General features: G+C 62.4%; 56 protein-coding genes and 1 tRNA gene (1 of these 57 cut by a window edge). 30 read left to right on the top strand and 27 right to left on the bottom strand.

Features of this window, described 5'->3' with window-relative positions; translation table 11 throughout:
- On the bottom strand, nt 1-51 hold the start of the coding sequence (locus tag NKI25_RS29535; RefSeq protein WP_352591998.1) for a porin. Its footprint begins 1146 nt before the window's first position; the window shows 51 of its 1197 coding nt (coding positions 1-51); the start codon lies at nt 49-51; its stop codon lies beyond the left edge, outside the window.
- 449 nt (nt 52-500) lie between these two features.
- Here NKI25_RS29535 and NKI25_RS29530 point away from each other — a divergent pair.
- From NKI25_RS29530 to NKI25_RS29520, 3 genes are all read left to right on the top strand, one after another.
- A tRNA-Ser gene (locus NKI25_RS29530) sits at nt 501-591 on the top strand.
- Nucleotides 592-685: 94 nt separating this feature from the next.
- Nucleotides 686-937, top strand: coding sequence for a GIY-YIG nuclease family protein (locus tag NKI25_RS29525; RefSeq protein ID WP_352591996.1), 252 nt, complete (start codon nt 686-688; stop codon nt 935-937).
- 97 nt (nt 938-1034) lie between these two features.
- On the top strand, nt 1035-2186 hold the full coding sequence (locus NKI25_RS29520) for a porin (protein ID WP_352591993.1): 1152 nt from the start codon (nt 1035-1037) through the stop codon (nt 2184-2186).
- A gap of 262 nt (nt 2187-2448) precedes the next feature.
- Here NKI25_RS29520 and NKI25_RS29515 read toward each other — a convergent pair whose 3' ends face one another.
- Nucleotides 2449-4101, bottom strand: coding sequence for a tetratricopeptide repeat-containing sulfotransferase family protein (locus NKI25_RS29515; RefSeq protein ID WP_352591990.1), 1653 nt, complete (start codon nt 4099-4101; stop codon nt 2449-2451).
- 79 nt (nt 4102-4180) lie between these two features.
- On the bottom strand, nt 4181-5833 hold the full coding sequence (locus NKI25_RS29510) for a tetratricopeptide repeat-containing sulfotransferase family protein (RefSeq protein WP_353000146.1): 1653 nt from the start codon (nt 5831-5833) through the stop codon (nt 4181-4183).
- Nucleotides 5834-5953: 120 nt separating this feature from the next.
- On the opposite strand from NKI25_RS29510, the gene NKI25_RS29505 reads away from it, so the two are divergent.
- On the top strand, nt 5954-7060 hold the full coding sequence (locus tag NKI25_RS29505; RefSeq protein WP_352591984.1) for a pyridoxal phosphate-dependent aminotransferase: 1107 nt from the start codon (nt 5954-5956) through the stop codon (nt 7058-7060).
- A 32-nt stretch (nt 7061-7092) separates the two neighbouring features.
- Here the strand turns inward: NKI25_RS29505 and NKI25_RS29500 are convergent, their stop codons facing one another.
- Nucleotides 7093-7593: a MarR family winged helix-turn-helix transcriptional regulator gene (locus NKI25_RS29500; protein ID WP_353000143.1), complete on the bottom strand. Its 501-nt coding sequence runs from the start codon at nt 7591-7593 to the stop codon at nt 7093-7095.
- A gap of 197 nt (nt 7594-7790) precedes the next feature.
- On the opposite strand from NKI25_RS29500, the gene NKI25_RS29495 reads away from it, so the two are divergent.
- The 10 genes from NKI25_RS29495 (at nt 7791) to NKI25_RS29450 (ending at nt 16508) form a co-directional block, all read left to right on the top strand.
- Nucleotides 7791-8069 (top strand): acylphosphatase, encoded by a 279-nt coding sequence (locus NKI25_RS29495; protein WP_353000141.1) that lies wholly within the window; start codon nt 7791-7793, stop codon nt 8067-8069.
- A 148-nt stretch (nt 8070-8217) separates the two neighbouring features.
- On the top strand, nt 8218-8862 hold the full coding sequence (locus NKI25_RS29490) for a TetR/AcrR family transcriptional regulator (protein WP_353000140.1): 645 nt from the start codon (nt 8218-8220) through the stop codon (nt 8860-8862).
- A gap of 65 nt (nt 8863-8927) precedes the next feature.
- Nucleotides 8928-10091, top strand: a complete 1164-nt coding sequence (locus NKI25_RS29485) for an isovaleryl-CoA dehydrogenase (RefSeq protein WP_353000139.1) — start codon at nt 8928-8930, stop codon at nt 10089-10091.
- A gap of 82 nt (nt 10092-10173) precedes the next feature.
- Nucleotides 10174-10566 (top strand): AbrB/MazE/SpoVT family DNA-binding domain-containing protein, encoded by a 393-nt coding sequence (locus NKI25_RS29480; protein ID WP_352706615.1) that lies wholly within the window; start codon nt 10174-10176, stop codon nt 10564-10566.
- On the top strand, nt 10563-10946 hold the full coding sequence (locus NKI25_RS29475) for a type II toxin-antitoxin system VapC family toxin (protein ID WP_023677795.1): 384 nt from the start codon (nt 10563-10565) through the stop codon (nt 10944-10946). Before NKI25_RS29480 ends, NKI25_RS29475 begins: the two co-directional genes overlap by 4 nt.
- A 4-nt stretch (nt 10947-10950) precedes the next feature.
- Entirely contained in the window at nt 10951-12558 is a 1608-nt protein-coding gene (locus NKI25_RS29470; RefSeq protein WP_353000136.1) for a carboxyl transferase domain-containing protein, read from the top strand.
- A 1-nt stretch (nt 12559) separates the two neighbouring features.
- The gene (locus NKI25_RS29465; RefSeq protein WP_352540759.1) at nt 12560-13090 is read left to right on the top strand and encodes an O-acetyl-ADP-ribose deacetylase; all 531 of its coding nucleotides are present in this window, start codon (nt 12560-12562) and stop codon (nt 13088-13090) included.
- Nucleotides 13091-13205: 115 nt separating this feature from the next.
- Nucleotides 13206-13580 (top strand): hypothetical protein, encoded by a 375-nt coding sequence (locus NKI25_RS29460; RefSeq protein WP_352569999.1) that lies wholly within the window; start codon nt 13206-13208, stop codon nt 13578-13580.
- A gap of 29 nt (nt 13581-13609) precedes the next feature.
- On the top strand, nt 13610-13990 hold the full coding sequence (locus tag NKI25_RS29455) for a hypothetical protein (RefSeq protein ID WP_245274740.1): 381 nt from the start codon (nt 13610-13612) through the stop codon (nt 13988-13990).
- A 529-nt stretch (nt 13991-14519) separates the two neighbouring features.
- On the top strand, nt 14520-16508 hold the full coding sequence (locus NKI25_RS29450) for an acetyl/propionyl/methylcrotonyl-CoA carboxylase subunit alpha (RefSeq protein ID WP_352569847.1): 1989 nt from the start codon (nt 14520-14522) through the stop codon (nt 16506-16508).
- 98 nt (nt 16509-16606) lie between these two features.
- Here NKI25_RS29450 and NKI25_RS29445 read toward each other — a convergent pair whose 3' ends face one another.
- Both NKI25_RS29445 and NKI25_RS29440 read right to left on the bottom strand, forming a co-directional pair.
- Nucleotides 16607-17728 carry a branched-chain amino acid ABC transporter substrate-binding protein gene (locus NKI25_RS29445; RefSeq protein ID WP_352706608.1) on the bottom strand — a complete coding sequence of 374 codons (1122 nt, stop codon included), beginning with the start codon at nt 17726-17728 and terminating at the stop codon, nt 16607-16609.
- 379 nt (nt 17729-18107) lie between these two features.
- Complete coding sequence (locus tag NKI25_RS29440) at nt 18108-18374, bottom strand: SEL1-like repeat protein (protein WP_010915070.1); 267 nt, start codon at nt 18372-18374, stop codon at nt 18108-18110.
- A 458-nt stretch (nt 18375-18832) separates the two neighbouring features.
- Here NKI25_RS29440 and NKI25_RS29435 point away from each other — a divergent pair, with 458 nt between their 5' ends.
- From NKI25_RS29435 to NKI25_RS29415, 5 genes are all read left to right on the top strand, one after another.
- Nucleotides 18833-19177 (top strand): DUF2147 domain-containing protein, encoded by a 345-nt coding sequence (locus NKI25_RS29435; protein ID WP_023677801.1) that lies wholly within the window; start codon nt 18833-18835, stop codon nt 19175-19177.
- A gap of 210 nt (nt 19178-19387) precedes the next feature.
- The gene (locus NKI25_RS29430) at nt 19388-19540 is read left to right on the top strand and encodes a hypothetical protein (RefSeq protein ID WP_023677802.1); all 153 of its coding nucleotides are present in this window, start codon (nt 19388-19390) and stop codon (nt 19538-19540) included.
- A 41-nt stretch (nt 19541-19581) separates the two neighbouring features.
- Complete coding sequence (locus tag NKI25_RS29425; RefSeq protein WP_352454349.1) at nt 19582-19776, top strand: hypothetical protein; 195 nt, start codon at nt 19582-19584, stop codon at nt 19774-19776.
- A gap of 80 nt (nt 19777-19856) precedes the next feature.
- Entirely contained in the window at nt 19857-21359 is a 1503-nt protein-coding gene (locus NKI25_RS29420; RefSeq protein WP_352706606.1) for an AMP nucleosidase, read from the top strand.
- 80 nt (nt 21360-21439) lie between these two features.
- The gene (locus NKI25_RS29415) at nt 21440-22477 is read left to right on the top strand and encodes an endonuclease/exonuclease/phosphatase family protein (protein ID WP_353000133.1); all 1038 of its coding nucleotides are present in this window, start codon (nt 21440-21442) and stop codon (nt 22475-22477) included.
- Between the two features lie 30 nt (nt 22478-22507).
- Here NKI25_RS29415 and NKI25_RS29410 read toward each other — a convergent pair whose 3' ends face one another.
- Together NKI25_RS29410 and NKI25_RS29405 are read right to left on the bottom strand one after the other, a co-directional pair.
- Entirely contained in the window at nt 22508-23104 is a 597-nt protein-coding gene (locus NKI25_RS29410) for a DUF922 domain-containing protein (protein ID WP_352706599.1), read from the bottom strand.
- A gap of 111 nt (nt 23105-23215) precedes the next feature.
- Nucleotides 23216-24895 (bottom strand): electron transfer flavoprotein-ubiquinone oxidoreductase, encoded by a 1680-nt coding sequence (locus tag NKI25_RS29405; protein ID WP_353000131.1) that lies wholly within the window; start codon nt 24893-24895, stop codon nt 23216-23218.
- A 239-nt stretch (nt 24896-25134) separates the two neighbouring features.
- Here NKI25_RS29405 and NKI25_RS29400 point away from each other — a divergent pair, with 239 nt between their 5' ends.
- The 3 genes from NKI25_RS29400 to NKI25_RS29390 all read left to right on the top strand — a co-directional run bounded on the left by NKI25_RS29400 (nt 25135) and on the right by NKI25_RS29390 (nt 27618).
- Nucleotides 25135-25779, top strand: a complete 645-nt coding sequence (locus NKI25_RS29400) for a hypothetical protein (protein WP_023677808.1) — start codon at nt 25135-25137, stop codon at nt 25777-25779.
- A gap of 37 nt (nt 25780-25816) precedes the next feature.
- The gene (locus tag NKI25_RS29395) at nt 25817-26698 is read left to right on the top strand and encodes a uracil-DNA glycosylase (RefSeq protein ID WP_353000129.1); all 882 of its coding nucleotides are present in this window, start codon (nt 25817-25819) and stop codon (nt 26696-26698) included.
- Between the two features lie 104 nt (nt 26699-26802).
- Complete coding sequence (locus tag NKI25_RS29390) at nt 26803-27618, top strand: helix-turn-helix domain-containing protein (RefSeq protein WP_352706590.1); 816 nt, start codon at nt 26803-26805, stop codon at nt 27616-27618.
- Here NKI25_RS29390 and NKI25_RS29385 read toward each other — a convergent pair whose 3' ends face one another.
- Complete coding sequence (locus NKI25_RS29385; protein WP_502897459.1) at nt 27619-28596, bottom strand: DMT family transporter; 978 nt, start codon at nt 28594-28596, stop codon at nt 27619-27621. It abuts the gene before it with no gap.
- A complete protein-coding gene (locus NKI25_RS29380; protein WP_353000151.1) occupies nt 28593-28817 on the bottom strand; it encodes a hypothetical protein in 225 nt (74 codons plus the stop codon). Before NKI25_RS29380 ends, NKI25_RS29385 begins: the two co-directional genes overlap by 4 nt.
- Nucleotides 28818-28971: 154 nt before the next feature.
- On the opposite strand from NKI25_RS29380, the gene pepN reads away from it, so the two are divergent.
- From pepN to NKI25_RS29360, 4 genes are all read left to right on the top strand, one after another.
- Entirely contained in the window at nt 28972-31617 is a 2646-nt protein-coding gene (pepN, locus tag NKI25_RS29375) for an aminopeptidase N (RefSeq protein ID WP_353000127.1), read from the top strand.
- Between the two features lie 191 nt (nt 31618-31808).
- Entirely contained in the window at nt 31809-34133 is a 2325-nt protein-coding gene (locus NKI25_RS29370; RefSeq protein ID WP_352785768.1) for a PAS domain-containing sensor histidine kinase, read from the top strand.
- 129 nt (nt 34134-34262) lie between these two features.
- Nucleotides 34263-34523 carry a type II toxin-antitoxin system prevent-host-death family antitoxin gene (locus tag NKI25_RS29365; protein ID WP_352454340.1) on the top strand — a complete coding sequence of 87 codons (261 nt, stop codon included), beginning with the start codon at nt 34263-34265 and terminating at the stop codon, nt 34521-34523.
- Nucleotides 34520-34957 (top strand): type II toxin-antitoxin system PemK/MazF family toxin, encoded by a 438-nt coding sequence (locus tag NKI25_RS29360; RefSeq protein WP_352785765.1) that lies wholly within the window; start codon nt 34520-34522, stop codon nt 34955-34957. The genes NKI25_RS29365 and NKI25_RS29360 overlap by 4 nt, the downstream gene beginning before the upstream one ends.
- Before the next feature lie 110 nt (nt 34958-35067).
- Here the strand turns inward: NKI25_RS29360 and NKI25_RS29355 are convergent, their stop codons facing one another.
- From NKI25_RS29355 to NKI25_RS29290, 14 genes are all read right to left on the bottom strand, one after another.
- Nucleotides 35068-35547: an EF-hand domain-containing protein gene (locus NKI25_RS29355; RefSeq protein WP_352785762.1), complete on the bottom strand. Its 480-nt coding sequence runs from the start codon at nt 35545-35547 to the stop codon at nt 35068-35070.
- 47 nt (nt 35548-35594) lie between these two features.
- Nucleotides 35595-38576: a bifunctional [glutamine synthetase] adenylyltransferase/[glutamine synthetase]-adenylyl-L-tyrosine phosphorylase gene (locus NKI25_RS29350; RefSeq protein ID WP_353000124.1), complete on the bottom strand. Its 2982-nt coding sequence runs from the start codon at nt 38574-38576 to the stop codon at nt 35595-35597.
- Nucleotides 38576-40045, bottom strand: a complete 1470-nt coding sequence (locus NKI25_RS29345; RefSeq protein ID WP_353000122.1) for a sensor histidine kinase — start codon at nt 40043-40045, stop codon at nt 38576-38578. Before NKI25_RS29345 ends, NKI25_RS29350 begins: the two co-directional genes overlap by 1 nt.
- Before the next feature lie 6 nt (nt 40046-40051).
- The gene (locus tag NKI25_RS29340; RefSeq protein ID WP_254819962.1) at nt 40052-40726 is read right to left on the bottom strand and encodes a response regulator transcription factor; all 675 of its coding nucleotides are present in this window, start codon (nt 40724-40726) and stop codon (nt 40052-40054) included.
- A gap of 399 nt (nt 40727-41125) precedes the next feature.
- Nucleotides 41126-42682, bottom strand: coding sequence for a Do family serine endopeptidase (locus NKI25_RS29335; protein ID WP_352591933.1), 1557 nt, complete (start codon nt 42680-42682; stop codon nt 41126-41128).
- A gap of 116 nt (nt 42683-42798) precedes the next feature.
- Nucleotides 42799-43266: a cytochrome c-type biogenesis protein gene (locus tag NKI25_RS29330; RefSeq protein ID WP_352591930.1), complete on the bottom strand. Its 468-nt coding sequence runs from the start codon at nt 43264-43266 to the stop codon at nt 42799-42801.
- Nucleotides 43263-45251: a heme lyase CcmF/NrfE family subunit gene (locus tag NKI25_RS29325; protein WP_353000120.1), complete on the bottom strand. Its 1989-nt coding sequence runs from the start codon at nt 45249-45251 to the stop codon at nt 43263-43265. The genes NKI25_RS29330 and NKI25_RS29325 overlap by 4 nt, the downstream gene beginning before the upstream one ends.
- 14 nt (nt 45252-45265) lie before the next feature.
- Nucleotides 45266-45709: a cytochrome c maturation protein CcmE gene (ccmE, locus tag NKI25_RS29320; RefSeq protein WP_023677821.1), complete on the bottom strand. Its 444-nt coding sequence runs from the start codon at nt 45707-45709 to the stop codon at nt 45266-45268.
- A gap of 3 nt (nt 45710-45712) precedes the next feature.
- Nucleotides 45713-46849, bottom strand: a complete 1137-nt coding sequence (ccmI, locus tag NKI25_RS29315) for a c-type cytochrome biogenesis protein CcmI (protein WP_352591924.1) — start codon at nt 46847-46849, stop codon at nt 45713-45715.
- A gap of 222 nt (nt 46850-47071) precedes the next feature.
- Nucleotides 47072-47506 carry an RT0821/Lpp0805 family surface protein gene (locus tag NKI25_RS29310; protein ID WP_352591921.1) on the bottom strand — a complete coding sequence of 145 codons (435 nt, stop codon included), beginning with the start codon at nt 47504-47506 and terminating at the stop codon, nt 47072-47074.
- Between the two features lie 121 nt (nt 47507-47627).
- Nucleotides 47628-49055, bottom strand: coding sequence for an ATP-binding protein (locus tag NKI25_RS29305; protein WP_352454424.1), 1428 nt, complete (start codon nt 49053-49055; stop codon nt 47628-47630).
- Between the two features lie 10 nt (nt 49056-49065).
- Nucleotides 49066-49731 (bottom strand): response regulator transcription factor, encoded by a 666-nt coding sequence (locus tag NKI25_RS29300; protein WP_023718390.1) that lies wholly within the window; start codon nt 49729-49731, stop codon nt 49066-49068.
- A gap of 64 nt (nt 49732-49795) precedes the next feature.
- Nucleotides 49796-50095, bottom strand: coding sequence for a hypothetical protein (locus NKI25_RS29295; protein ID WP_352785749.1), 300 nt, complete (start codon nt 50093-50095; stop codon nt 49796-49798).
- A 373-nt stretch (nt 50096-50468) separates the two neighbouring features.
- Complete coding sequence (locus tag NKI25_RS29290; RefSeq protein ID WP_352785743.1) at nt 50469-50879, bottom strand: DUF3168 domain-containing protein; 411 nt, start codon at nt 50877-50879, stop codon at nt 50469-50471.
- A 538-nt stretch (nt 50880-51417) separates the two neighbouring features.
- Between NKI25_RS29290 and NKI25_RS29285 the strand changes: the two genes are divergently transcribed.
- A complete protein-coding gene (locus NKI25_RS29285) occupies nt 51418-51609 on the top strand; it encodes a hypothetical protein (RefSeq protein ID WP_352530525.1) in 192 nt (63 codons plus the stop codon).
- Nucleotides 51610-51639: 30 nt separating this feature from the next.
- Here NKI25_RS29285 and NKI25_RS29280 read toward each other — a convergent pair whose 3' ends face one another.
- Entirely contained in the window at nt 51640-51906 is a 267-nt protein-coding gene (locus NKI25_RS29280) for a DUF1488 family protein (protein WP_352591915.1), read from the bottom strand.
- Complete coding sequence (locus tag NKI25_RS29275) at nt 51903-52175, bottom strand: hypothetical protein (RefSeq protein WP_352454325.1); 273 nt, start codon at nt 52173-52175, stop codon at nt 51903-51905. Before NKI25_RS29275 ends, NKI25_RS29280 begins: the two co-directional genes overlap by 4 nt.
- A 244-nt stretch (nt 52176-52419) precedes the next feature.
- Between NKI25_RS29275 and NKI25_RS29270 the strand changes: the two genes are divergently transcribed.
- From NKI25_RS29270 to NKI25_RS29260, 3 genes are all read left to right on the top strand, one after another.
- The gene (locus NKI25_RS29270; RefSeq protein WP_352591912.1) at nt 52420-52758 is read left to right on the top strand and encodes a co-chaperone GroES; all 339 of its coding nucleotides are present in this window, start codon (nt 52420-52422) and stop codon (nt 52756-52758) included.
- A gap of 99 nt (nt 52759-52857) precedes the next feature.
- Nucleotides 52858-54477 carry a chaperonin GroEL gene (groL, locus tag NKI25_RS29265; protein WP_353000118.1) on the top strand — a complete coding sequence of 540 codons (1620 nt, stop codon included), beginning with the start codon at nt 52858-52860 and terminating at the stop codon, nt 54475-54477.
- Between the two features lie 81 nt (nt 54478-54558).
- On the top strand, nt 54559-54720 hold the full coding sequence (locus NKI25_RS29260; protein ID WP_352454322.1) for a hypothetical protein: 162 nt from the start codon (nt 54559-54561) through the stop codon (nt 54718-54720).
- Nucleotides 54721-54764: 44 nt separating this feature from the next.
- Here NKI25_RS29260 and NKI25_RS29255 read toward each other — a convergent pair whose 3' ends face one another.
- Nucleotides 54765-55661, bottom strand: coding sequence for a LysR family transcriptional regulator (locus NKI25_RS29255; RefSeq protein WP_352596311.1), 897 nt, complete (start codon nt 55659-55661; stop codon nt 54765-54767).
- Nucleotides 55662-55768: the final 107 nt, after the last annotated feature.

Genomic DNA, 55768 nt, shown 5'->3' with positions numbered 1-55768 from the left:
AACTGCGATCAGTGCCGCAGCGGAGCCGAGAAGAAGGCTCTTGATGTTCATTTTCTGACCTCCAGTCAAAAGTTAAAAAACGGGTCTGGGTATTCTTTGCTGAAGGACAGCGTTCCCTGCCCCATCCCCACTACCGAAAAAGATGCGCACCGCGCCGCTCCTTCAAACCCGACATTACCCATGAGACGGCGGCGTTCAACCACGATCGTACCGGCAAAAGGTTTGTGTTGGCGCTATACCCCGGCGTTGTTGCACAAATGACACGATTTGGCCTCACTCCGAAAGCTCCCGTTAACCAACAGCCCTTCGCAAGCCGTTGCAAACCGCGGATTCCGGCGATGGTCGGCCCGAAATGTGACCGTGGCCCGAGTCGCGAACCAGGGAATTGCCGTAGAATCGCCACATCGCCGCGCGGCGCTTTGGCGAAGGGTCGATTTTTCAAGGATAATAGCGTCAGCTTGTTGATTGTGCCGGCGCTTTTCTTTATCCACCGGCGCAACGGAGAGGTGGCCGAGTGGTCGAAGGCGCTCCCCTGCTAAGGGAGTAGAGGTCAAAAGCTTCTCGTGGGTTCGAATCCCATCCTCTCCGCCACCCTACGCCCTGCGGGCTTCGGGTGGCAGGCCACCCGAAACCGCATTTTGGGCGTAGGGTGTCGCCCGAAGCTACGAAGTAGCGTAGGGGGACCATGTGGTACGTCTATTTCCTGCAACTTCGTAACGGCGATGTCTACGTCGGGTCGACCAACGACCTTCGGCGCCGTTTCGAATCGCATCGATCAGGCTATGTGACTTCGACTAAGGCCTATCTGCCTGTAGCTTTGAAGTCCTACATCGGGGTTGAAACCGAGGCCAACGCACGGCAACTCGAGCGATATTTCAAGACCGGTTCGGGCAAGACCTTTGCGAGTAAACGTTTTTGGCCGACACGGCCTCACTGACGGCCTTAGGACCTATCTATTTGAAATATAAATAAAAACAAACCCAACGAGCTGCTTTTCGCCGACCTCCGTCCCGATTCTGACTGGAGGTCAGAAAATGAATATCAAGAGCCTTCTTCTCGGCTCAGCCGCGGCATTCGTCGCGGTCTCCGGTGCGCGCGCCGCCGACGCTGTTGTGGTCGCCGAGCCGGAACCCGCCGAATACGTCAAGATTTGCGACGTCTACGGCGCCGGCTACTTCTACATCCCCGGCACCGAGACCTGCCTGCGCATCGGCGGCTACGTCCGCTATGACATCGGCATCGGTGACGTCGGCTCATTTGACGGTGCAAAGACTACCGATCAGCAGGACGGCGACTCGCAGGATACCTACTACAAGCACGCCCGCTTCACGCTCAAGACCTGGACCGGCCAGGAAACCGAGCTCGGCACCTTGAAGACCTACACCGAGACGCGCTTCAACTGGGGTAACCACAACGATTACCTTGATGACAACTTCAATGGCGGTACGAGCGTTTCGCTGAACTTTGCCTGGGTCCAGCTCGGTGGTCTGCGCGTTGGCAAGGACGAATCGGCCTTCGATACCTTCATCGGCTACGCCGGCAACGTCATCCAGGATACGCTGGTCCCCTACGGCGGCTTCGACACCAATGTCGTCCAGTATTACTTCGATGCCGGAAACGGCTTCTCGGCCGTGGCTTCGTTGGAAACCGGTTCGGGCAGTGCCGCCGCGGATCCTGGCATTTTCCAAGACAGCAACAGCGGCAATGATTCCATCGACAGCTATGTCCCGTATGTCGTCGGCGGTATCAAATACACGCAGGGCTGGGGCTCGATCACCGGTGTCGCCGCCTACGACAGCACCTGGGAAGAGTGGGCCGGCAAGGTTCGCGTCGACGTTACGCCGATACAGAACCTGACACTGTTCCTCATGGCCGGTTACGGCTCTGACGACAACATCGACCGCAACTTCTACAAGCAATGGGGCGGCAACTGGGCAGTCTGGGGTGGTGGCACTTACACCATAAACGAGAAGACCTCGTTCAACCTCCAGGCGTCGGCTGACGATGACAAAAACTACGGCGTCGCCGCGAACATTGCCTACGATATCGTTCCCGGTCTCACGATCACTGCCGAAGTCGATTGGGCCCGCGACGGTCAGTTTGACAAAGCCTACGATCGCAACTGGACCAATGCCGACGACAAGGACAGCGTCGGCGGCATGCTCCGCTTCCAGCGCTCATTCTAACAGTCCGAGCTAGATTGAGATTGAACCCGGCGGGCAACCGCCGGGTTTTTCGTATCGGCGCGACGCAGCTGTCAACTCTCGATGCATAATGCAGGCTGCTGCTGAGCAGCCGATCGCAGGGCTGGTCGAATGCAATGCTCGCTCCGCACGCTTGTTCGTGCAAAAGAAAACTTGGGCCGATCTGAAGAGCTGGCCTACCGGATCAATGTATCTCGACAGCAAGTCACGATCGACCTCGGCCGATCGGGCGCATCCTACTTGTTCAAATTTCAGCCAGATCGCCCAAGGCGTCAATCAGCGGCTGAATTGCGCTCTCATACTTTTTCCAGCGTTTGACGGATGAACTATAGATCGGCTGCCGGACCTGCCAGCGGCTGGGGGTATTGACCGATCCGCTCCTCTCGAAAAAGCGCAGGCAGGAATCGTCCCAAGGCAAGCCGAGATGATCGATGAGACGGCGCGATTGCGTCTCCTGATCCGCAACCAGCGTCTCATAGCGGCTTTCGAAAATACGTCCGGGAAAGACCTTGTCCCAGTGCCGCATCAAGCGATCATATTCGCGGTAGTACAACCCGAGTGTCTCAAGGTCGGCGTTGTAGCCGTGGTCCTTGGTGAAATGCAAGACGAAGCAGGAGACGCAATTGTCGATGGCATCGCGCCGGCAATGAATGATGCGTGCGTTGGGAAAGAGAATTCCAATCACGCCGATAAACTCGAAGTTGTGCGGCATCTTGTCGACGATGCGGGGCGCGGCAGGCGCGTGCTGGCGCAGATAAGACAGGTATTCTTCGGCCAGCGCCCTCGACTGATCCCTCGTCATCGACATAATCGAACTGCGCAGGTCCTCATCCGACAGTATTCTAAAGCCCATCGAGTTCGCGATTCGCCGCAGCTTCGTAAGCTCCCCGGCGCCATGGACATCCGGATGGCTCGCGCAGATCTGCTCGGTCAGCGTCGTCCCCGACCGGGGCATGCCCAGCACAAACACAGGCACTTCAGACGGACTGCCGTGGCCAGCCTTGGCTTCCAATAGTGATGGGCTGAATATCTCGATCATGGAATCGACGCTTCGGCGGTAGTACTCCAGGTCGAAATCGTGACCAGCGGCCTTTTTCGCCCTCTTGAAGTGATCTATCGCCTCTTCATAGCGCTGAAGATCGTTCAGCACTTTGCCTGCCGCGTGGTGGAGCTGCGATGCAGCAACGGGTTCGAGCCTGGGATTGGAGAGTTCGCGCAGGATAGAGTCGAGCTCGGCAGGTTTTTCGGTGAACTTTTGCGTGTCGACCAGGTAATTGTAGGCTGCCCCAACATCGACGCGACGTTCTATTGCCTGATCGAGATAGGCTCTGGCTTCGTCCATGCGGCCGAGGCTGGTGAGCGCACCAGCCAGACCAATCCGGACCATGGGATGGTCGCCGTTGATCTTTAGCGCCTTCCAGTAAAGGGGCAAAGCCATCTCGGCCTTGTCGAAGTTGACGTAGGCACGCGCCAGTCCGCAAAGCGCTTCCACCAGATCGGGTTTCAATTCGCAGGCGCGCTGCAGGTGCCTGATCGCAAGCAAGCTGTCGCCAAGCTTCAGACCGGCTTCTCCCAGGCTAAGGTGGAAATATGGATTCTGAGGCGTCTGGCTTACTGCCCGCGCAAAATATTTGAGAGCCAACTCGTCGTCGATACCGAGCCCCAACGTGCCGAGGACGTAGAGCGAAAGCGGGTGGTTGGGCGTGCGGGCGAGAACGCGATGGCATAATTCCTCCGCCTCCGGGAGCCGCTTGGCTTGCTGAAGTTCGAGCGCCTGTCGCAGCAGCATGTCGTCAGCTTGCGCGCGCGAGGGCGATTTCACTTTCGACGGCTGCAGTTTCGGCGCCGAACGGGACTTTATGTGTTTGGACCAAGCGGGCGGCAGTCGGTTGCTCATCATGTCTCGCTAGCAAAATGGTCCGGGAGAATCCAGCCTGGCCTGAAGGCTGGCCTATCCTGTCGGGCGCCCTCCTTGTTCAAAATTCGGCTAGGTCGCCCAAGGCGTCGATCAGCGGCTGGATCTTGCCCTCATAATTTTTCCAGTGCTTGATGGACGAGTTGTAGATCGGCTGCCGGACTTGCCAGCGACTGGCCGTGTTGACCGATCCGCCCTTCTCGAAGAAGCGCAGGCAGGCATCGTCCCAGGGCAATCCAAGATAATCGATCAGACGGCGCGATTGTGCCTCCTGATCCGCAACCAGCGTCTCGTAGCGACTTTCGAGGATGCGTCCCGGAAAAACCTTGTCCCAATGTCGCATCAGGCGATCGTATTCACGGTAGTACAGCCCGAGCGTCTGCAGGTCGGCGATGTAGCTGTGTCCCTTGGAGAAATTCTGGAAAAAACACGAGAGGCAATTGTCGATGGCGTCGCGGCGACAGTGAATAATCCGCGCGTTGGGAAAGAGGAGGCCTATGAGGCCTATCAATTCGAAATTCCGGGGCATCTTGTCGACTATGCGACGTGCGGTCGGCGCACGCTCACGAAGGTAGGACAGGTGCTCCTCGGCCAGGATTTTGGACAGGTCAGGGGTGATCGGCACTATCGATTGGCCCAAAGCCCGTGCCGAAAGCCTGGTGAGGCCGGTAGCATTTGCGGCTCGCCTTAGCTTTTTAAGTTCTCCTGCGCCGTGAACATCCGGGTGGCTCGCGCAAATCTGCTCGGTCAGGGTGGTCCCCGACCGGGGCATTCCCAATACAAACACGGGCACTTCCGATGGGCTTCCATGACCCGCCTTGGTAGCCACCATGTCCGGGTTGAAGAGCTCGATCGTAGAGTCGACCCAGCGGCGATAGGCTTCCAGATCAAACTTATAGCCTGCGGCCTGCTTGCCTTTCTTGAAATGATCTATCGCGTCTTCGTAGCGCCCAAGGTCGTTCAGCACCTTGCCGGCTGCGTGATGAAGTCTCATCGCACTTTCGGGGTCAAGCTTTGGGTAGCCCAGTTCGCGCAGGATGGACTTAAGTTCGGCCGGCTCTTCGGTGAATTTGCGCGTATGCACAAGCTCGTTATAGGCAGCGGGCATCGCGATGCGACGTTCGATCGCTTCTTTCAGATAGACTTCGGCTTCGTCCACGCGACCGAGACCGGTGAGTGCGCTGACCAGTCCTGTCCGAACGCGAGGATGATCGCGGTTGATCTTGAGCGCTTTCTCGTAAACCGGGACAGCCATGTCAGCCTTGTCGAATTCGACGTAAGCGCGTCCCAACGCGCAAAGCGCTTCCAGCAAATCGGGCTTCAACTTCAATGCTTGCTGAATATGCCTGATTGCGGGCGAATATTCGCTGACTTTTAGATAAACTTCACCCAGACTAAGGTGATAAAAGGGGTTTTGAGGCTCCTCGCCGACGGCTCGGGCCAAATATCGCAGCGCCGTTTCATCGTCGAGCCCGATGAACAGCGTGCCCATGATATACAAAGCCAGGGGATGGTTGGGCGTGCGCTCCAGCACGCGGCGGCACAGTTCCTCAGCCTCGGCCAACCGCTTGGCCTGCTGCAAGCCATACGCCTGTTTCAGCAGTGCATCGTCAGCTTGCGCGCGCGACGGCGGTTTCGCTTTCGGCGGCTGCACTTTCGGCGCCGGGCGGGACTTTATGTGTTTGGACCAAGCGGGCGGCAGTCGGTTGCTCATCATGTCTCGCTAGCAAAATGATCCGGGAGAATCCAGCCTGACGTGCCCGCCTGCCGCGGAACTTGCGCAGGCCAAGCCAGCAGGCTAGCAAGAAGGCCCCTTTTCGAACGAGCCTTTGCCATGCGCCCTCCCCTTACGCCGCTCATCGACGCGCTTCCCTCCACGGTACCGTTTGTCGGCCCGGAGGCGCAGGAGCGTGATCGCGGTCGCGCCTTTCGCGCCCGCATCGGCGCCAATGAGAGCAGCTTTGGCCCTTCCCCACGCGTCATTGCCCGTATGGCCGAGATTGCCGGCGACATGTGGATGTACTGCGACCCTGACAATCACGATTTGAAGGTAGCCGTGGCCCGGCATCTCGGTGTCGGCGCCGAAAACGTCGTCGTCGGCGAAGGCATAGACGGGCTGCTCAGCCTGGTTGCGCGCATGTATGTGGCGCCGGGCGATGCGGTGGTGACCTCGCTCGGCGCCTATCCGACCTTCAACTTTCATGTTGCCGGCGTCGGCGGCCGGCTGGTCGCAGTGCCCTACGAGAACGATCGGGAAAACCTCGACGGCCTGCTGGCGGCAGTGGCCAGGGAAAAGGCGCCACTGGTCTACCTGTCCAATCCGGACAATCCGATGGGCAGCTGGTGGGAAGCCGCCGAGCTCAGCCGCTTCATCGAAGCCTTGCCGGAGACCACAATGCTGGTGCTCGACGAAGCCTATGGCGAATTAGGGCCAGCCTCAGCGCTGCCGCCGATCGATGTGGCGCGGCCGAACGTCATCCGCGTGCGCACCTTTTCCAAGGCCTATGGGCTGGCCGGCATACGCTGCGGCTATGCGGTGGCCGAGGCCCAAGTGATTCGGGACTTCGAGAAGATCCGCAACCACTATGGCGTCAGCCGCATGGCGCAGATCGCCGGTGTCGAGGCGCTTGCCGATCAGGCCTGGCTGGATAGCGTGGTGGCGCGGGTCGCCGCCGGCCGCCGGCGTACCGCCGCAATAGCCGAAGCGAACGGGCTGAAGCCGCTGGCTTCGGCGACCAATTTCGTCACCATCGACTGCGGCCGCGACGGCGCTTTCGCACTAAAAGTGCTGCAGGCGCTGTTGTCACGCGACGTCTTCATCCGCAAGCCGATGGTGCCGGTTCTCGACCGCTGCATCCGGGTCAGTGTCGGCCTCGACCACGAGCTCGACATCTTTGCCGAGGAACTGCCTGGCGCACTGGCGGCAGCGCGGGGGAACTGAAGAGCGCAACGCCGGGATTCCAGTGCTGCCCGCTATTTCTCTCCGAGCACGCGCATGACGCGCTTCAAGGCGTCCGATAATTCGGCAGCCGCGTCATCGGCGAGGCCGGCCGTCAGCCGGGCGAGGTCGCGATCCGCCGCAGCCTGAAGCCAGGCGAGCTCAGCACTTCCGCGAGCGGTCAGCGACAGGATACGTCTGCGCTGATCGGCTGGGTCAGAGCGTGTCTCGGTCAGGCCAGCGGCGGCGAACCTCCTCAGGACGCGTGAGACATAGGCCGGATCGAGCCGGAGTTCGGCAGCGATTTCGGAGGCCGCCGGCCGGAGATCGAGGTGGAACGCCCGTGCAAGAAACCCTGCCTCACCGCCGCTATTGGCGACAGCGCGGGATCGGCCGCCCAATTCGAACAGCAGCCGCGCCTCGCCCAGCGTATAGGCGCTGTGCGTCAAGGTCAGGTCGAGCAGCCCGATCAGGCGCGTGTAGAAGCGATTGAAGCCACGTATCTCTGCGACAAGGGCATTCCGATCGGCCGGCATGTCGACCTCCTTCGGACGGACCGCTCCGTCAGGGCCATGATCACCTATTATTTGACTTAGTCAATCATTAATGGAGACGCCGCCTATCTCGCACGTGAAGCTGGCGGATAGCGACCGGAGAGAGACCTTCGATGCACGTTGCGCGGTTGAATTTGCACGGCGATGCGCCAGACTCGACTTAAAGGATGGAGAGCGCGATGACCGATCGTACGGTGCAGGTATGCATATACGGCAAGGTGCAAGGCGTCAGCTACCGGGTCTGGGCGCGGCGCGAGGCGTCGGCGCTTGGCCTTGCCGGGTGGGTGCGCAACGAAGTTGACGGCTCGGTGACAGCCTTGATCGCAGGGACCGGTGCGGCGGTCTCGACAATGATCGAACGGCTTTGGCAAGGACCGCCAGGGGCAGCAGTTTCGAAGGTCGATGTCGAGGAGATCGAGTCACGCAACATGTCCGCGGGTTTCAGGATTGTTGCCTAGCAAGGCATGATCCTGCTCATTCGCTTCCATCGCACAAATCTCCAGGGTGCAGATAGAGAAAACCTGAAACCATTGCCCTGCCCGGACATGCCTCGGTCCTTGAATTAATTGAACGTTTGTTTTATTGTCCGCGAAAAGGCGGCTTGTCATGGCGCGTACGACCGGTTCCGACGGAGAGAAGACCGAAGCTGCGGTCCGCGAGGCGGCGGTCAGCCTGATTGCGCGTCTCGGCTACGAGGCGATGTCGATGCGCCAGCTGGCGGCCGAGGTCGGCGTGCAGGCAGCGGCGCTGTACCGCTACTTCCCGACCAAGCAGGACCTTCTGTTCATGCTGATGAATGAGCATATGGAAGGCTTGATCGAGGCGTGGCGCGCAACACGCCCGGTCGGCGCCGATCCGGCAACGCGGCTTGCCGCTTATGTCGAAAACCACATCGCTTTCCATATCGAACGCCGCCACTCCACCCATGTCTCGAACATGGAGCTGCGCAGCCTGTCGCATGAAAAACTCACGCAGATCCTGCGCATGCGCACGGCCTACGAGAAGGAGCTGCGCGCCATCCTGCGCGACGGCGTCGAAGCGGGGTTATTCAGCATCGAAGACACCGGGCTCACCGCCATGGCGCTGATCCAGATGATGACCGGCGTCATCGTCTGGTTCCGGCCGGGCGAACGGCTGTCGATCGCCGAAGTCACCGCTACATATCTAGCAATGACAATGCGCCTTGTTGGAGCAAAGAGCGATGGCGCGTCAACGAGCTACGACGCCGCGCCTCTATTCGGGCGCGCATAGGACGCTCTAGCAACTTGATTTCGCGCATGATCCCGATTTCGGGATCGTGCGCCGGGAGGAACGGCATGTACACGCATACGCTCAACTTCGGGCTTGACGAAGACATCGAGGCGCTGCGCGACCTGGTGCGGCGCTTCGCCCAGGAAAAGATCGCACCGATCGCCGCCGAGATCGACCGCTCGAACGAATTCCCGGCACATCTGTGGGCGGAGCTCGGCGGGCTCGGCCTGCTCGGCATCACCGCCGATCCCGATTTCGGCGGCAGCGGCATGGGCTACCTCGCCCATGTCGTGGCGATGGAGGAGATTTCGCGCGCCTCGGCCTCGGTCGGCCTCTCCTACGGCGCCCATTCCAACCTCTGCGTCAACCAGATCAACCGCTGGGCGACGCAGGCGCAGAAGGAAAAATATCTGCCTTCGCTCTGCAGCGGCGAAAAGGTCGGCGCACTGGCGATGTCGGAATCGGGTGCCGGCTCCGATGTGGTGTCGCTCCGCCTGCGCGCCGAAAAGCGCAACGACCGCTATGTGCTCAACGGCACCAAAATGTGGATCACCAACGGGCCGGATGCCGAGACGCTGGTCGTCTACGCCAAGACCGATCCGGAACTCAATTCGCGCGGCATCACCGCTTTTATCGTCGAAAAGGCTTTTGCCGGTTTTTCCGTGGCCCAAAAGCTCGACAAGCTTGGCATGCGCGGCTCGAACACCGGCGAGCTGGTGTTCGAGGATGTCGAAGTGCCGTTCGACAATGTGCTGCACGAGGAAGGGCGCGGCGTCGAGGTGCTGATGTCGGGCCTCGACTACGAACGCGCCGTACTGGCCGGCGGCCCGATCGGGCTGATGGCTGCGTGCCTCGACGTGGCGATCCCTTACGTGCACGAACGCAGGCAGTTCGGCCAGCCGATCGGCGAGTTCCAGCTGGTGCAAGGCAAGCTAGCCGACATGTATGCGACGATGAGCGCGGCGCGCGCCTACGTCTATGCCGTGGCCGCCGCTTGCGATCGCGGTGAGACGGCCCGCAAGGATGCTGCCGGCTGTATTCTCTTCGCCGCCGAAAAGGCAACGCTGATGGCGCTCGACGCCATCCAGCTTTTGGGCGGCAACGGCTACATCAACGACTACCCGACCGGCCGGCTTTTGCGCGACGCCAAGCTCTACGAGATCGGCGCCGGCACCAGCGAAATCCGTCGCTGGCTGATCGGGCGGGAAATCATGGTGGAGGGCGCCTGATGGCGTCTTTTTGAGATTTTGCCAGAAGCCGCACGATGTGGCACACTTCGGAATATGTGCCACAACACAGGCGAGACGGACCATGGCTGGCAAAACGGGAAAGTCCGGATTTGACGAAGATCCGCAGGCACGGTTCGATGTCGGCGCTCGCCAACCACAGCTTCGTGCTCCGGCGAAACGCGAGCGTGTCAAGCTTGGCGAGGGCGGGCGCTTCGTCATTCCTGCCGCGATGCGCGAGGAGATGGGCGTGAAGCCTGGCGAGGACATGATCCTGCATGTCGAAAACGGCGAGCTGCGGGTAAGATCGTGGCTGCAGAATCTGCGACGCGTCCAGGCCGAATTGTCAGCGTTGAAACAGCCCGGTGAAAGCGTCGTCGACGAATTTCTGAAAGAGCGACGGGAAGAGCAGCGTCGAAGTGACAAGCGTCTCGACCGGCTTCACGCCGAAGGGACAACGGGAAAGCGGACGAAATGAAGCCCTACGTCATGGACAGTTCGGCGGCGCTCGCAATCCTGCTCAACGAGCAAGGCACCGACAATGCTTTGGGGTTCGCGCCGGACGCACAATGCAGTTCAGTCAATGCGGCCGAAATCATCGCCAAGCTGATCGACAAGGGACGCAGCATGGAACAGGCCGCGGACGACCTCGCCAGTCTCGGCATGCCGATCGCCGTTTTCGACGACGCGATGGGCATCGCCGCTGGGCAGCTTCGCCAATTGACGCGGCATCGCGGCTTGTCGCTGGGCGATCGGGCTTGCCTGGCGCTGGCAATTCGCGAGAATGCCATTGCCGTCACCGCTGATCGCGATTGGGGCGACCTCGATGTCGGCTGCAAGATCGAGCTGATCCGGTAGCGCCATGGCCGCCCTCACCTCTCAGATGTCGTCCGCCTCCGATGCCTTCCGCGCCAATGCCGAGCGCATGCGGGCGCTGGTCGCCGATATTGCTGAAAAAGCCGCCGCCATCGAGCGCGGTGGCTCGGAAGAGGCGCGTGAGCGGCACGTCTCCCGCGGCAAGCTCCTGCCGCGGCAACGCCTAGCCCAATTGCTCGATACAGGCTCGCCCTTCCTCGAAATCGGCCAGTTCGCGGCATGGTCGATGTATGGCGAGGACATCCCTTCGGCCGGCCTCATCGCCGGCATCGGCCGCGTCGAAGGCACCGAAGTGATGGTCGTCGTCAATGACGCCACGGTGAAGGGCGGCACCTATTATCCACTGACGGTGAAGAAGCATCTGCGTGCACAGGAGATCGCATTGCAGAACAATCTGCCTTGCGTCTATCTGGTCGACAGCGGCGGCGCCAATCTGCCCAACCAGGACGAGGTGTTTCCCGACCGCGATCATTTCGGCCGCATCTTCTACAACCAGGCCAACATGTCGGCCGCCGGCATTCCGCAGATCGCCTGCGTCATGGGTTCGTGCACGGCCGGCGGCGCCTATGTGCCTGCGATGTCGGACGAGACAATCATGGTGCGCAACCAGGCGACCATCTTTCTCGGCGGGCCGCCGCTGGTGAAGGCGGCCACCGGCGAGGACGTCACCGCCGAGGACCTCGGTGGCGCCGACGTGCACACAAGGCTTTCCGGCGTTGCCGACCACTATGCGCTCGACGACGAGCATGCGCTGGCCATATGCCGGCGTATCGTCAAAAACCTGAATCGGAACAAGACTGTAAGCCTTGCCTTACAGAAATCGATTCCGCCGCTTCACGATCCACATGAACTCTACGGCATCGTGCCGACGGATCTGCGCCAGCCCTACGACGTGCGCGAGGTAATCGCCCGCACCGTCGACGGTTCCGAGTTCGATGAGTTCAAGCAGAATTATGGCACCACGCTGGTCACCGGTTTCGCCCATCTCAGCGGCATGCCGGTCGGCATCGTCGCCAACAATGGCGTGCTGTTTTCGGAAAGCGCGCTGAAGGGCGCGCACTTCATAGAGCTGTGCTGCCAGCGCAAGATCCCGCTGATTTTCCTGCAGAACATCACCGGCTTCATGGTCGGGCGAAAATACGAGGCCGGCGGCATCGCCAGGGACGGCGCCAAGCTGGTCATGGCGGTCGCAACGGCCAAGGTGCCGAAGGTGACCGTGATCATCGGCGGCTCGTTCGGTGCCGGCAATTACGGCATGTGCGGACGCGCCTATTCGCCACGCTTCCTGTGGATGTGGCCGAATGCCCGCATTTCGGTGATGGGCGGCGAGCAGGCGGCAACGGTGCTGGCCGTGGTCAAGCGCGAAGGCATCGAGCGCAAGGGCGGGGAATGGAGCGCTGAGGAGGAAGCGAAATTCAAGAAGCCGATCCTGATGAAGTACGAGCACGAGGGACACCCGCTCTATTCGTCGGCAAGGCTCTGGGACGACGGCATCATCGACCCGGCCAAGACCCGCGAGGTGCTGGCGCTCAGCCTTTCGGCCGCGCTCAACGCCGAGATCGAGGAGACAAAATTCGGCGTGTTCAGGATGTGAGATGAGCGAAATCGGCCAGAGGATTCGCATTCAAACCGGCGACATCACGAAGCTGGCGGTCGATGCCATCGTCAACGCCGCCAATACCTCTCTTCTCGGAGGCGGCGGCGTCGACGGCGCTATCCACCGCGCGGCCGGCCCCGAGCTTGTGGCAGAATGCCGGACCTTGCATGGCTGCAAGGTCGGAGACGCAAAAATCACCAAGGGCTACAGGTTGCCCGCGCGCTACGTCATACATACGGTCGGGCCGGTCTGGCAAGGTGGCAGCAAAGGAGAAGCCGAACTGCTCGCCTCCTGCTATCGCCGGTCGCTCGAAATCGCCGCCGCAAAGGACTGCCGGACGGTGGCGTTTCCTGCGATCTCGACCGGGGCCTACCGCTATCCGAAAGATCAGGCGACGCAAATTGCTGTCGGGACCGTGAGCGCCTTCATCGGCCAGAACATCGTTCCGGAAACCGTCATTTTCTGCTGCTTCGACGAGCCGACGGCCGAATTGTATCAGCGGGTCGTCGCTGCACTCGGCAGGGTGTGACCCTGCGCGGGAGACAACCCACCACATCTCCAGACTATTTTTTGCTTCTCGATCTGGCCAGACGAAAGAATCACGGCTATTGATCATCGCAAATACCAATGGGGATTGGGCGAAGATGAGGCGGCGGGTTTTTCAGAGAACAACTGTGCATATACTTGCGGGATTGCTTATATTAGCAATGCCTGGCATCTGTGCAGCGGAGTCGCTGGCGGGAAGCAAGGGCGAGACCCGTTTCTATCCCTATTTGCCGCAGAGCCCGAAGGATCCGTGTACCAGGGCCTACAAGGCCTATGTAGCGGCCGGCGGCCATTCAGCCTATGCAACCACTCCGTATTCCCGGGTGCGTTTTCTGTACATCATCTGCGGCTCGCGCTTGAATGCACCGTCACAGCAAGCTGCCGAAGAATTGGCGTTGAAATCCTGTCAGGCCGCCCGCAACAGTTACAGAGTTACAACAGGCGGCGGCTGCGAAATCGCTGCCTCCAAGTAGGCGAATATATTTCAGTGTTTGGGGTTCAAATGGGTTTGGCAATGAAATCTTTATCAATCAAGCGAGCAACCATGTCGGTACTTGCACTGCTTGTGGCCTCTGCACCGAATGTCGGCGCCGCCGAATCGCTGGCGGGAAGCAAGGGCGACAGCCGCTTTCCGGTCTATTTTGCACCGGGTACAATCGGAGGCTGCGGCAAGAATTACAAGGACTATGTGGCGGCTGGCGGTCACTCGGCCTATGCGATGACGCCATTCAACTGGGCAACCGAATTCACTATTTGCGGTGCTTATCTGAATGCAACATCCCAGAAGGCTGCGGAGGCGCTGGCGTTGAAATCCTGCCAGTCCGCGCGCAGCAAGTACAAGGTCACGACTGCAGGGGCCTGCGCCATAGCTGCCTCCAAATAGACCGACACTCGTCGGCCTTCGACGTATTCAATGGGTGGAAAAATGAAATCTATAAGCGTCAAAACAAGCAGTCTTCTCGCTGATAACCGGGTTGCTTCTAATCTCGAGCCCCAATGTCGGCGCGGCGGAATCGCTGGCTGGAAGCAAGGGCGACGTCCGCTTCTACCCGTATTTTCCGGCGACCGCGGATCGGCCATGCACCAAGGCATATAAGGCCTATGTGGCGGCCAGCGGCCATTCAGCTTATGCGACCACTCCGTATTCCCGGGTGCGTTCGTTGTACATCCTGTGCGGCTCGCGCTTGAATGCGCCCTCGCAAAAGGCTGCCGAGGATATGGCGATGAAATCCTGCCAGGTCACCCGCGACCGTTACAGGGTCACGACCGGGGGAGCTTGCGAAATGGCGGCCTCAAAGTAGGCAGGCCTCGCTTGCCTACCCTTTGACCGCCAGACTACAAAGCAGGGCATTGCCGCAGTTCGCGTGACGAGAATTCGCGCCGTTGGCGGCAGCTCTGCCTGTGGAGGCCCGATGTTCGCCAAGATCCTGATCGCCAACCGTGGCGAGATCGCCTGCCGGGTGATCCGCACGGCACGCAGGATGGGTGTGCGCAGCGTCGCCGTCTATTCCGACGCCGACGATCGCGCCTTGCATGTCGAAATGGCCGACGAAGCGGTGCATATCGGCGCCTCTCCCGCCAACGAAAGCTATCTGCGCGGCGACAAGATCATTGCGGCGGCCTTGGCCAAAGGTGCCGAGGCCATCCATCCGGGCTACGGCTTTCTTTCGGAAAACCCTGATTTCGTCGACCAGGTGGTCGCGGCGGGGCTGATCTTCATTGGCCCGTCGGCGGCCTCGATCCGCGCCATGGGACTGAAGGACGCGGCCAAGCGGCTGATGGAAAAGGCCGGCGTGCCTGTCGTTCCGGGCTACCATGGCGAAGCGCAGGAGATCGTGTTGCTCGCCTCCAAGGCGCGCGAGATAGGCTACCCCGTACTGATCAAGGCGCGCGCCGGCGGCGGCGGCAAAGGCATGCGGCGCGTCGAGCATCCCGATGATTTTTCGGAAGCACTGTCGGGCGCGCGGCGCGAGGCGAAAGCCGCGTTCGGTGACGACCGCGTCTTGGTGGAAAAATATGTCGACAAGCCTCGCCACATCGAAGTGCAGGTGTTTGGTGACAATTTCGGCAACGCCGTGCATCTTCACGAACGTGACTGCTCGGCACAGCGCCGCCACCAGAAGGTGATCGAGGAGGCGCCTGCCCCGGGCATGACGCCGGCACTGCGCAAGGCGATGACCGAGGCGGCGGTGAAAGCCGCCAAGGCAATCCACTATTCCGGCGCCGGTACCATCGAGTTCATCGTCGATGCCTCGCAAGGTCTGAAGGCCGACCGTTTCTGGTTCATGGAAATGAACACCCGCCTGCAGGTCGAGCACCCCGTCACCGAAATGGTCACCGGCATCGACCTGGTCGAGTGGCAGTTGCGGGTAGCCTCCGGCGAAAAACTGCCGAAGACGCAGAGCGAGATCGCGCTCTCCGGCCACGCCTTCGAGGCGCGTATCTATGCCGAGGACGCGGCAAGAGGGTTTTTGCCGGCGACCGGCACCTTGCACCATTTGAAATTTCCGCAGCCGGCACCGGAGGGTGCGACCATGCGCATCGAAACCGGTGTGCGCGCCGGCGATGCGATTTCGCCGTTTTACGACCCGATGATCGCCAAGCTGATCATCCACGGCAAGGACAGACGGGCAGCGCTCACAGCGCTTGGCGCAGCGCTGTCGCAGACCGAAATCGCCGGCTCAACGGTCAACACTGGCTTTCTTGCCGCGCTGGTCGCTGATGCGGATTTTGCGGCGGGCGATGTCGATACCGGCCTGATCGCTAGGCATCAGCAGGCGTTGACGGCGGTTCCGCCGCCGGGCGGTGAGACGATTGCCGCCGCGGCACTTGCCGCGTCCGGTGCGCGCGACTTGCCGTCCTCGGACGATCCCTGGTTGTCGCTGGCCGGCTATGCGCATTTCCACGCTGTAGTGCGGCGCATGCTGCTGAAGTTTGGCGAGCAGGAGATCGGCGCGCGCGTGTCGGTGCGGCCGGACGGGCGGTTCGAGGTGGCGCTGGATGCGCCCTATGACAGCGCCAATTCGCGTGATCTCCGCGCGGCGCCTCGCCTCGCCCGCTGGCCGGGCCACGTCACGGTCTTCGATGGTGCAATCGGCTACGGTTTTGCTGTGCCGGATCCGCTGGCCCGAGCCGACGAAGCCGCCGCCGCTTCCGGCAGCCTGCGCGCGCCAATGCCCGGCCTGGTCAAATTGGTGCGTGCAGCCAGAGGCGAGTCCGTGATCAAGGGCCAGCCGCTGCTGATCCTGGAGGCGATGAAGATGGAGCACACCATTGCCGCGCCCCATGACGGGGTTATCGCCGAGATTGCTGCCGAAGGCGCGCAGGTAACCGACGGCACCGTGCTGGTTCGCTTTGCCGAGGAACCTCAGTTGACTGCTGTTTCCCTATCCACGAAGTGATCTCGAACGCGGCACAAAGGCGTCGCCAAAAACAACATGGCCGGGTTTGACCCCGGCCATGTTCAATTACAGCAGCGCGTCTTGCGGCGCCGCGGCCATCACGGCTGGATCGGCGCGTATTTGCCGTCGTGCCACTGGTTGATGTCGTAGCTGGCGTTTTTGAGGTCGCCCTTCTCGTCGAAGGTGACTGACCCGACAACCGTGCTGATCGGCTGGCCGTTCTTCAACGCTTCGGCGACTTTTGCCGGATCGTCGCTGCTGGCGCGTTTGATGCCTTCGGCGAAGGCCTGGATCACCGCATAGGAAAACAGCGTGAAGCCCTCCGGCACGAAGCCGCCGGCCTTGATCTTGGCGATGGCTTCCTTGGCTTCGGGCTTCGCCTGCGGATCCGACGGGAAGACGAACATGGTGCCTTCGCCGGCCGGACCGGCAACCTGCCAGAATTCCGGCGAAGCGATCGAGTCCGGCATGATCAACTGGAACTTGAGGTTCTGCTCCGCCGACTGGCGCAGGATCAGGCCGGCTTCGGGGTGATAGCCGCCGAAATAGACGACGTCGGCTTTCAGCTCCTTGAGCTTGGTAACAAGAGCGGAATAGTCCTTCTCGCCGGCGTTGATGCCCTCGTAGAGGATCTCTTTGAGACCGTTCTGGTTCATCGTTGCCTTGACGGCATCGGCCACGCCCTGCCCATAGGCGCTCTTGTCGTGCATGATGACGACGTTCTTGCCGGCATATTTCTTGGCGATCCAGGGACCGATGAAAGCGCCCTGCGCATCGTCGCGCGTATAGAGGCGCATGATCGTCGGCCAGCCGGCTTTCGCCGCTGCGTCGGTCAACACCGGGTTCGAGGAAGCCGGACTCATCATCAGCGCACCGGCTTCGGCGTAGACAGCGGAGGCCGGGATGCTGGAGCCCGAGCAGGCGTGGCCATCGATGAACTTGACACCGTTGGCGATGATGCGGTTGGCGACCGAAACCGCCTGCTTCGGATCGCACTGGTCATCCTCGACGTCGAGCTTGATCTGGCGGCCGTCGACGCCGCCCGCCGCGTTGATCGCGTCGGCGGCGGCTTGCGCGCCTTGCTTAAACTGATCGCCGATGGTGGCAAGCTGACCGGTCATCGGTCCGACCACCGAAAAGGTGATGTCGTCGGCGAAGGCGACCGGCGCGGTCATCATCAGGCCAAATATGGCGGCGCTCAAAATACTGAATTTCTTCATGGTGACACAACTCCTCCATTCTCGCGCGACCATCCCGGCCGCGCCTCTTCCAGAGTGGCGGGAGAATTTCATCCTTCACCGGGGCTGTCTAGACGCATCGTCGGCACTCGATTGGGCCTGCAACACGCAGTCCCAAAGACAAAGCCGCGCCAGCCTTGTTCCGGCCGGTCGCGGCTTTTGCCATGAGCTTCCCAACGCATCGGCGCCAGGACCCGCTCGCCTTCCCTGCCTATTGCACAGCTTGCCGCCGTGTTCTTGATCTTGTTGGCTCAGCCGTCTTGCGCGGCCTCGATTTTTCGAGCCCGGCCCTCTGCGCGGCCTTGACCCGAAGCGTCCCTGTTGTGAGGTCAGTACCCTTGTGAAGTCGATGCCGGCGAATTCAGTGCATCGTCATCCATTCGCGAGCTTCGCGCAGCGCCTTGGCGATCTCGACCTTCGACATGGCGGCAGACAATTCGGAGCGCAGTTCCGCGGCGCGGGCCGAACCCTTGATCGCGGCGATGTTGAACCATTTGTGGGCGGCGACGACATCGGTCTCGCAATCGCGGCCAGTCGCATACATCATGCCCAACTCGAAAAGAATATCGGCCTGGGCAGTTGCCCCCATGGCGCCGAAGCCGGCTTCAAGCATTTCAAAACGTGCCATTTCAAATCCCCTGTTCTGGCTCCCGAGAGCTGTCTCCGTCTGTCCCTCGGTGTCCTTGATTACCGTCGGGGGCGGCCGCTCTTTCGATGCTTTCGAGAATGCCCCGGAGGCTTGAATCCGTCGTTAAATGGCGTGCTTAATTTGAGGAAAACAAAGCTAAAACAAGAGGTAAACGCGAAAATTCGTTAAGGATACAAAGCCAGCAATCGCGCCGGTTTGCACAAGATTTGAAGAAAACTTGCGAGGCGCGGATCAAGACTCCGCTAACCACAGAAGACAAAGACGTGTGCGGCCCGTTTCATTTTTCGCCGGCGCGGCCGTTCGGGAGCGGGCAAAAACCCGCACCCTTCCGTCGCGGCACCGCTTTTGTTTTTCCGGGAGCTGGACTAGCTTACGTTTGCGTAAGGGGCAGACACCCGGGACGGAGCCCGATTGGACTTACCTGAGGGAGGAAAGACATGTTTCGGCAAGTGAGCCTGGCCCTCGCGGCCGCAATAATGATGACCGGCGCGGCGTGGGCCGATCCGATCGAAGGCAATTGGAAAACGCAAGCCGGATCGACTGCCGCCATTTCGGGTGGCGGCGGGGCATTTTCGATTACGCTCAAATCCGGCAAATTTGCCGGCAAGAACATCGGTTCACTGAAGGTTGCCGGCGACAACAAATATGCCGGCACCATAACCGACCCGGAAACCGACAAGACCTATTCGGGCAAGGCTTCGCTTTCCGGCAGTTCGCTCAAGATGAGCGGCTGCGTGCTCGGCGGGCTGATCTGCAAGAGCCAGACCTGGCACAAGCTCTGATCGTGCCCTTCCTGCCGGGGTGAGCGGGGCCAATCGGCCCCGTTTTCATGTTATCGGTCTCGCAGCCATGGCGTCGCCATGGGTCGCTGCACTCAAAGCGGACCCTGTCAGAGATCATCAACCATTTTTGAACCGCAGATGAACGCCGGGATCAGAGCCGGTTCAGCCGGGGCAAGGCATTGTCATGCGTGTTGAAGGAGACACCGCGCAATGCTTGCCCGCCGCTTCACCATCGTCTGCCTGCTGATGAGCCTGTTCGGCATGTTGTTCGCCGTCCTTGTCGCCGAAGCCGGCCGGCCGTCCCGCTCCTGGGACGTCGCCAGTTCCTGCCGACTCGGTTGCTTGAACCATCTTCACCACTGAAACGACAAAGAGCTGAACCTTTAGAGAAAAGCAAAACGCCAATGAACCGCCTCGCCGCCAACACCCTCAAGACGCTTCGGCTGCTGCCGCGCGCGGCGCTCATCCTGACTGTTCTTTCGGTACCGGTACTGGCCGTGCCGACAATGCGCACCAATGCCGGCTCGACGATCGAGGCGCCTGCGTTGAGGAAGTCAGGCCTCGGCTTTGTGCTGCTGGTTAGCCTGCAGCGCGGTTAGCAGACCGAAAAACGCCGCCAGCGCGTATTGAGGCCGCCTTACCCCCTCCCAACCGCGCGTCCAACTCTCTATATTGGGTCATGGAAAAGCGAATCTATCCCCAAGCCATTGAATCGGTGGTCACGCCGGAGCCGTTTGGCCGGCAGAGCTTCAACGACGCCAAGAAGGCCGTCGCGGCCCTACAGGTGCTTTACGACCGCAACACCAAGTTCCTGCGCGATTCATTTGCCGCGCTCGCCGCGGGCGGCGACAACAACAAACGCTACCGGGCTTTCTATCCGGAGATCGGCGTCACCACGAGTTCCTTCACGCAAATCGACTCGCGGCAGGCCTATGGCCACATGCCGACGCCGGGGCATTTCTCAACCACCGTCACCCAGCCTGCTCTTTTCGAAAGCTACCTCACCGAACAGCTTCGGCTGATCATGCGCAACCACGGCGTTCCCGTCACGGTTTCGGAATCGACCACTCCCATCCCGCTGCATTTCGCCTTCCTCGAAGGCACGCATGTCGACGGCACTGCTGCCGAGCGCATCAAACGGCCGATCCGTGACCTGTTCGACGTGCCGGATCTCGACGGCACCGACGACCAGATCGCCAACGGCACGTTCGAAGTGGCATTGGGCGAGGCACGGCCGCTGGCGCCGTTCACCGCGCAACGGATCGACTATTCGCTGCACCGGATGTCGCATTATACGGCGACCAGTCCCCAGCATTTCCAGAACTTCGTGCTGTTCACCAACTACCAGTTCTACATCGACGAATTCGTCGCCCGTGCACGCGAATTGATGGCCAATGGCGGTGGCGGATATGTCGAGTTCGTCGAGCCGGGCAACATCGTGACCAAAGCAGGGGACGGTGCGCCCGGTGAGGGTGCTGCGCCCCCTCGCCTGCCGCAGATGCCGGCCTATCATCTGAAGAAGCCGAATCATGGTGGCATCACCATGGTCAATATCGGCGTTGGGCCTTCCAACGCCAAGACGATCACTGACCATATTGCGGTGCTCCGGCCGCATGCCTGGGTGATGCTCGGCCATTGCGCCGGCCTGCGCAACACGCAGGCGCTCGGGGATTATGTGCTGGCCCATGCCTATGTACGAGAAGACCATGTCCTCGACGACGATCTTCCGGTCTGGGTGCCGATCCCGCCGCTAGCCGAAATCCAGGTGGCTCTGCAGGAAGCGGTCGCCGAGATCACCGGGCTTTCCGGATATGATCTCAAGCGCATCATGCGCACTGGCACCGTCGCCACTATCGACAACCGCAATTGGGAGCTGCGCGACCAGCGCGGGCCGGTCCAGCGGCTGTCGCAGTCACGGGCGATCGCGCTCGACATGGAATCGGCGACGATCGCCGCCAACGGCTTCCGCTTCCGGGTGCCCTATGGCACGCTGCTTTGCGTATCCGACAAGCCGCTGCATGGCGAATTAAAGTTGCCGGGCATGGCGACCGAGTTCTACAAGCGGCAAGTAGCGCAGCACCTGACCATCGGCATCAGGGCGATGGAGAAGCTGGCTGAAATGCCGATGGACCGACTGCATTCGCGCAAACTCAGGAGCTTTTCGGAAACTGCCTTCCAGTAAATGCCGAATCGCATGTGTCTGTCCAGGTCAGGACATTTCGTCATCTTGATTGAGCCGCACTTCTGCCGATAGACAAGGCGATGGCACGTGTTCGGGACATGACGGTTGCGCCGGCATTCGTCGCAATGCTTGCACTCTCGGCCGCGCTGGTGGCCGGGTTCTTCGGATCGCTGCATCCGGCCCTCGATTCCTTTGCTCATTTCCGCGTCCATTTTTCGGTGCTGATGGCGCTTTGCGCGCTGCCGCTGCTCGCCACCTCGTTTCGCCTGCAGGCCGCGGCCGCATTGCTGTTTGCGATAGCCTCCTTTGTCACCACGTCGAATGCCTTGCCGCTTTCGCGGCTATGGCAGGTGCAGGCCGCCTACGAAGCCAAACCCGGTGACGAGCCAGTCTACCGCCTGCTGCAGATGAACCTCAGGTTCAACAATCCAACGCCTGAGCAGGTGCTGTCGCTGATCGGCCGGACCCAGCCTGATGTGATCACCCTCGACGAGGTGTCCGAGATGTGGAAGGCAAAGCTTGGGCTGCTATCCGGCGCCTATCCCCACCGGATCCTCTGCCCATATCCCAATGGCGTGTTCGGCGTTGCGCTGCTGTCCAGACGACCGTTTGCCATAGGCACGGAGCCGCACTGCGACAGCCGCGGCGCGATGGCGATCGCCACGGTCGATTTCGGCGGAACCGACGTCGATGTCGCCGCCATCCACCTCACCTGGCCATGGCCGCACAACCAATCACGGCAGATTGGAGGGTTGTCTGGCGAAATCGCCTCGCTTGGCGAGACGTCAATCCTGGCAGGCGACTGCAACGCAGCGCCATGGAGCGCCGCCGTCCGGCGCGTCGCATCGCTTGGCAAGCTGACTGTAATGCCGTCGGTCGGGCCGACCTGGCTCTACAGAAGGCTGCCGGATTTCCTGCGCTTCGCCGGACTGCCGATCGACCAGGTTTTCAGCAAGGGCGCCATCGTTATCCGTTCGGCGTCGACCCTTGAGGACACCGGCTCAGACCATCTGCCGATGCTGGTGGAGTTTTCGCTACGGTCGGATGAACAAAAGCCGCTCGACGAGCACCAGACGGCGACCGCGCTTGCGGCGCTGCCTGGCGGGACGCGAAGCTGAAAATCCGCAGTCCAATCTCGACCTGGCTTATTACTGGCCCACAAAAGCGCGGATGAGGTGCTCGACAGGGCCGCCGTCGCGATGCTCGTGCGCATCGAAGGCGATCTGCTTTGCCTCGTATTCGGCATAGATGGCATTGATCCGGCGCTTTGCCTCGCGACGTGCATCGAAACAGTGCGGGTCATCACCGACTGTCAGCCCTCGAAGCGACTTTTCGGTGGCCCGCATCATCTGTCTGGCGATGCGGCCATGGGTCTCTTCATGGGCGCGGACGCCAGCGAAGAACCGCTTCCAGCGCTTCTGCAGCGCAGGCGACGTGGCTGAGACTAGTTTGGGATAGGTATAGAAGAGATTGAGCGTCCCGTTGGCCTGGCGCAGGCGGCAGACGCCGTTTTCCCGATGGGCGTCGAAGGTCCAATCATCGACGCTGTAGCCGGTCTGCGCGATGGCGTGGGTCATGAAGCCGTGCTTCGGCCCACTGCGATCCATGGCCTCGATCAGGGCCGCGCCGGTGGTTCCGGCAATGCTGTAAGTTCGTGTCTTGACCAGCACCTTAGTGCCGGCCAAGGCTGCAGGGGCGCACAATGCCCCGATCGCCACAACGCTCGTCAGAACTGCCAGGCGCATTTTTCCTTCCTCCCTGTCGCCGCAGAAAGGAAACACAGGCAGGCGGTTTATTCAACAATCCTACGGTTGCGCTGCTCCTCATCTTGTTTAGTCCGGAGCAAACCTTGTGACTTACATGTTCTGGTAGACCGGGCCCTCGCCGCCCTGTGGCGGCACCCAATTTATGTTCTGGTTCGGGTCCTTGATATCGCAAGTCTTGCAGTGCACGCAGTTCTGCGCGTTGATGACGAAGCGCACATCCTTGGCCGCAGGATCGGCGGCGGCATTGCCATCCTTGTCGACCCATTCGTAGACGCTGGCCGGGCAGTAACGCGTCGAGGGTCCCGCATAGACGTCATGCTCAGAGCGCTTCTGCAGGTCCATGTCGGCGACGAGCAGATGCACCGGCTCGTTCTCCTCGTGGTTGGTGTTGGACAGGAACACCGACGACAGCCGGTCGAAGGTCAGCACCCCGTCCGGCTTCGGGTAGGCGATCTTCTGGTGCGCGGCGGCCGGTTCCAGCGTGGCATAGTCGGCCCTGCCGTGCTTCATCGTGCCGAAGGGCGAGAAGCCGAACAGCGTGTTCAGCCACATGTCGAGGCCGCCAAGGCCGACGCCGACAATGGTGCCGAAGCGCGACCATAGCGGCTTGACGTTGCGCACTTTCTTCAGGTCCTTGCCGATATCGGTGGCGCGCCAGGTGGCCTCGTAGGAGGCCAGCTCGTCATTGGTGCGGCCGGCGGCTATCGCATCACAGACATGCTCGGCCGCCAGCATTCCGGAGAGCACGGCATTGTGCGAGCCCTTGATGCGCGGCACGTTGACGAAGCCGGCCGCGCAGCCGATCAGCGCACCGCCGGGGAAGGACAGTTTCGGCACCGACTGCCAGCCGCCTTCGGTGATGGCGCGGGCACCATAGCCCAGCCGCTTGGCACCCTCGAAGGTGCCGCGGATCGCCGGATGGGTCTTGAAGCGCTGGAACTCGTCAAAGGGCGACAGATAGGGGTTCTTGTAGTTCAGGTGAACGACGAAGCCGACTGCCACCTGGTTGTCCTCGAGATGGTAGAGGAAGGAGCCGCCGCCGGTCTTCAAATCGAGCGGCCAGCCGAAGGAATGCTGGACAAGGCCCGGCCGGTGGTTTTCCGGTTTGATCTGCCAGAGTTCCTTGAGGCCGATGCCGTATTTTCCAGGCTCACGACCGTCGGAAAGGTGGTGTTTGGCGATCAGTTGCTTGGCCAGCGAGCCGCGCGCGCCCTCGCCGATCAAGACATATTTGCCCATCAGCGCCATGCCCGGCGCAAAGCCCGGACCGTGCGTGCCGTCCTTCTCGACCCCCATGTCGCCGGTGACGACGCCGGTGACCGCACCGCCCCCGTTGTAGAGCAGGCCGACCGCAGCAAAGCCCGGATAGATCTCGACGCCCAGCGCCTCGGCCTTGGTCGCCAGCCAGCGGCAGACATTGCCGAGCGAGACGATGTAGTTGCCGTGATTGTTCATCAGCGGCGGCATCAGGATATTGGGCAGACGGAACGAACCGGCGGGGCCGAGAACCAGGAAATGGTCGTCGGTGACCGGTGTCCTGAAGGGATGACCCTCCTCTTCGCGCCAGCCGGGCAGCAGCCGGTCGATGCCGATCGGATCGACGACGGCGCCGGACAGGATGTGCGCGCCGACTTCGCCGCCCTTTTCCAGCACGACGACGGAAAGCTCGGGATTGACCTGCTTGAGACGGATCGCGGCGGCGAGGCCGGCCGGGCCGGCGCCGACGATGACCACGTCGAATTCCATGCTTTCGCGTTCGATATCGCTCATCGATCCCTCACTGGCTCGCTATTCCCGGCATCTTGCTGGCTCACGCGCTGCATAGCGCATCAAATAGCGACGGGAAACCGGCGCGGACGTGACAATACCGATTTCGTCAAAAAGTCGCGTCCTGCCGCACAGATTCGCGGTGACGAGCATCAATCTTCAATCCTATTCGGTTTGCACAGATATGTCGCACTGATGTTTTTAATTGTTCGACGGCTTGCTTATCGGCCATACTTCCCGCCATGCGCATATTCGGGCCGGCTGGCTTTTCATCGACGCGCTTTTTTTTCACGCCCGGCCGGTTTTGCCGTGCGGCGCTCTTGGCGCTTCTGCCACTGACGGCCCTCGATGCCCGTGCCGAGCAGCAACTGGTCTGGGCGACCGGCGCCTATTCCTTTTCCGACGAGCGCGGCGGTTTCCGCATCACCGGGGCTTCCGGCATCGGCACGAAGGAGGATCCGCTGGTCATCACCGAAGAGCTGAATTCAGCGACGCCGGTAACGCTGGCTATTCGCACGACAAGGCCGATCCAGCCGTTCGGCAAGGCGGGAGACTTCGCCAATGGTCTGATGTATATGCGCATCGACGTGCTCAACAATAGCGGCCAAGCCTGGGTCGAGTTCCAGTTCGAACTCCAGGAGATCCTCGACCAGCCGAGCGTGTTCGGCGACGGCCTGTCGTTCGACCAGCGCAACAAAACGCCCGAAAATATCTGGTCGAGCAGCTACGCCGATTTCGACCGCAATTTCGAACCGTATGACCGCCTGCTGTTCAAGAACGGCAAGATCGACCCGCTGAAGACCGCCAGCTTCTATTTCCTGATCACCGACTACACGCCGCGCTGGACGTTCTATCTTGTGCAGGATCCGCGCATACCGTCGAGCTGAACTTGCAAATTCAAGCTCCGCGGCCGAATGTGAAACCATGACTGCCGCCCCCCACACTAGCCGAGCCGATCTCGCCGAGCTGCTGGCCTTCTACGCCAGCGCCGGCGTCGACGAGGCACTTGAAGAACAGCCGGTAAACAGGTTTGCAGAAGCCAGGCCGCCCGAGCGGGTGCCTGCGGCGGCCGCTCTGCCGGCCGGTGAAAATGCATCGCCTCATCGCTCGACGAGCGTGTCGCGCGCCGAAATGGGCGAGAGACCGAATACGGCACCGGCAGTGCGAACGTCCGCGGCCATGTCAACGGTGCCCGACGAGGCGCAGGCGGCATTGGCGCGGCAACTGGCGAGATCGGCGGCAAGCCTCGACGAGCTTCGCCAGCACATGGCGGCATTCAACGGCTGCAATCTTAAATTCACCGCCAAGAACCTGGTGTTCGCCGACGGCAATCCGACTGCCGCGGTGATGCTGGTCGGCGAAGCACCGGGCCGCGACGAGGACATAGAGGGCTTGCCGTTCGTCGGCCGCTCGGGCCGGCTGCTCGACCGCATGCTGGCCGCGATCGGTCTTGACCGGACATCTGCCTACATCGCCAACGTGATTCCCTGGCGGCCGCCGGGCAACCGCACGCCGACGCCGCACGAGACCGAGATCTGCCGGCCGTTCATCGAGCGGCAGATCGAACTGGTCAATCCGAAGGTGCTGGTCAATCTCGGCGGCCCGTCGGCAAAGACCCTGCTCAACACCTCCGAAGGCATATTGCGGCTGCGCGGCAACTGGCGCGTCCACATGACCCCGTCTGGCGTCGCCATTCCCGCCATGCCGACCCTGCATCCGGCCTATTTGTTGAGAACGCCGGCGCACAAGAAGCTGGCGTGGCGGGATTTCCTCGAAGTGAAGGCGAAGTTGCGGGCACTTGGGTAACGGTGCAGAACGCGTCTTCCGTCCTCCCCTTGCGAGGAAGGAAGGCGGCATCATGACCTAGCAGGTAATTGAAATGCCCCCACTTCCGGCCTAGTCATCTCGTGATGACAGCAGCCCAGATTTCCGCCGGCAGTCTCATTCGCGAATGGCGTACACGCCGGCGCATGAGCCAGCTCGACCTTGCTATGGAGGCCGAGATCTCGCAGCGGCATCTGAGTTTCGTGGAAAGCGGCCGCGCCGCACCCTCGCGTGATATGGTGTTGCATCTGGCAGAGCAGCTCTCGATCCCGCTCAGGCAGCGCAACCAGCTGCTGCTGGCCGCCGGCTTTGCCCCGAGCTTCAGCGAACGACCACTTGACGATGCCTCGATGGCACCGGCGATGGCGGCGGTCGAGACCGTGCTCAAGGCGCACGAGCCGTTCCCGGCGCTTGCCGTGGACCGGCATTGGAACCTGGTGTCGGCGAACGTCGCCATCGGCCCGTTCCTCGCCAATGTCGCCGACGCCTCCCTGCTGAAGCCGCCGGTCAACGTGTTGCGCCTCAGCCTGCATCCCGGCGGCATCGCGCCGCGCATCGTCAACCTTGCGGAATGGCGGACGCATCTTCTGGAGCGGCTGAAGCGGCAGAACGACGCTGCCGCCGATCCGGTTCTGGTCGAGCTCGAGCGCGAGCTTCGGGCCTATCCGTCCGGCCTTAGAAGCAGCCGGCCGGCGCCGGTCGAACCGAACGCGATTGTCCATCCGCTCAAGCTTGCCCATGGCGACGCGGTGCTGTCGTTCATCAGCACCATCACCGTGTTCGGCACGCCGCTCGACGTGACGCTGTCGGAGCTGGCGATCGAATCTTTTTTCCCCGCCGACGAGCAGACGCGGGCGGTGCTGATGTGGCTGGCGAAAGAGCGGACCGATGCAGCGGGCTGATCACCCTTCCGGCGCGACGGCCTTGCGGGTGCGGGTGCGTTCGAGACCCAGCTGGCGCTCGCGCCAGATGATGAAAATCCCCGCCGCAACCACGATCATGCCGCCGACCAGCATGTTGATCGTGGCGACGTCGCCAAAGACCAGATAGCCGACGACGACGCCGAGGATCATCGAAGTGTATTCGAAAGGTGCTACGACGGAAGCCTCGGCATGGCGATAGGCCGAGGTCATCAGGATCTGGCCAAGCCCGCCGCAAAAACCCGCGGCAATCAGAAGCACCGCCTGTGCTGGCGTCAGCGCCTGCCAGCCGAATGGCAACGAAAGCAGCGCCATGACGCTCGCGGTTACCGAAAACCACAGCACGATGGTCGCCGTCCGCTCGCTCTGGACGAGGTTGCGAACCAGGAGCATGGCGATGGCCGAGATCGCCGCGGCTATGAGGGCGGCGATGACGCCAAGCACCTCCTGATCGCCAAGGGCAGCGCCCGAACTGAGCAGCGTCAGTTCCGGCCACGAGATGATCAGCACCCCGACCAGGCCGACGGCAACCGCACTCCAGCGATAGATGCGGATGGCTTCGCCGAGGAAGATCGAACTGAACACCACGACCAGCAGCGGCTGCGCGTAGTTCAGTGTGATCGCCTCCGGCAGCGGCAGCCGCGTCAGCGCGAAGAAGCCGAGCCCCATGGCACAGACACCGACGACGCCGCGCGCAATGTGGTTGAGCGGGCGCTTTGTCGAAAAGGCGGTTCCGAGTTTTCCCTGGAAGGCGAGGAAGGCGATGATCGGAAAAATGGCAAAGAAGGAGCGGAAGAAGACGATCTGGCCCGCCGGCACGGTGCCTGCCGCCTTGATGCAGGACGACATGCCGACGAAGACCGCCACCGATACGATCTTGAGCAAGATCCCGGTCAGCGTGCTGTGCTCGCCTGCAAGGTCGCCGGCTGCAAGCACTGGCAAATCCGGTCTGGCTGTCACGCCCCTTTTGCTTCCTCGATCGCCGCCCAGATGCACGCCGGCGTTGGCGGCATGTCGATATGCCTGATGCCGTAGGTGCGGTAGAGCGCGTCGGTCACCGCATTGAGCGCGGCAGGCGTCGACCCGATCGTACCCGCCTCCCGCGCGCCCTTGATGAAGGCCATATCCTCACGACGCAACACAGAGGCGCCCGTTCCGAATTTCGGCGTGACGACGGTCATGGAAGCCTCGCGATGATGCTTGGGAAATGATCGCGTGAAATAGACGTCGCTGCAGTTTTGTCGAGGGAACGTTTCGTGTAAAGAGCGCAGACTTCAAATTATTTGGACCAGCGGACCCGCCCGCCGCTCCCGGATCGACAGGAAAAATCAAGGAATGCGCACAGATACCGGCCAGGTCTTCAAGCTCGAAGACTATCGCCCCAGTGATTATCTCATTCCGGAAACCAGCCTGACTTTCCGCCTTTCGCCTGAAGCAACGCATGTGACCGCCGTGCTGACGGTCGAACGCCGCGACGGGATTGCGGCGTCGGTGCCACTGGTGCTGGATGGCGACGGGCTGACGCTCCGCAGCATCGCCATCGACGGCCAGGAACCGAGCCCTGCGGATTTTCTCGCCACGCCCGATCAACTGACAATCATCAGCCCCCCTGCGACAAGGTGCTTCCAGCTGAGAATTGAAACCGTGTTGGCGCCAGCGCAGAACGAAGCGCTAATGGGCCTCTATCGCTCGAGCGACGTCTATTGCACACAATGCGAGGCCGAAGGCTTTCGCCGCATCACTTATTTCCTCGACCGTCCCGACATCCTGTCGGTCTATTCGGTCCGCATCGAAGCTCAGCGCCGTGAGGCGCCGCTGCTTTTGTCCAACGGCAACCCGGCCGATGGCGGCGAGCTTGCCGGCGGCTGGCACTATGCGGTCTGGCACGACCCCTTCCCCAAGCCGTCCTATTTGTTTGCGCTGGTGGCGGGCGACCTCGGCAAGATCTCGGACAGTTTTGTCACCCTGTCTGGCCGCAGGGTCGAGCTCGGAATCTATGTCGAACCGGGCAAGGAGAGGCTCGCCGGCTACGCCATGGACGCTTTGAAACGGTCAATGAAATGGGACGAGGAGGCATTCGGCCGCGAATACGACCTCGATGTCTTCAACATCGTCGCCGTGTCCGACTTCAATATGGGCGCAATGGAGAACAAGGGCCTCAACATCTTCAACGACAAGTACGTTCTTGCCGACCAGGAAACTGCGACCGATGCCGATTTCGCCAATATCGAAGCCATCATCGCGCATGAGTATTTCCACAATTGGACAGGTAACAGAATCACTTGCCGCGACTGGTTCCAGCTTTGCCTGAAGGAAGGGCTGACGGTTTTCCGCGACCACGAATTCTCGGCCGATCAGCGCTCGCGCGCCGTCAAGCGCATCGCCGAGGTGCGTACGCTGCGCGCCCATCAGTTTCCCGAGGACCAAGGGCCGCTGGCGCATCCGGTCCGGCCTCGCCGCTACCGCGAGATCAACAATTTCTACACGGCGACGGTCTACGAAAAAGGCTCGGAAGTCGTGCGCATGATCCATACCATCCTCGGCGCCGAGACGTTCCGCGCCGGCATGGACCTCTACTTCGAACGTCACGACGGCCAGGCGGCGACGATCGAAGACTTCATCAAAGTGTTCGAAGACGTCTCAGGTCGCGACCTGTCGCAGTTTTCGCTGTGGTATCATCAGGCCGGTACGCCGAACCTGACCGTCAGTTCGGCGTATAATCCGGCGGCGCGGGAATTCACGCTCGAAATCGAGCAGTCGGTGCCGCCAACACCGTCGGAAAGCCGCAAGCGGCTGATGCACATTCCGCTTGCCTTCGGCCTGGTTGGCGCCGGTGGCGAGGCAATAGCCCACAGCGGCGCCGAAGGGGCGAACGTCGAGGACGGTGTCATCCATATCCGCAAACGCCGCCATGTCGTCAGGTTTTCCGGGATTGCCGAGCGTCCAGCCATGTCGCTCAACCGCGGCTTTTCGGCGCCGGTGACGCTTTCGGTCGAGCAGCGGCCCGACGACCAGTTTTTTCTGGCTGGCCACGACAGCGACGCCTTCTCGCGCTGGCAGTCGTTCAACACTCTTTTGACCGATGCGCTGATTGCAGCCTTCCGCCAGATCCTGGACCACAGGCAACCCGAGTTCAGCGCCCGGCTGACCGGGCTTGCCGGCAAGACAGCCGGCGACGAAGCGCTCGAACCCGCCTATCGGGCGCTGGCGCTGGCGCTGCCGGGCGAGGCCGATATCGCCCGCGACATCGGCAAGAACATCGACCCCGACGCCATTTTCGCGGCGCGCGAGGCGCTGGCGGTTGCGATCGCCGAGGCCAACCGCGAGATATTCTCCAACCTTTACGATCGGCTCGCCGACAATGGTCCGTTCAGCCCGGACGCGGCCCGTGCCGGGCGGCGTGCACTGCGCAATGTCCTGCTGGACTATCTCTCCTTGCTGCCGGGAGGTGCGGGACTCGCTGCCGGGCACTTCCAATCGGCGACCAACATGACGGATCGTGCCGCGGCGTTGACCGTTCTTGCGCACCGTCACCATGGCTCACCTGAAGCGACCAAGGCACTGGCCGATTTCGAGGCGAAATATGCAACCGATCCGCTGGTCATGGACAAATGGTTCCAGACCCAGGCCAGCGTGCCCGGCCCGCAAACCGTGGACGCGGTGCGCGCCTTGACCAGCCACCCGGCGTTCTCGATGGCCAACCCGAACCGGGTACGGGCACTCATCGGTACGTTTTCCAGCGCCAACCAGACCGGCTTCCATCGCGCCGACGGCCAAGGCTACCGGCTTTTCGTCGAAACGGTGCTGCAGGTCGAAAAACGCAACCCGCAGGTGGCCGCCAGGCTGGCGACGGCGCTCAGGTCGTGGCGCTCGCTCGAACCGGTGCGGCAGGCCAAGGCAAGGGAGGCGTTGCTTTCGATCGCCAATACCGAGAAGCTGTCGGCCGATTTGCGAGACATCGTCGAGCGCACCCTGGCGTAAGCGACCTCCCGTTCTCCCCTTGTGGGAAAAAGGGAAGACCACCCGAAAACCCCATTATTTTAGTCGATTTTTAATCTTTTTTCGCCGCGCCTCTGGACAAGGCGAATCACCTTTGATTCTTTAGTGACGATTCGGAAGTGCGGCGTTGCCGGATCGTCAAGCGGGACAGAAAAAATCGGGGAGTGCCATTTATGGCGAAGGCGGACGCGTGGGGCGCGCCCGGTGGGACGGCGTTTGAGCGTCGCGAGGCGCGAAGCGACGGTCTCGCGGGCAATACGCGGCTCATCGCCGAACCTGCCTACCGACGGCTGCTGGCAGCCGAGCCGCTGTTGCGGCGATCGATCCCGGCCCTCATCATCATGTTTCTGTTGATCATCGCAGTACTGCGCTTTCTGTCGCTGATGAACGAGCGCGACGAGATCGAGCGCGACGCCAAGGCGATCCTTGCGCTGGCCGCCGGCCAACTGGCCAGTTCGATCGCCGACGCGACCATGGTTTCCGCGCCCGGCGCGATCCAGGACCTGCTGGAGAGCACCGGTCGTCAGGGCGCGATGGGCCGAAGCCACGTACTGGCGATCACCGATAGCGCCTTCAAGATCACTGCCGTATCGCCGCAGTCGATGCACTGGGAGGGGCGATCGCTCGATGGCGTCGTGCAGGGCGGGCAGCCGCTGTTCATGTTCGGCGACCGCGCCGGGGTAATGGAGGTCAACATCGGCGGACAGGACTGGTACGCGGCAGTGAGCCTGGCGAATGGCCGAAGGGGTGCCGCGGCAGCGTTCGTGCCGCAGGAGGCAGTTTTTGACGCCTGGCGCAAGACGGTCTCACTCAACGTCACGCTGTTCGTGCTGACGGCCGGCGTGCTGATCATCATCCTCTACGCCTATTTCGGCCAGGCGGCGCGCGCCCAGGCCGCCGATCGCATCTATCTCGAAGCCCACCAGCGCATCGACATGGCGCTGGTGCGCGGCCGCTGCGGCCTGTGGGATTGGGACATGGTGCGCGGCAAGATGTACTGGTCGCGCTCGATGTACGACATGCTGGGCTACGAGCCTTGTGACACGATGCTGTCGTTCGGCGAAGTCGATGAAATCATTCATCCCGAGGACGGCGATTTGTTCGAACTCGCCAACAGGATCGTCGCACGCGAGATCGACCATATCGACCAGGTGTTCCGGATGCGCCATGCCGACGGGCAATGGGTTTGGATGCGCGCAAGAGCACACGTTATCGACCCGGAAGCGCCGGAGATCCAGCTGATCGGCATCGCCGTCGACGTAACCGAGCAGCGGCATCTGGCGCTGCGCTCCGAAGCGGCGGACCTGCGCCTGAGGACGGCCATCGAAAACATCAACGAATCTTTCGTGCTGTGGGATTCGTCCGAGCGCCTGATCATGTGCAATTCCAAATACCAGCAGGACAACGGCCTATTGGATCGCGACGTGATGCCGGGCGCTCCGCGCGCCGTTCTGGAGGAACGCATGCTGGCCTTCGCCTCGGAGCGGCGGCTTGCCAATACCAACGGACCGCAGGGAGGCGTGACCTTCGAGCGCCAGCTTGCCGACGGCCGCTGGCTGCAGGTGAACGAGTTGCGGACAAGGGACGGCGGTACCGTCTCTGTCGGCTCCGACATCACCCAGATCAAGCTGCACCAGGAGAAGCTGGTCGACAGCGAGCGCCGGCTGATGGCGACAATCCATGACCTCAGTCTGGCCCGCCGCGCGGAAGAAGAACGGGCTCGTGAGCTCGTCGAACTCAATCGCAAATACATGAAGGAAACCGAGCGCGCCGAAGCGGCAAACCGGGCCAAATCCGAATTCCTGGCCAACATGTCGCACGAGTTGCGTACCCCGCTCAACGCGATCATCGGCTTCTCGGAACTGATGGAACGGCGGCTGTTCGGGCCGCTGGGTTCGCCGCGCTACGAAGAGTATGCCACCGACATCAACGGCAGCGGCAAATATCTTCTCGGTGTGATCAATGACATCCTCGACATGTCGAAGATCGAGGCCGGCCAGTTCGCCCTGGATCAGGAAGAAATCGATCTCTGCCCGCTCATCAGGGAGACGGTTCGCGTCGTTTCTCTGCAGGCGGCGGAAAAGTCGATCACCGTCGAAACCCGCATCGCCGATTCGCTGACGCTGTTCGCCGACCGCAGGGCGATCAAGCAGATCCTCATCAACCTTCTGTCCAATGCGGTGAAGTTCACCGGGCAAGGCGGCCACATCTCGGTCAGAGCCCGCAGCATTTCCAGCGCGCTGATCCTGACGATCGAGGACAATGGCTGCGGCATCCCGAAGGCGGCGCTGAGCAAGCTCGGGCGGCCATTCGAACAGGTGCAAAACCAGTTCTCCAAGAGCCATGCCGGCTCCGGCCTCGGCCTCGCCATCTCCCGCTCGCTGGCCGAGCTTCAGGGTGGCGCGTTGAAGATCCGCTCGACCGAAAGCGTCGGAACGATCGTCTCGGTACGCATCCCGATCAAGAAAGCCGCGCAAGCGGTCAGGGCCGCTGCCTGAATGACTTCGTGACCAGGCCCAGCATGATCAGTCGAACATGCCGCTTGCGCGCCGCCCGGCAACGCGAGAACTTTCCCTTGATAAGTCTATCTATTTTATCTATTTTAGATAAAGAAAGGAGGGCTTGTGATGCGAGTGACTTCAACGGAATTCCAGCAGAATGTCGGACGCTTTCAGGATGCCGCCCAGCGCACGCCGGTTGCAATCACAAAGAATGGGCGGACCCATACAGTACTCCTGTCAGCGGCTATGTTCGAGGTTTTGGTCAGAGGACGGGTCGCCCGGCCGGTCGAGGAATTGGACGACGAGACGCTGAACGCCATCGGCGAAAGCGCCGTCCCGACCCAATACGCCGGACTTGATGCAATGCTCAAAGACTGGACACCGTGAGCCTCCCAAAACCTGTCCCCGGTCTGGTGATTTCCTATTCCTATCTCTGGGCGAGAGAAAACAAAAAAGGCGCGGAGGAAGGCCGCAAGAGCCGGCCCTGCGCCATTGTCGCCGCCCGTCGCATCGTGGAGGGGCGTGAAGTTGTAACGGTGGTTCCGATTACCCACTCAGCTCCGGCTGATCATGCGGATGCAATAGAAATACCTGCGCCACTCAAAACCCACCTCGGTCTCGACGATATGCCGTCGTGGATCATCGTGACCGAGATCAATGAATTCCTTTGGCCGGGTCCCGATTTGTGGCCCATTCCAGGGACGAAGCCGTCCCGCTTTGATTACGGCATGCTGCCGCCGCGCTTCTATGCCCATCTGCGCGACCGGATTTTGCAGGTCCACACAAGCCGCGCCCTGCACCGGACTCGGCGAACAGAGTAGCTGAATGCGGTGGAAACACCGTCCGTTCGCAGTTGGGCCGATCTGGTGATTCAGCGTCGACGCGCACATAAGTCTCCGGCGGCTCGCGCCGCCGGAGCGGTTGTCAATTCTCACTGCATGCCGTCAGCGCCATCATTGCCCTCGCCGTCCCATTGGCGGTGACCGCCGGGACCCTTCGGCAGTTCGTTCTTCTCGATCTTGCCGTCATTGTTGCGGTCGAGCACGGCGAAGACCTTCTTCTGACGGCTGGTGATGTCGTCGGCGGTCAGCGTGCCGTCGCTCTTGGCGTCATAGCGCGCGATGATGCGCCTGGCCATCTGCTCGAAGCGCGCCTTCTCCAGTGCGTCGGCGAGCTGTGCCACGGTTAGCTTGCCGCCATTGTCGGCGACCATCTTCTGCAGCCGCGCGTTCATGGCGTCGGAGAACTGGTCGAAGGTGATGGTGCCGTCATTGTCCTTCATGACCTTGTCGAGGCGCATCATCATGCCGTCGCGCGGCCCTGCGCCGGAGTGCTCGTCGGCATAGGCTGCGGTGCCGACGGCGCCGGCCAGGGCTGCGAAAACGAGCGCAAGTCTGGTTGTCTTTCTCATGGTCTTCTCCTGTTGCATCGTCACCCCCGATGCTTTCCGAAACGACCCTACGGCCCGTTACCGTCAGGCTGTCTCGCACGAAGCAGAAGGTCGAAATCCTTTCTGACCTTCTGCGACGTCTCCCCGAGATGCGCTTCAAGCACCCCGAAATCCGGCAGGTCGGTGACGGCCAGAAGCAGATCCGAAAGCCCTGGCGGAACGTCGTCGCGTTCGAACGCGCCGGTGAGGCAAAGCCGTATCATCTGGGTCAGCGCCAGATAGAGCGAATAGGCATCCACCAGTTCCTGCCTGACCTGGGCGCTGGCGAAATCCGGCGCCAGGCGCGACAGGACCTCAGCCGTGCCGGTGGCCCTGCGGCCTGCCTCGATCTTTCCGGTGATCAGCGCAACCTGGGCAATGAATTCGAGATCGATGAGGCCGCCCGGAATCAGCTTGATGTCCCAGGGATCGCGCGGCGGCTTCTCCTTGTCGACCATGGCGCGCATCTCGGATGCCTCGGCCATCACCTTGGCTGGATCGCGCGGCAGAGCGAGCACTGAGGCAACCTCTCCCTCGACCTCGCGGCAGAGCTCGGCATCGCCGCCGATCGTGCGGGCGCGCGCCAGCGCCATGTGCTCCCATGTCCAGGCGTCCTGGCGCTGATACTTCTTGAAGGCGTCGACATGGGTGGCCACCGGCCCCTTGTTGCCGGACGGCCGCAGGCGAAGGTCGAGCTCGTAGAGCACGCCCTCGGCGGTCGGCGCGGAAACGGCGGCGATCAGCCGCTGTGTCAGCCGGCTGTAGTAATGCGACGGGGCAAGCGGCTTGTCGCCGTCGGACTCCTCCGCATCGGCGTCGTGATCGTAGAGCAGGATGAGGTCGACGTCGGAGCCCGCCGTCAGTTCGCGGCTGCCGAGCTTGCCCATGCCGAGCAGCGCGACCCGGCCGCCGGCAATATAGCCATGACGCCAAGCGAATTCCGCCATCACCGCTTGCAATGCCGCCTCGATGGTCAGGTCGGCGAGATCAGAAAAAGCGCGGCCGGCGCGCGGCGGGTCGATCGACCCGGCAAGCAGCCTGACGCCGATCAGGAATCTTTGCTCCGAAGCAAAGATGCGCAACCGGTCGAGCACGTCTTCATAGGCTCTGTCGCCTTCGAGGAAGGCGGCAAGGCGCGCCGACAGATAGGCGCGGTTTGGCAGTTCGCTCAGCAGCGCCGGATCGAGCAGCCCATCGAAGACATGCGGCCGGCGCGTGATGATGGCGGCCAGCCGCGGTGCCGCGCCCATGATCGTCGCCATCAGCTTCAGCAAAGCCGGATTCGACTGCAGCAACGAAAACAGCTGGATGCCGGCAGGCAGGCCGGCAAGGAATTCGTCGAAGCGGATCACTGCGTCGTCCGCCCGCCGCGTCTGGCCGAAGGCTTGCAGCAGCGCCGGCGTCAGTTCGGTCAGCCGCTCGCGCGCTTCCGCAGACCTGGTGACGCGGTAGCGGCCGAAGTGCCAGCCGCGGATAACCCGGCAGATGTCGCTCGGCCGCTGGAAGCCGAGCCGCTGCAAGGTCTGCAAGGTATCGGGATCGTCGACGTCGCCGGTAAAGACCAGATTGCCGATGCCGGCCGAAAGCTCCGGCGCGGTTTCGAACAGCGCTGCATAGTGGCGCTCGACCTGGTGCAGCGCCGCGCGGAACGTTTCGGCAAAGCCTGCCGCATCGGCAAAGCCCAGCATGCGGGCGACGCGCTCCAGCCCCTCTTCGTCCTCCGGCAGGATATGCGTCTGCTGGTCGGCAACCATCTGGATGGCGTGTTCGACGCGGCGCAGGAACCAGTATTGCCTGGTGAGCGCATCGCGCGCGTCGGCGGTGATCCAGCCGCGCGCGGAGAGTTCGCCCAGCATCGGCACGGTCTCGCGTCCGCGCAGTTCGGGAAAGCGGCCGCCGGCGATGAGTTGCTGGGTCTGGACGAAGAACTCGATCTCGCGGATGCCGCCGCGGCCGAGCTTGACGTTGTGGCCTTTGACCGCGACCTCGCCATGGCCCTTGTGGGCGTGGATCTGGCGCTTGATCGAATGGACGTCGGCAATCGCCGCGTAGTCCATGTATTTGCGCCAGATGTAGGGCTGCAGTTCCTTCAGGAACGCGGCGCCGGCGGCAAGATCGCCGGCCACCGGGCGCGCCTTGATCATGGCGGCGCGCTCCCAGTTCTGGCCGCGCGCCTCATAGTAGCGCAGCGCCGCCTCGACCGGAATCGCCAGCGGCGTCGAGCCGGGGTCGGGACGAAGCCTGAGATCGGTGCGGAAGACGTAACCGTGCTCGGTGCGGTCCTGCAGAATGCGGACCAGCCGGCGGGTCAGCCGCGAAAACAGCTCGGTTGCATCGAGCGGATCGAGGACGGCAGGCGCATCGGGGTCAAAGAAGGCGATGAGGTCGATGTCGGAGGAGAAGTTTAGCTCATGCGCGCCGAGCTTGCCCATGCCGAGCAGGATCCAGCCCGAGCGTCGCGCCGGATTTTTGGCATCCGGCAATCGGAGCTTGCCTTGCTCATGCGCGTCGCGGAGCAGGAAATCGACAGCCGCACGCGTGCAGGCGTCGGCAAGGTCGCTCAGTCGCCGCACCGTCAGCGAGGTCTCGGCTTCGCCAGCGAGATCGGCCAAGGCGATCAGGAAATGCGCCTCCGCCTTGCATTGGCGCAGCTCCATCATCAGGCTGCTTTCGGAGACGGCCTGTGCGCGTGCTGCCTTGTCGACCGCGGCGCCGATCGATGATAGCCGCGCCTCGATGGTCTCGTCGAAAAGCACATCGAGTATCCGCGGCCGGCGGCGCGCGGTATCGCGCAGGAACGGCGACAGGTCGAACACGGCGGCGAGGAAATCCTGGACGACCCCCTTGCCTGCCAAGAATTTCGCCAGTCGCGGCAGTTCTCTTTGCCGCGCGGCGTCGGCGATCTCCGACAATTCCTGCCTGGCGCGGCTTGCATCCAGCGGAACGAGCTTTATCGCCGGCTTCAACAGCCAGTCCGTTTCGAGGCGTCGCACTGCCATCCTCGCCACCATCAGCGATCCTCCCGCCCGGGAAAACTCATGACGACCGACAATCCGGGATTGCCGGGCAGAAGCTCAAGCCGTCCATTGTGGAACGTCACGATCGCCTTGGCGAGGCTCAAGCCAAGGCCGGAACCCGGCTGCGAGCGGCTCTTTTCCAGCCGCACGAAACGCTCGGTCACCCTGGCGCGGTCGACATCGTCGGGAATGCCCTGGCCGTTGTCGGAGACGGCGAGTCTGATCTCGCTACCGACACGCTCCAGCGTCACGCGAACCGTAGGCCTGGAGGTCGACTCGGTCGAATATTTGATCGCGTTGTCGACGATGTTGGACAGCGCCTGGCCAATCAGCTCGCGATTGCCGTTGACGGCGAAGGAACCTTGCACCGAAGTTTCGAGCGTCACGCCCGCCTCCTCCGCTACCGGCTCGTAGAGTTCGACGACGTCGTGCACGGCAGCGGCCAGATCAACCCTGGTGGTGCTTTCCGAGGAATAGCCGGCTTCCAGTCGCGAGATCATCAGGATGGCGTTGAAGGTCTTTATCAGCTGATCGGATTCGGCGATCGTTCCTTCCAGCGCCTGCCGGTAGTCGCTGGTGTTGTGCTTGCCGGAAAGCGTCGCCTCGGCGCGATTGCGCAGCCTGGTCAGCGGCGTCTTCAGGTCGTGGGCGATGTTGTCGGAGACCTGCTTCAGGCCCTCGTTCAGCGTGGCGATCCTGGCCAGCATGGAATTGAGGTTTTCCGACAGCCGGTCGAACTCGTCGCCGGCGCCGGTGACCGGCAGCCGGCCGGAAAGATCGCCGCCCATGATACGGCGGCTCGCCTCGGACACGCTGTCGATGCGCTTCAGCGCCGCGCGCCCGACGAAGAACCAGATCAGCAGCCCACCGACGCCCATCATGCCGAGCGCCAGCATCAAGGCGCGGCGAATGACGGCGCGGAAGCGCTCCGGCTCGCCGAGGTCGCGGCCGACCAGCATGATCATCTGGTTGGGCAGGCGCAGCACCAGGGCAATGGCGTTGTGGCCTTTCTCGCCTTCGGCCTGGACTTCGCTCTGGGCGGGCTCGTTCGGGTCGGAGATCGGGTTGCGCTGCCGCTCGAGCTCGCCCTCGCCGAAGCGGCGGTAGGAGAACGGTTCGGTGGTCCAGCCCTCGGCCTCGATCACGCCCGGCTCCAGGCTCTGCACGTTGCCGGTCAGGATCTGGCCGTTGGCATCGGCGATCAGATAGAGATTGGCGCCGGGCTGGCGGGAGCGCTGCTCGACGACGCGGACCAGCAGCGGCAGGCCGCCGCGCTGATAGGCGCGGGCGAGGCCGAGCACCTCGTCGTTGATCGTGTCCTGGGTCTGGGCGGTCAGCATGCGCGCCGACAGCGAGGTCATGTAGAACACGAGCAGCACCGCGCAGATGGCGAACAGCAGGAGGTAGAGCGCCGAAAGCCGCGCTGCCGTCGTCTTCATGATGGCCGGCACGGAAAGAGTCATGGGGTTCTAGCCGCTTTTCAGCATGTAGCCGGCGCCGCGAACCGTGTGCAGGATCGGCTTGTCGAAACCCTTCTCGATCTTGCCCCGCAGCCGCGAGATATGAACGTCGATGACGTTGGTCTGCGGATCGAAATGGTAGTCCCAGACATTCTCGAGCAGCATGGTGCGCGTCACCACCTGGCCGGCATGGCGCATCAGATATTCGAGCAGGCGGAACTCGCGCGGCTGCAGCGTTATCTCGCGCCCGGCGCGGCGCACCGAGTGCGACAGCCGGTCGAGTTCGAGATCACCGACCCGGTAGACGGTTTCGGCTTCCCTGGCGCTGGCGCGGCGGTTCAGCACCTCGACGCGGGCGAGCAGTTCGGAAAAGGCGTAGGGCTTGGTCAGATAGTCGTCGCCGCCAGCGCGCAGACCGGTGACCCGGTCGTCGACTTCGCCGAGCGCCGACAGGATCAGCACGGGCGTCGTATTGCCCCGGGACCTGAGCCCGGCAATGACGGACAGGCCATCGCGGCGCGGCATCATGCGATCAACGACCATGACGTCATAGTCGCCGGAATCGGCGAGCGCGAAGCCGGTTTCGCCGTCGCCGGCGACATGGGCGGTATGGCCGGCCTCGGCGAACGCCTTCTGCAGGTAGTCGGCTGCCTCGCGATCGTCTTCTATGACGAGAATCTTCATAGAACCGTTATACGCGATTTCGCTGGAAGATTGAGTGGCCGGCATATGCATCGTGGCCTTCTCCATGGCGTATCGCGAACAAAGTGATTCAGGGATACGCGGTAAGTCTTTGTTTTAGCATGTCGTAGCCTAAAACCGCTTCACGCCTTGAGCGGCATGTTCGAGCGGCAGCGGGCGATGGGAGGCCCGCTGCCGCTGGGGCGGAACACGATGACTGACTAACGTATTCAGGCCCCGTGCTTTCCCGTGCGGCGGCTCGGGGGTGTTGAAAACCGCCGCACCGGAAAAGTCGACCACTAGAGCGCCGCGCGTCCTCTTGGACGCGCAAAGGACGCTCTAGCACCTTGAATCGGCGCATGAGCCTTTCCGAAAACGGAATACGTGTTCGGGGTCATGCGCTCAGCCCTTGGCGACAGGCAGTGCGACGAAGCGGTTGCTGTCGTCGCGGGTGATCTGCATCAGCACCGCCTTGCGGCCGGACTTCACCGCGTCGGCCATCGCCTTGTCGACGTCGCCGGCGCCGTTCACTTCCGCCGAATTGACGGAGGTGATGACGTCGCCGGGCTGGATGCCGCGATCGGCGGCATCGCTGTCCGGGTCGACATCGGTCACCACAAGGCCCTTGCCATTGTCAGACTTGGTGACGGTCAGGCCGAGATCGGCGAGCGTGTCGGTCTTCGGCGCGGGGGCAGGCTGCTGGTCGGCCGAGGCCTGCTTGTCGCTCGACGGCAGCTTGCCGAGATCGACCTTAACCGCCTCGCTCTTGCCGTTGCGCCACACCGTGACATCGACAGATTTGCCGGGCGGGTATGCGCCAATCAGGCGGGCGAGTTCCTTCGGCGAAGCAACGTCCTTGCCGTCCACCTGGGTGATCACGTCACCGGCGGTGATGCCGGCCTTCTTGCCGGGACCGTTGTCCTGCGCGCTGGCAACGAGCGCGCCCTTGCCGGACCCAAGGCCAAGCGACTCGGCGATTTCGGGCGTGACCGGCTGGATCTCGACACCGAGCCAGCCGCGCTGCACGGTGCCGTTCTTCATCAGATCCTGCACGACCTGCTTGGCGGTCGAAGCGGGAATATCGAAGGCAATGCCGACGCTGCCGCCCGAGGGCGAGAAGATCGCGGTGTTGATGCCGACAACCTGGCCGTTGAGGTTAAAGGTCGGGCCGCCCGAATTGCCGCGGTTCACCGAGGCGTCGATCTGGATGAAGTCGTCATAGGGACCGGCGCCGATATCGCGGCCGCGGGCCGAAACGATGCCTGCGGTAACCGTGCCGCCGAGGCCGAACGGATTGCCGACAGCCACCACCCAGTCGCCGACGCGAACCTTGGAATCATCGGCGAAGTCGACATAGGTGAACTTGTTGCCGTCATCGACCTTGAGCACCGCAAGATCGGTGCGCGGATCGGTGCCGATCAGCTTGGCGTCGAGTTCCTTGCCGTCATTGGTCACCACGGTGAAGGCGGTGCCCTCCTCGACGACATGGTTGTTGGTGACGAGATAGCCGTCATCGGAGATGAAGAAACCGGACCCTTGCGCCACCGGCCGCGGCTGGTCGTTGTTGCGGTCACGGTGTCCAAAACGGCGCATTCCGTTCGGGCCCTGATCGCCGCCTTGATCGCCAAAGCCGCGGAATTCGCGGAAGAAACGCTTCAGCTGCGGGTTGTCGGGAAGATTGCCTAAGCCGTCCTCGTCGTCCATCTGGCCGGAACCGTCATCGGCCGTCGGCTGGATCTTGGCCTTGACGCGCACGCTGACGACCGCCGGCGAAACGCGCTCGACCACATCGGCGAAGCTCGGGACCTGCGGTGCCTCGACACGCACGGCGTCGGCCAGCACCGGGGCTGTCCCGGTGGCAACAGCACCAAAGCCGATCGCGCCCGCAATGGCCAGGGATGCGGCTGCGGCCAGCAGGCGTTTGCGGGTGCGTAGATATGAATTGGGGGCAACATTCATGGTTCTCGTATCCTCTTTTCAAGGGACGCCCCTTGATTGGCATCCTCGACAAAGGAAATAGAGAGCCGCACATTACGGCGCCATTTCCGGTACATGAAACTTTCGTAATGTATCGATCAATCGCGGCGGAGCATCTTGTCCAGCGCCGCCTGTTCCTCGGCAGTTAATACAGCGGTCGCCGTCGAACGGCGCGAGCGGGCGGCCAGCAGGATGAATGTCCCGCCAACGAGCAGCAGAAGAACTGGCGTCCCCCAGAGCAAGACATTGCGCAGATTGAAGCGTGGCTTCAGCAGCACGAATTCGCCGTAGCGCGAAACGACATAGTCCATCACCTGCCGGTCGGTATCGCCGGCGACCAGGCGCTGGCGCACAAGGATGCGCAGGTCGCGGGCGAGGTCGGCATCAGACTCGTCGATCGACTGGTTCTGGCAGACCATGCAGCGCAAGCCTTCCGACAAAGCCCGCGCCCTTGCCTCGAGCGCCGGGTCGGCCAGCACCTCGTCGGGCTTGACCGCCTGCGCGACGCCAGCGAACAACAGCACCAGCAGCAGGACCAGCGAGGCCAGCGTGACCCTTTGCCTCATGACGAGCTCGCCGATGGCACCGCGCCCGCCGGCTTGCGGCGCGACGGCGCGCCGACGCGCAGGCGACGGTCAAGCAGCGACATCGCCGCGCCCGCCATCATCACCAGTCCGCCGCCCCAGATCAGCGTCACCAGCGGCTTCCACCACAGACGAACGACCACAGAGCCATCGCTGCCCTCGTCGCCAAGCGAAAGATAGAGCTGGCTGAAGCCGATCGTCCTGATGCCGGATTCGGTTGTGGTCATCTGGCGCACCGGATATGAGCGCTTGGCCGAGGTGATCTCGCCTGCGACGCTACCGTCGGCGCCAAGCAGGGCGAAGCGGCCGCGATCCTCACTGTAGTTAGGCCCCTGGGCCGGATAGAGCCCCTCGAAGCGCAGCTTGTGGCCGGACAGTTCGACGGTCTCGCCGGCATGCATCGCCAAGATTTTTTCGGTGCCGAAGCAAAGCGTGCCGACAATGCCGAGCGTTGTCAGCCCGAGGCCGAGATGCGCAAGCGCTGTGCCGAAGACCGAGCGCGGCAGGCCGGCGAAGCGCCTGAGCATGGTGGCGGGCGCGACGGTGCCGAAGCCGGATTTGACGGCGAGATCGGTGAGCGCGCCGCAGATCAGCCAGAAGGCAAGGCCGACACCGAGTGCCGCCAACACCGAAGCGCCATCGATGAACAGGGCCGTCACCAGCACGGCGAGCAGCGCCGCCGCGAAAGCCGCCATCAGGCGATGGGCGACGGCGAAAATGTCGCCGCGCTTCCAGGCGAGGAGCGGCCCGAACGGCACGACGACCAGCAGCGGCACCATCAGCGGGCCGAATGTCAGGTTGAAGAACGGCGCGCCGACCGAAATCTTGTCGGCAGACAGGGCTTCGACGACGAGCGGGTAGAGCGTGCCGACCAGCACGGTGGCGGTGGCGGTGGTCAGGAACAGATTGTTCAGGACCAGCGCGCCTTCGCGCGAGATCGGGTGAAACAGGCCGCCGGCCGTCAGCCGGGAGGCGCGTAAGGCAAACAGCGCCAGCGAGCCGCCGATGAACAGCGTCAGGATGCAGAGGATGAACACGCCACGCGTCGGATCGGTGGCGAATGCGTGCACCGAGGTCAGCACGCCGGAACGCACCAGGAAGGTGCCGAGCAGCGACAGTGAGAAGGTCAGGATCGCCAGAAGCAGCGTCCAGATCTTCAGCGCCGAGCGCTTTTCCATGACGATCGCCGAATGCAGCAGCGCCGTGCCCGCCAGCCACGGCATGAAGGATGCGTTCTCGACCGGATCCCAGAACCAGAAGCCGCCCCAGCCGAGCTCGTAATAAGCCCAGTAGGAGCCCATGGCGATGCCGCCGGTGAGGAGCATCCAGGCAACCAATGTCCACGGCCTTACCCAGCGCGCCCACGAAGCGTCAATGCGGCCCTCGATGAGGGCAGCGACAGAGAAGGAAAAGCAGATCGAGAAACCGACATAGCCGAGATAAAGCAGCGGCGGATGGATGGCGAGGCCGAGGTCCTGCAGGATCGGGTTGAGATCGCGGCCCTCGATAGGCGCCGGATTGAGCCTGACGAACGGGTTCGACGTCGTCAGGATGAACAGGAAGAAAGTGGCGCCGATCGCTCCCTGCACGGCAAGCACATTGGCCCGGAGCGTCGCCGGAAGATTGCCGCCGAAGACGGCGACGAGCGCGCCGAAGAAGGTCAGGATCAGTACCCAGAGCAGCATCGAACCTTCGTGATTGCCCCAGGTTCCGGTGATCTTGTAGATCAGCGGCTGCAGCGAATGCGAGTTCTCCCAGACGCTCTCAACCGAGAAGTCGGAGCCGGCGTAGGCGGTTGCCAGCGCCACGAAAGACAGCGCCGTCAAGGCAAAGCCGGTCAGCGCGGCCGGTGCGCCGACGGCCATCATCTTATGGTTGCCGGTGCGCGCACCGAACAGCGGCACCATCGTCTGCACCAGGGCCAGCGCAAACGCCAGGATCAGGGCGAAATGTCCGGTTTCAACCATTGTCACCGCACCCGCTAGTCACTCTTGCTCTCCTGCCATACGCCCTTGGCCTTGAGGCCGTCGGCCACTTCCTTGGGCATATAGGTCTCGTCATGCTTGGCCAGCACGCTGTCGGCGACAAAGATTCCGTCAGGGCCAAACGAGCCTTCGGTGATCACGCCCTGTCCTTCCCGGAAGAGGTCGGGAAGAATGCCGGTATAGGTGACCTTGACGTCCTTCTGGTTGTCGGTCACCGAAAAGGCGACGGTGGCGCCTTGGCTACGCTCGACCGTGCCTTTTTCGACGAGACCGCCGAGCCTGATGCGCTGGCCCGGCTGAAGGCTGGCGGTGGCCAGATCAGCCGGCATGTAGAAATAGGAGGCCTTCTGGCCAAGCGCATAGAAGGTCAGCCCCGTGGCAACACCGAGAAACCCTAGCCCCGCTGCGATCACCGACAGTCGTTTCTGCTTGCGCGTCATCGTCTACTCCGTCGCCGTCACGCCAAGCGAGGCGGCAAAGGCGGTGAATTTCCTGGCCTGGTCACTGTCCGCGCCAAAGACGGCGATACCGCGATTGAGCGCGTCACGCGCCTGATCTGTCTTGCCCAGCACGGCATAGGAACGAACGAGCTGCATCCACCCTTCCTCGTCGCGCGGATTTTGCCGAAGCCTTTCGTCGAGGCCGGCAACCATGGTGCTGATCATGGCTTGCCGGTCCTGCGGCGACATCGAGGAAGCAGCATCGATATCCTCGGCGGTCGGCCCTTTCGCGGGCGCCTCCGAAGCGACGCTGCGGGCGGCGGATTCGGCCAGCGCCTGCTCGACGGCGCCGCGCCACGGCGAGCCCTGCGGCAAGGCGGCAAGCATCTTTTGCCAGGCCGCCGTGGCTTCAGCTATGCGGCCTTCCTGTGCCATGCCCATGGCGAGATAGAACGAGGCCTTCGGATTGGCCGGATCGAGCTTCAACGCCGCCTCGAAAGCCGCCTGCGCTTCGGCGGAGACAATGCCGCCGGCCGCATTGGCGATCGCCTCGCCAAGACCCGCCTGGCGGGCGGCGCTGTCGCCGTCGAGGCGGATGGCGTTGCGATAGGCGGTCACCGCATCGGCGTATCGCTGCATACGCAGATAGACCGGCGCCAGCACGTCCCAGCCGCGGCCATCGGATGGGTTGGCCGCCAGGTGCGCCTCGGCGCGGGCTATCAGCTCGTCGACCGAGCTGTCGGCGGGGTTCTTGGCCAGGCGTTCGCTGAGCGGCTGCGACGGCAGGTCGGGTGAGCCGAGCTGGCCATAGAGGCCCCAGCTGACCAGCGGAACCAGCAGCACGGCCGCCGTCGCCACCAGCCTTGTCGACCGCGACGGCTGCGTCGTCGTCTCGTCGGCGTGGCCGGCATTGCTCAGGCGAAGGATGCGGCGGGCGATTTCGGCGCGTGCCTCTTCGGCCTCCATTGGCTGGATCAGGCCACGCGCCATATCGCGGTCAAGCTCGGCCAGCTGGTCGCGATAGACTTCAAGATCGTGATCGCCGGCAGCGGACGCGTTCTTCGATCCGCCGGCCAAGGGCAGCAGCACCGCCAGGCTTGCGCCCAGCGTCAGGATTGCGGCTATGACCCAGAACAGCATGGCTCTTCCAATAGAACGAGACCCTTGCCCTGCCAACACAAGCGTGCTGCGACGCTTTGGCGGGGCCGCTCCGATCGATAATGCATGTCGCGCAAAAGTGTGCAGCGGTTTTGCGATAACGACCATGCATCAAAACAAGAACCTAAAGCGCGTCGCATGAGGCCGGTCGAACGCGACGCGCTTTAGTGCCGGACCGGAATCGGCGGATCGACGGCCGGCCAGCTACGTCAGCGGCGTCCAGCTGCCGTCGGCATTGCGGCAGGCGGTTCCGCGCGCGGTGGCGCCGGCGGTGCCGGTAAACACCGTATGGGTGTATTGCCGGCAGTCCTGCGAGCCGACGCGATAGGGCTGGGCGGCGACCACTTCGCCGCGATGGGCCGAACCGTCGCTCTTCCAAGCCACTTTCTGGCCGCTCGCCGTGTATTCAAGCGCCTTGTATTCCGCCTCGAGCGCGCTGCGCTTCTCGGTCTCACTCAGGCCGGCGCCGATAGAGCCGCCGACGAGGCCGCCGCCCATGGCGGAGATGATCGTCGTCGCCACCTTGGCGCCGCTGGGGGGCGTCGCGGCCGGCGTCACCGTAACGGCCGGGCCCTTGTCGAGCGTTGTGCAGCCGGAGACGGCGAGCAGGGCGGAAACGAGCGCGACGCGAATCTTCATGCCAATACCGGCTTTCTTGAGCTGGACCGCCGCGCTGTCAGCAGCTGGTGCGGCCATAATGTCGATGTTTGTCGGAAATTTGGCCGCAGCCGGCCACCTGGAAAAGCAATCTGGAAAAGCATTACTGAAGGCTCCGCAATCGAACCATCGCCTTCAATCCACCCATGACGGATCGTTCCAGCGCCAGGGAGCCTCCATACTCGTTGACAAGGTCGGCGACAATGGCAAGTCCGAGCCCGCTGCCCGGTTTTGTCTCGTCGAGACGCCGGCCGCGCTGCAACACCTCGCGCGCCTTGTCGTCGGGAATGCCGGGGCCGTCATCCTCGATGCTGATCTCGAACAGGTTGGCTGCGCCTTCCGTGCCAGCGCCACCCTTGCTGGAGATTGGCTTGACCGAAACGGCGACCGCGCTCCTTGCCCATTTCATCGCATTGTCGAGCAGATTGCCGAGCAGCTCCTCCAGGTCCTCGCGTTCGCCGGCAAAGACGATGTCGGTGGCCGGCAGTGAGAGCGACAGCGCCGTCTGCGGGTTGAGCTTCTGCAGCACCCGAACCATGCGCTGGACCAGCGGCGCCACCGGCGTACGGTAGACGACGCTGTCGCGCTGCGCGGCGACGCGGGCACGTTGCAGATAATGGTCCACTTGCTTTTGCATGGAAGCGGCCTGCTCGGCGATCAGCTGGCCCTTGGCGCCACCCAGCGCCCGTCCCTCGTTGAGCAGCACGGCAAGCGGCGTCTTCAGCGAGTGAGCCAGGTTGCCGACCTGTGTGCGCGACCGCTCGACGATACGCCTGTTGTTTTCGATCAGCGCATTGGTCTCGTTGGCGAGCGGCTCGATCTCGGCCGGGAAACGGCCGTCTAGGCGCTGCGCGGTTCCTTCGCGCACCATGGCAAGCGCATTCCTGACCCGGCGCAGCGGCTGCAGACCGAGCAGGATGGCAATCGCATTGATGGCGATCATGCCGACGCCGAACAGCGACAGATAGGTCAAAAGGCGCCGCTGGAAGGTGGCGATTTCCTGCTCGAGCTCGGTCTGGTTGCCCATGACGCGGAAGCGCGCGGCGCGGTTTTTCGCATCGAGCACGAACTCGCTCTCGAACACCTCCAACTGCTCGCCTTCGATGCCGTCCGCTGAATAGCTGCGCTGGAAGCTGGCATTGAAGGGCACCTCGGCAACGCTTGGCGACGGGATCGCCTTGGTCATCGACGACGAATGGAGATCGCCGTGCACGCCTTCCGAGGCAGGCTCGACCGACCAGTACCAGCCGGAATTCGGTTCCGAGAACCTCAAATCACCAAGGTCGGGGGCGCCGGTCAATTGGCCGCTTTCAGAAACGCCGACCGAGCCGATCAGGTTGAACAGATGCGCCGAAAGCAGGCTGTCGAAACCGCGCTCGCTGGCCTGGCGATAGAGCGTGGTGATCAAGGTGAAGATGACGACCAGAGTGAGGATCGCCCAGACCGTGGAAAAGGCGATGACGCGAAACGCCACCGAACGCGGCCATGACCGCAGCGACGGCGTGTTCGAGACGGCGGGTTTTGTAGGCAGCGGTTCCGCGTTACGCCTCCGGCTTACGCATGCGGTAGCCCATGCCGCGAACAGTTTCGATCATGTCGATGCCCATCTTCTTGCGAAGCCGTCCCACAAAGACCTCGATCGTGTTGGAATCGCGGTCGAAATCCTGGTCGTAGAGATGCTCGACCAGCTCGGTCCGGGACACCACCTCGCCCATGTGGTGCATCAAATAGGCAAGCAAGCGGAATTCGTGCGAGGTCAGCTTCAGCGGCACGCCGTCGACGTCGGCCTTGGAGGCCTTGGTGTCGAGGCGCAGCGGCCCGCAGGTCAGTTCGGACGAAGCGTGCCCGGCAGCACGCCGGATCAAGGCCCGCACCCTGGCCAGGATTTCCTCGATGTGGAAGGGTTTGGTGACGTAGTCGTCGGCGCCGGCGTCGATACCGGCAACCTTGTCGCTCCAGCGGTCGCGTGCCGTCAGGATCAGCACCGGCATCTTGCGGCCGCCGCGCCGCCATCGCTCGACCACGCTGATGCCGTCCATCTGCGGCAGGCCGATGTCGAGCACCACGGCGTCGTAGGGCTCGGTGTCGCCGAGAAAGTGCCCTTCCTCGCCGTCGAAAGCGCGGTCGACGACATAGCCGGCATCGACCAGCGCGTCGCCGATCTGCCGGTTGAGATCCTTGTCATCTTCGACGACGAGTACGCGCATGCGGGAGGCCTGTTGAAGCTGGTCAGATATAGGCCGATTCCGGCAGACTGGGAAACGGCACGATTCAGTTCAGCGGAACGACGATCTCCGAGCGACGCGGACGCTGCCCTTCCTTGCCCGGAACGAGCACGACGATGATGCAGACCGGCTGGCCGCCGCGTGTCGACTGCGAGGCTTTGGCCAAGGTGCCGCCATTCTGCTCGGCCACCTGCTGGCCGATGGCGTAGCAGTCGGAGGCGGCGAGGACGACCGGCTGCGGCTGCTCGGGCACGACAACGGGGATCGCCATCGCTTGCGACGCAAGCAGACCGCCGGCTGACAGCGCCAGTGCCGCGGTCCGGAAGTGGGGGCGAAGGATGTTCATGGTCAGCGTTCTAACGCGCCGGTGCTGAACGTGATATGAACGGTGAACGCTCGAATGCATGCCCGCCACACCCCTGAAGCGCGAGATTACCGGATTGCCATTTCGCCGCCCGGCTCCGCGAAATCGCCAATGTTTAACCTAGCCCTCCAATCCTTCGCCGACAACCGACATCATCTGGCGGGCAGGACCATTTGGGAGGACGAAGCATCCGGCCCAAGGCAACCGATGGCAGTTCAGGCGAACCGAACCTGAAACAAAAAACCCGCCTCTGCGGCGGGTCGCTGGCGCCATCAGCACCATAGGGAAATTAGTAGCATAGCTGCCGGCACAAAGCAAGAACAAAATTGCCCGATTTGCAAAAAGTGCCCGGTGGTCAGCCCTCGTCCTTGATCACGGCGCGGAAGCGCAGCAGCCCGTGATGGGCCGAAAGGTCCTCGTCGTAGCGGGCTTCGGCGAATTCGAGCTTGAGGTAGGCGCGGCGATGTTCGCCGAGCGAGAGAGCCGCATCGCGCAGGCGGGTGCTAACAAGGTCCATGATGTCATTGGTTTCCTTGCTGGCCTCTGATTTCGACCAGACATGCAACGTCAGCAACTGTTCTGCGTCGTTCTCCATCCCCGTTGCCCAATCGTAGACGCTGGTGCGGCCGAAGGTCATGTGGGGGAACGCAACATTTTCCGGCGCATGGTCGAACAATCTTGCATCGCCCAGTGCCGCCGACAGGTGGGGATCGCCGTTCACTGCCTCGAATATGGCCCTCTGCAATTCGACGGCCGGCGCGGTCATCGTCTTTCCCTTCGCCCGTCGCCTCGACCTCCCGGCTGCGTAGCTGCGTTGCATGAAGGCATCCCGGCAAAGCGCGAATCAGCGCGTCTCATGCGGATTATGAACCTTCATGATCTCGGCAATAAGCCCTGCTCCTGCAACCCGCGACGTTTCGCATCACGGACGCCCTTTAGGGTGATGCCAACCCGCGAATTCATTTGGCATGCATGGAGTTTGAAAGAACGGTGCTATGAAGATGTCTGGTTTCCAAACATTCGAGGTCGGTTTCTGCGCGAGCCATCGCTGCTGCGGAAAGCTTGGGGTCAAGGCGCCGCCGGTCGCGATTGCGGCGCCGACTATGTCGATGACATCAAGAGCTTGGTGAGCCGCACTCGGGAGATGCTCTCGGCGCACGGTAGCCTGGCCTTGAAACTGTCCGTCGTTTTGTGGACGGAGCTTGTCCTAGCGGCAGTATTCTTAATCGCCCAGGCCTGACCGAGATCGCCCAGGCCTCATCGAGCGACATTCATCGATCGGGCGGAAACCAAAGGACGCCAGGATGGCAAACCGCTACGCACTGCGCATGGAGCATCCCCACAGCTGGACCGTCTTCGACGTCTTCACCGGCCAGCCGGTCGAGCTCAAGCATCAGCTCATGGTCGGCATGAATACGCGCGATGCAGACGCGATGGTCGACCGGCTGAACAGTCGCGACGTCAAGCGGCGAGCCAAGGCGGATCGCAAGTCCTGAGCAACCGTCCTGTGAGCGATCTCGAAGGATCTAGCGAAAATCGGCTGCAGTCAGCACGTACATGCTCCTGCGGGTACGGGCATAGGCATTCCTGGCGACGTCATGAATTGAGCTGGAAGCCGTGTCGAAGGCCGCCAGATAGGTAGCTTCTGAAGCCGCCGTTCCCGGCTGCATCTTGGAAATGGCATCGGTTGCGACAGAGAAGGAAATCTGGAACATGCCGTCATGGCCAACGAAGCGAATGCGTTTGCTTGCCTCGTCGTAGCTGCGGCTGGGGTTGGGAAATGTCAGGCTCATGATTTGGCCTCCGTCGATGCAGATACGGCCTTCTTAACTGTCCGCGACGCCCGCTTCTTCTTTGGTGCGACCGGATTCAGAGCTTCCGCCGCGCGGTCCGCCTCTTCCTTGGCCAGTCGCAATTCCCTCAGCCTTGCCGTTTTGATGCTCCTCGCCTTGGCCTCCGAGAGATATTCGGCAGTTGCTTTGTTCCGCTCTGCCGTCTTCTTCTGATTTTCCATGAAGCGAGCCTGAGCTTTTTCCATGATGTTCTGATTGCCTTCGGCCATCGGTAAAATCTCCCTTGAAGCGAAAGTCATGAATGTGAACTTCATCGTAAAATAGGTGTTCAAAGACAGAAATTCAATTTCATTAATATTCCGCAAGACCCGAACACCAGGGCATGACTAGGCAAGATAATACGTTCAATATTTTATATGCCCTCTGAATATTTTTTGGCACTCCTATCAATCGAGTGCCAAGGCGCCTATAGAGAGGGGGCGGCCGCCTAAGCCGGCCCCAGAAAGAGTCCCCATGAAATTCCGGCCACTCCACGATCGCGTCGTCATTCGGCGCGCCGAAAGCGACACCAAATCCAAGGGCGGCATCATCATCCCCGACAATGCCAAGGAAAAACCGCAGGAAGGCGAAGTGATCGCTGTCGGGCCGGGCGCGCGGGACGAAAGCGGCGCGCTGATCCCGCTCGACGTCAAGGCCGGCGACCTCATTCTGTTCGGCAAATGGTCCGGCACCGAGGTCAAGATAGACGGCGAGGACCTTCTGATCATGAAGGAGGCCGACATCATGGGCATCATCGAAAAAAGCGAGATGGGCATCATCGACAAGACCGTGGCTGCCAAGAAGGCCGCCTGATTGGAAGGCCGCGCGCCCTCCCGCGCGCGCAAAGGACGCTCCGAGCTTTGATTCAGGCGCTGCAAGCGTCTTGCCACGACAACCGAACTGGAAAAGATCATGTCTGCCAAGGAAATCAAATTCTCCACCGACGCGCGTGACCGCATGCTGCGCGGCGTCGAAATCCTCAACAACGCCGTCAAGGTGACGCTCGGCCCCAAGGGCCGCAACGTCATCATCGACAAGGCCTATGGCGCGCCGCGCATCACCAAGGACGGGGTGACGGTGGCCAAGGAAATCGAGCTCACCGACAAGTTCGAAAACATGGGCGCACAGATGGTGCGCGAAGTGGCCTCGAAAACCAACGACCTCGCCGGCGACGGCACCACCACCGCCACGGTGCTGGCCGCTTCCATCCTGCGCGAGGGCGCCAAATTCGTTGCCGCCGGCATGAACCCGATGGACCTCAAGCGCGGCATCGACCTTGCCGTCAGCGCCGTCGTCCAGGAAATCCAGGCGCGCGCCAAGAAGGTCAAGTCGTCGGCCGAGATAGCCCAGGTCGGCACCATCGCCGCCAATGGCGACACCAGCGTCGGCGCCATGATCGCCAAGGCGATGGACAAGGTCGGCAATGACGGCGTTATCACCGTCGAGGAAGCCAAGACCGCCGACACCGAGCTCGAAGTGGTCGAAGGCATGCAGTTCGACCGCGGCTATCTCTCGCCCTATTTCGTCACCAATGCCGAAAAGATGCGCGCCGAGCTGGAAGACCCTTACATCCTCATCCACGAAAAGAAGCTCGGCAATCTGCAGGCGCTGCTGCCCATCCTCGAAGCCGTGGTGCAAAGCGGCAGGCCGCTGTTGATCATCTCCGAGGACGTCGAGGGCGAAGCGTTGGCAACGCTGGTCGTCAACAAGCTGCGCGGCGGCCTCAAGGTAGCGGCCGTCAAGGCGCCTGGCTTCGGTGACCGGCGCAAGGCGATGCTGGAAGACATTGCCGTGCTCACCGCCGGACAGATGATTTCCGAGGATCTCGGCATCAAGCTGGAGAACATCACCATAGACATGCTCGGCCGCGCCAAGCGCGTGCTGATCGAGAAGGACACCACCACGATCATCGACGGCGCCGGCGAGAAGACCACCATCCAGGCGCGCGTCCAGCAGATCAAGGCGCAGATCGAGGAAACCACTTCCGACTATGACAAGGAGAAGCTGCAGGAACGTCTCGCCAAGCTGGCGGGCGGCGTTGCCGTCATCCGCGTCGGCGGCGCGACCGAATCCGAGGTCAAGGAAAAGAAGGACCGCATCGACGATGCGCTGAACGCCACGCGCGCGGCCGTCGAAGAAGGCATCGTTCCCGGCGGCGGCGTTGCGTTGCTGCGCGCCAAGGCTGTGCTGAACGGGCTGACCGGAGCCAATGCCGATGTGACGGCGGGCATTTCGATCGTGTCGAGAGCGCTCGAAGCGCCAATCCGGCAGATCGCCGAGAATTCCGGCGTCGAAGGTTCGATCGTCATCGGCAAGCTCGCCGACGGCAAGGACCACAATCAGGGCTTCGATGCCCAGAACGAGGTCTATGTCGACATGATCAAGGCCGGCATCGTCGACCCCGCGAAGGTGGTGCGGACGGCACTGCAGGACGCGGGCTCCATTGCGGCGCTCCTGATCACTGCGGAAGCCATGATCACCGACGTTTCGGCCAAGGACGCCGCTGCTTCGACCGGCGGCATGGGCTATTGACCAGCCGCTGCCCGAAACAAGCCTGAAAAGACAGCCGCCGGGGTTCTTCCCCGGCCGCGCCATCGGCAAGGAGATCGATCCATGATCGCATTCGTCCCGAAGCCAAAGGCAGCGGCGAAGACCAAAGTGGCCGAGGAAAGCCGCTTCGATCGCATTCGCAGGCTTGCCGACAAGCACAGGAAAGCCGACGCCGGCATGGTAGGCCGCGACCCGAAAAAGATCGCGGACAAGCGTCCCATGTGACGACTGCCAATCTTCGGCACCCACGCAAGCGCGGCACCAGACGCTTATCGCGTTTCGCCGCTGATCAGCGCGGCACGGTCCTTGATGATGGTAGAAACGAAGCGGATGACGGCGCGCACCGGCGCCTCCGCCCCGATTTCACGGCGATAGACGAGCGACACCGGATGACTGCCGAGAATGTCGGGGGCAAGGCGCACCATCCGCGGTTCAGCTTCGGCCAACATGCAGGGCATTACCGCCAGACCGGCGCCACTCAGAGCCGCCGCCAGCATTTCCGTCATTTCGGCAACGCGAAGGACAATTGTCGCGCCGGCGCCGTGCGCCTCAACCCATTTGGCGCCGGGGACGCCGGCAAGGCTTGCGTGAAATCCAATGATCTCGTGTCCGGCCAACTGGCGAGGGTCGATGGGCATTGGGTGACGGTCGAGATAGCGCTGGGACGCATAGATCGACCAGCCCGCAACACAAAGCTTCTGCGCGATCAAATCGTCTGCGGCGACGGTGCCGATCCTGACCGCAAGGTCGGCCTCGCCGTGCTGCAGGTCCACTGGCCTGCTGCCGCTCGTCAGTTCCAGGTTGATATCCGGGTGGGCCTTATGGAACCCGGCCATACGCTCGGCAAAAAGGGGGCTGAAGCCCGACGGCAGTGCCAGCCGAACGCTATTCTTGCCCGAACGCACAAGCGCCGTCAGTGCTTGCATGGTACGTTCAAGGTCATCGCCGAGCGGCAGCAATGTCTGGCCAAGCGGCGTGATCTCAATGCCTTGCCGCGTTCGCACGACAAGCGAAACCCCGAGTGCCGCCTCAAGAGCAGCCAGGCGCCGGCTGATCGTCGTGTGACGCACGCCGAGCACGCGCGCTGCTCCCGACAACGTTCCCGCGCGGGCGGCAGCGAGAAAGTAGCGCAGATCGTTCCAGTCCGGTTCGCCGGTCTTGATCACGAACCTAGTCTCTCATGTTCCCTGTCAAGGTTGAAGGCAAGAAGGCTCGCCTGCTTGGCAGGTTTGCGAAGCAGTCGGACCGGCTGAAGCTGCACAGGGCTGGGGGT

This window comes from Mesorhizobium sp. M0808 (assembly GCF_040320025.1).
Taxonomy (GTDB): domain Bacteria; phylum Pseudomonadota; class Alphaproteobacteria; order Rhizobiales; family Rhizobiaceae; genus Mesorhizobium.
Note: the sequence above shows the minus strand (reverse complement) of the source record. Positions and strands in the feature narration are given on the sequence as shown.

Coding starts and splice junctions, on each gene's coding strand:
- groL (WP_353000118.1), top strand. CDS start 52,858: ATGTCTGCCAAGGAAATCAAATTCTCCACCGACGCGCGTGACCGCATG.
- NKI25_RS29420 (WP_352706606.1), top strand. CDS start 19,857: ATGGAAAAGCGAATCTATCCCCAAGCCATTGAATCGGTGGTCACGCCG.
- NKI25_RS29355 (WP_352785762.1), bottom strand. CDS start 35,547: ATGAGAAAGACAACCAGACTTGCGCTCGTTTTCGCAGCCCTGGCCGGC.
- NKI25_RS29295 (WP_352785749.1), bottom strand. CDS start 50,095: ATGAACATCCTTCGCCCCCACTTCCGGACCGCGGCACTGGCGCTGTCA.
- pepN (WP_353000127.1), top strand. CDS start 28,972: ATGCGCACAGATACCGGCCAGGTCTTCAAGCTCGAAGACTATCGCCCC.
- NKI25_RS29330 (WP_352591930.1), bottom strand. CDS start 43,266: ATGAGGCAAAGGGTCACGCTGGCCTCGCTGGTCCTGCTGCTGGTGCTG.
- NKI25_RS29325 (WP_353000120.1), bottom strand. CDS start 45,251: ATGGTTGAAACCGGACATTTCGCCCTGATCCTGGCGTTTGCGCTGGCC.
- NKI25_RS29290 (WP_352785743.1), bottom strand. CDS start 50,879: ATGACCGCGCCGGCCGTCGAATTGCAGAGGGCCATATTCGAGGCAGTG.
- NKI25_RS29365 (WP_352454340.1), top strand. CDS start 34,263: ATGCGAGTGACTTCAACGGAATTCCAGCAGAATGTCGGACGCTTTCAG.
- NKI25_RS29440 (WP_010915070.1), bottom strand. CDS start 18,374: ATGGCACGTTTTGAAATGCTTGAAGCCGGCTTCGGCGCCATGGGGGCA.
- NKI25_RS29380 (WP_353000151.1), bottom strand. CDS start 28,817: ATGACCGTCGTCACGCCGAAATTCGGAACGGGCGCCTCTGTGTTGCGT.
- NKI25_RS29465 (WP_352540759.1), top strand. CDS start 12,560: ATGAGCGAAATCGGCCAGAGGATTCGCATTCAAACCGGCGACATCACG.
- NKI25_RS29435 (WP_023677801.1), top strand. CDS start 18,833: ATGTTTCGGCAAGTGAGCCTGGCCCTCGCGGCCGCAATAATGATGACC.
- NKI25_RS29495 (WP_353000141.1), top strand. CDS start 7,791: ATGACCGATCGTACGGTGCAGGTATGCATATACGGCAAGGTGCAAGGC.
- NKI25_RS29525 (WP_352591996.1), top strand. CDS start 686: ATGTGGTACGTCTATTTCCTGCAACTTCGTAACGGCGATGTCTACGTC.
- NKI25_RS29410 (WP_352706599.1), bottom strand. CDS start 23,104: ATGCGCCTGGCAGTTCTGACGAGCGTTGTGGCGATCGGGGCATTGTGC.
- NKI25_RS29310 (WP_352591921.1), bottom strand. CDS start 47,506: ATGAAGATTCGCGTCGCGCTCGTTTCCGCCCTGCTCGCCGTCTCCGGC.
- NKI25_RS29350 (WP_353000124.1), bottom strand. CDS start 38,576: ATGGTGGCGAGGATGGCAGTGCGACGCCTCGAAACGGACTGGCTGTTG.
- NKI25_RS29300 (WP_023718390.1), bottom strand. CDS start 49,731: ATGCGCGTACTCGTCGTCGAAGATGACAAGGATCTCAACCGGCAGATC.
- NKI25_RS29515 (WP_352591990.1), bottom strand. CDS start 4,101: ATGAGCAACCGACTGCCGCCCGCTTGGTCCAAACACATAAAGTCCCGT.
- NKI25_RS29415 (WP_353000133.1), top strand. CDS start 21,440: ATGGCACGTGTTCGGGACATGACGGTTGCGCCGGCATTCGTCGCAATG.
- NKI25_RS29270 (WP_352591912.1), top strand. CDS start 52,420: ATGAAATTCCGGCCACTCCACGATCGCGTCGTCATTCGGCGCGCCGAA.
- NKI25_RS29275 (WP_352454325.1), bottom strand. CDS start 52,175: ATGGCCGAAGGCAATCAGAACATCATGGAAAAAGCTCAGGCTCGCTTC.
- NKI25_RS29510 (WP_353000146.1), bottom strand. CDS start 5,833: ATGAGCAACCGACTGCCGCCCGCTTGGTCCAAACACATAAAGTCCCGC.
- NKI25_RS29340 (WP_254819962.1), bottom strand. CDS start 40,726: ATGAAGATTCTCGTCATAGAAGACGATCGCGAGGCAGCCGACTACCTG.
- NKI25_RS29520 (WP_352591993.1), top strand. CDS start 1,035: ATGAATATCAAGAGCCTTCTTCTCGGCTCAGCCGCGGCATTCGTCGCG.
- NKI25_RS29285 (WP_352530525.1), top strand. CDS start 51,418: ATGGCAAACCGCTACGCACTGCGCATGGAGCATCCCCACAGCTGGACC.
- NKI25_RS29395 (WP_353000129.1), top strand. CDS start 25,817: ATGACTGCCGCCCCCCACACTAGCCGAGCCGATCTCGCCGAGCTGCTG.
- ccmE (WP_023677821.1), bottom strand. CDS start 45,709: ATGACGCGCAAGCAGAAACGACTGTCGGTGATCGCAGCGGGGCTAGGG.
- NKI25_RS29400 (WP_023677808.1), top strand. CDS start 25,135: ATGCGCATATTCGGGCCGGCTGGCTTTTCATCGACGCGCTTTTTTTTC.
- NKI25_RS29260 (WP_352454322.1), top strand. CDS start 54,559: ATGATCGCATTCGTCCCGAAGCCAAAGGCAGCGGCGAAGACCAAAGTG.
- NKI25_RS29280 (WP_352591915.1), bottom strand. CDS start 51,906: ATGAGCCTGACATTTCCCAACCCCAGCCGCAGCTACGACGAGGCAAGC.
- NKI25_RS29450 (WP_352569847.1), top strand. CDS start 14,520: ATGTTCGCCAAGATCCTGATCGCCAACCGTGGCGAGATCGCCTGCCGG.
- NKI25_RS29485 (WP_353000139.1), top strand. CDS start 8,928: ATGTACACGCATACGCTCAACTTCGGGCTTGACGAAGACATCGAGGCG.
- NKI25_RS29470 (WP_353000136.1), top strand. CDS start 10,951: ATGGCCGCCCTCACCTCTCAGATGTCGTCCGCCTCCGATGCCTTCCGC.
- NKI25_RS29345 (WP_353000122.1), bottom strand. CDS start 40,045: ATGACTCTTTCCGTGCCGGCCATCATGAAGACGACGGCAGCGCGGCTT.
- NKI25_RS29505 (WP_352591984.1), top strand. CDS start 5,954: ATGCGCCCTCCCCTTACGCCGCTCATCGACGCGCTTCCCTCCACGGTA.
- NKI25_RS29370 (WP_352785768.1), top strand. CDS start 31,809: ATGGCGAAGGCGGACGCGTGGGGCGCGCCCGGTGGGACGGCGTTTGAG.
- NKI25_RS29430 (WP_023677802.1), top strand. CDS start 19,388: ATGCTTGCCCGCCGCTTCACCATCGTCTGCCTGCTGATGAGCCTGTTC.
- ccmI (WP_352591924.1), bottom strand. CDS start 46,849: ATGCTGTTCTGGGTCATAGCCGCAATCCTGACGCTGGGCGCAAGCCTG.
- NKI25_RS29335 (WP_352591933.1), bottom strand. CDS start 42,682: ATGAATGTTGCCCCCAATTCATATCTACGCACCCGCAAACGCCTGCTG.
- NKI25_RS29490 (WP_353000140.1), top strand. CDS start 8,218: ATGGCGCGTACGACCGGTTCCGACGGAGAGAAGACCGAAGCTGCGGTC.
- NKI25_RS29475 (WP_023677795.1), top strand. CDS start 10,563: ATGAAGCCCTACGTCATGGACAGTTCGGCGGCGCTCGCAATCCTGCTC.
- NKI25_RS29500 (WP_353000143.1), bottom strand. CDS start 7,593: ATGCCGGCCGATCGGAATGCCCTTGTCGCAGAGATACGTGGCTTCAAT.
- NKI25_RS29425 (WP_352454349.1), top strand. CDS start 19,582: ATGAACCGCCTCGCCGCCAACACCCTCAAGACGCTTCGGCTGCTGCCG.
- NKI25_RS29405 (WP_353000131.1), bottom strand. CDS start 24,895: ATGAGCGATATCGAACGCGAAAGCATGGAATTCGACGTGGTCATCGTC.
- NKI25_RS29480 (WP_352706615.1), top strand. CDS start 10,174: ATGGCTGGCAAAACGGGAAAGTCCGGATTTGACGAAGATCCGCAGGCA.
- NKI25_RS29455 (WP_245274740.1), top strand. CDS start 13,610: ATGGGTTTGGCAATGAAATCTTTATCAATCAAGCGAGCAACCATGTCG.
- NKI25_RS29445 (WP_352706608.1), bottom strand. CDS start 17,728: ATGAAGAAATTCAGTATTTTGAGCGCCGCCATATTTGGCCTGATGATG.
- NKI25_RS29460 (WP_352569999.1), top strand. CDS start 13,206: ATGAGGCGGCGGGTTTTTCAGAGAACAACTGTGCATATACTTGCGGGA.
- NKI25_RS29390 (WP_352706590.1), top strand. CDS start 26,803: ATGACAGCAGCCCAGATTTCCGCCGGCAGTCTCATTCGCGAATGGCGT.